58 protein-coding genes and 4 tRNA genes (1 of these 62 running past the window's edge) are annotated in these 54,055 nt (G+C 72.4%); 45 read left to right on the top strand and 17 right to left on the bottom strand.

Going from position 1 to position 54,055, the window contains the following annotated elements:
* The 4 genes in view from IEV65_RS12050 to IEV65_RS12035 are tightly spaced (at most 32 nt apart) and all read left to right on the top strand, a layout consistent with a single transcriptional unit that may run on beyond the window.
* Positions 1-380, top strand: partial view of an FAD-binding oxidoreductase gene (locus IEV65_RS12050; RefSeq protein WP_188431133.1) — the final stretch only. Its footprint begins 1,009 nt before the window's first position; the window shows 380 of its 1,389 coding nt (coding positions 1,010-1,389); its start codon lies off the left edge, out of view; it ends in the stop codon at positions 378-380.
* Positions 377-1,657 carry a class I SAM-dependent methyltransferase gene (locus tag IEV65_RS12045; protein WP_188431131.1) on the top strand — a complete coding sequence of 427 codons (1,281 nt, stop codon included), beginning with the start codon at positions 377-379 and terminating at the stop codon, positions 1,655-1,657. The genes IEV65_RS12050 and IEV65_RS12045 overlap by 4 nt, the downstream gene beginning before the upstream one ends.
* Positions 1,658-1,689: 32 nt before the next feature.
* A complete protein-coding gene (locus IEV65_RS12040) occupies positions 1,690-2,046 on the top strand; it encodes an NADH-quinone oxidoreductase subunit A (RefSeq protein ID WP_188431129.1) in 357 nt (118 codons plus the stop codon).
* A gap of 1 nt (position 2,047) precedes the next feature.
* A complete protein-coding gene (locus IEV65_RS12035; RefSeq protein ID WP_188431127.1) occupies positions 2,048-2,686 on the top strand; it encodes an NADH-quinone oxidoreductase subunit B in 639 nt (212 codons plus the stop codon).
* On the opposite strand, the gene IEV65_RS12030 is transcribed toward IEV65_RS12035, so the two are convergent.
* Positions 2,674-3,237, bottom strand: a complete 564-nt coding sequence (locus IEV65_RS12030) for an OmpA family protein (protein WP_188431125.1) — start codon at positions 3,235-3,237, stop codon at positions 2,674-2,676. The genes IEV65_RS12035 and IEV65_RS12030 overlap by 13 nt on opposite strands.
* Positions 3,234-3,872, bottom strand: coding sequence for a hypothetical protein (locus IEV65_RS12025; RefSeq protein WP_188431123.1), 639 nt, complete (start codon positions 3,870-3,872; stop codon positions 3,234-3,236). The genes IEV65_RS12030 and IEV65_RS12025 overlap by 4 nt, the downstream gene beginning before the upstream one ends.
* A gap of 190 nt (positions 3,873-4,062) precedes the next feature.
* Here IEV65_RS12025 and IEV65_RS12020 point away from each other — a divergent pair, with 190 nt between their 5' ends.
* The 4 genes from IEV65_RS12020 to IEV65_RS12005 all read left to right on the top strand — a co-directional run bounded on the left by IEV65_RS12020 (position 4,063) and on the right by IEV65_RS12005 (position 6,853).
* Positions 4,063-4,626, top strand: coding sequence for an NADH-quinone oxidoreductase subunit C (locus IEV65_RS12020; protein WP_188431121.1), 564 nt, complete (start codon positions 4,063-4,065; stop codon positions 4,624-4,626).
* 90 nt (positions 4,627-4,716) lie between these two features.
* Positions 4,717-5,109 (top strand): YciI family protein, encoded by a 393-nt coding sequence (locus tag IEV65_RS12015; RefSeq protein ID WP_188431119.1) that lies wholly within the window; start codon positions 4,717-4,719, stop codon positions 5,107-5,109.
* Between the two features lie 8 nt (positions 5,110-5,117).
* The gene (locus IEV65_RS12010) at positions 5,118-6,407 is read left to right on the top strand and encodes an RNA polymerase sigma factor (protein WP_188431117.1); all 1,290 of its coding nucleotides are present in this window, start codon (positions 5,118-5,120) and stop codon (positions 6,405-6,407) included.
* A 38-nt stretch (positions 6,408-6,445) separates the two neighbouring features.
* Entirely contained in the window at positions 6,446-6,853 is a 408-nt protein-coding gene (locus IEV65_RS12005) for a VOC family protein (protein ID WP_188431115.1), read from the top strand.
* 162 nt (positions 6,854-7,015) lie between these two features.
* Here the strand turns inward: IEV65_RS12005 and IEV65_RS12000 are convergent, their stop codons facing one another.
* Positions 7,016-7,873 (bottom strand): DUF4097 family beta strand repeat-containing protein, encoded by an 858-nt coding sequence (locus tag IEV65_RS12000; protein ID WP_188431112.1) that lies wholly within the window; start codon positions 7,871-7,873, stop codon positions 7,016-7,018.
* Between the two features lie 29 nt (positions 7,874-7,902).
* On the bottom strand, positions 7,903-8,412 hold the full coding sequence (locus tag IEV65_RS11995; RefSeq protein WP_188431110.1) for a toxin-antitoxin system HicB family antitoxin: 510 nt from the start codon (positions 8,410-8,412) through the stop codon (positions 7,903-7,905).
* Positions 8,413-8,532: 120 nt separating this feature from the next.
* Between IEV65_RS11995 and nuoH the strand changes: the two genes are divergently transcribed.
* From nuoH to htpX, 8 genes are read left to right on the top strand one after another with little or no spacing between them, the layout of a single operon-like run.
* Positions 8,533-9,507 carry an NADH-quinone oxidoreductase subunit NuoH gene (gene nuoH, locus IEV65_RS11990; RefSeq protein WP_188431108.1) on the top strand — a complete coding sequence of 325 codons (975 nt, stop codon included), beginning with the start codon at positions 8,533-8,535 and terminating at the stop codon, positions 9,505-9,507.
* Entirely contained in the window at positions 9,504-9,992 is a 489-nt protein-coding gene (locus IEV65_RS11985; RefSeq protein ID WP_188431106.1) for a NuoI/complex I 23 kDa subunit family protein, read from the top strand. The genes nuoH and IEV65_RS11985 overlap by 4 nt, the downstream gene beginning before the upstream one ends.
* Complete coding sequence (locus IEV65_RS11980; RefSeq protein ID WP_188431104.1) at positions 9,989-10,501, top strand: NADH-quinone oxidoreductase subunit J family protein; 513 nt, start codon at positions 9,989-9,991, stop codon at positions 10,499-10,501. The genes IEV65_RS11985 and IEV65_RS11980 overlap by 4 nt, the downstream gene beginning before the upstream one ends.
* Positions 10,498-10,842 (top strand): NADH-quinone oxidoreductase subunit NuoK, encoded by a 345-nt coding sequence (gene nuoK, locus IEV65_RS11975; protein WP_188431102.1) that lies wholly within the window; start codon positions 10,498-10,500, stop codon positions 10,840-10,842. The genes IEV65_RS11980 and nuoK overlap by 4 nt, the downstream gene beginning before the upstream one ends.
* On the top strand, positions 10,839-12,890 hold the full coding sequence (locus IEV65_RS11970) for an NADH-quinone oxidoreductase subunit 5 family protein (RefSeq protein ID WP_188431100.1): 2,052 nt from the start codon (positions 10,839-10,841) through the stop codon (positions 12,888-12,890). Before nuoK ends, IEV65_RS11970 begins: the two co-directional genes overlap by 4 nt.
* Positions 12,887-14,494, top strand: coding sequence for a complex I subunit 4 family protein (locus IEV65_RS11965; RefSeq protein ID WP_188431098.1), 1,608 nt, complete (start codon positions 12,887-12,889; stop codon positions 14,492-14,494). The genes IEV65_RS11970 and IEV65_RS11965 overlap by 4 nt, the downstream gene beginning before the upstream one ends.
* On the top strand, positions 14,491-15,933 hold the full coding sequence (locus IEV65_RS11960) for an NADH-quinone oxidoreductase subunit N (RefSeq protein WP_188431096.1): 1,443 nt from the start codon (positions 14,491-14,493) through the stop codon (positions 15,931-15,933). The genes IEV65_RS11965 and IEV65_RS11960 overlap by 4 nt, the downstream gene beginning before the upstream one ends.
* A gap of 49 nt (positions 15,934-15,982) precedes the next feature.
* Complete coding sequence (gene htpX, locus IEV65_RS11955) at positions 15,983-16,858, top strand: zinc metalloprotease HtpX (RefSeq protein WP_188431094.1); 876 nt, start codon at positions 15,983-15,985, stop codon at positions 16,856-16,858.
* A gap of 75 nt (positions 16,859-16,933) precedes the next feature.
* Here htpX and folP read toward each other — a convergent pair whose 3' ends face one another.
* From folP to IEV65_RS11935, 4 genes are all read right to left on the bottom strand, one after another.
* The gene (gene folP / locus IEV65_RS11950) at positions 16,934-17,869 is read right to left on the bottom strand and encodes a dihydropteroate synthase (RefSeq protein ID WP_188431092.1); all 936 of its coding nucleotides are present in this window, start codon (positions 17,867-17,869) and stop codon (positions 16,934-16,936) included.
* 28 nt (positions 17,870-17,897) lie between these two features.
* The gene (locus tag IEV65_RS11945) at positions 17,898-19,343 is read right to left on the bottom strand and encodes a hypothetical protein (RefSeq protein WP_188431090.1); all 1,446 of its coding nucleotides are present in this window, start codon (positions 19,341-19,343) and stop codon (positions 17,898-17,900) included.
* A gap of 58 nt (positions 19,344-19,401) precedes the next feature.
* Positions 19,402-19,947, bottom strand: coding sequence for an RNA polymerase sigma factor (locus tag IEV65_RS11940; RefSeq protein ID WP_188431088.1), 546 nt, complete (start codon positions 19,945-19,947; stop codon positions 19,402-19,404).
* Between the two features lie 154 nt (positions 19,948-20,101).
* A tRNA-Tyr gene (locus IEV65_RS11935) sits at positions 20,102-20,184 on the bottom strand.
* Between the two features lie 91 nt (positions 20,185-20,275).
* Between IEV65_RS11935 and IEV65_RS11930 the strand changes: the two genes are divergently transcribed.
* The 3 genes from IEV65_RS11930 (at position 20,276) to rocD (ending at position 23,462) form a co-directional block, all read left to right on the top strand.
* Positions 20,276-20,773 carry a YajQ family cyclic di-GMP-binding protein gene (locus IEV65_RS11930; RefSeq protein ID WP_188431086.1) on the top strand — a complete coding sequence of 166 codons (498 nt, stop codon included), beginning with the start codon at positions 20,276-20,278 and terminating at the stop codon, positions 20,771-20,773.
* Between the two features lie 19 nt (positions 20,774-20,792).
* On the top strand, positions 20,793-22,136 hold the full coding sequence (locus tag IEV65_RS11925) for an MFS transporter (protein ID WP_188431084.1): 1,344 nt from the start codon (positions 20,793-20,795) through the stop codon (positions 22,134-22,136).
* Between the two features lie 102 nt (positions 22,137-22,238).
* Positions 22,239-23,462: an ornithine--oxo-acid transaminase gene (gene rocD / locus IEV65_RS11920; RefSeq protein ID WP_188431082.1), complete on the top strand. Its 1,224-nt coding sequence runs from the start codon at positions 22,239-22,241 to the stop codon at positions 23,460-23,462.
* 115 nt (positions 23,463-23,577) lie between these two features.
* Here the strand turns inward: rocD and IEV65_RS11915 are convergent, their stop codons facing one another.
* A complete protein-coding gene (locus IEV65_RS11915; protein WP_188431080.1) occupies positions 23,578-24,531 on the bottom strand; it encodes a helix-turn-helix transcriptional regulator in 954 nt (317 codons plus the stop codon).
* Between the two features lie 62 nt (positions 24,532-24,593).
* Between IEV65_RS11915 and IEV65_RS11910 the strand changes: the two genes are divergently transcribed.
* Positions 24,594-25,343, top strand: a complete 750-nt coding sequence (locus IEV65_RS11910; RefSeq protein ID WP_188431078.1) for an alpha/beta fold hydrolase — start codon at positions 24,594-24,596, stop codon at positions 25,341-25,343.
* Positions 25,344-25,591: 248 nt separating this feature from the next.
* The gene (locus IEV65_RS11905; RefSeq protein ID WP_229735225.1) at positions 25,592-26,116 is read left to right on the top strand and encodes a hypothetical protein; all 525 of its coding nucleotides are present in this window, start codon (positions 25,592-25,594) and stop codon (positions 26,114-26,116) included.
* 226 nt (positions 26,117-26,342) lie between these two features.
* Here the strand turns inward: IEV65_RS11905 and IEV65_RS11900 are convergent, their stop codons facing one another.
* Both IEV65_RS11900 and IEV65_RS11895 read right to left on the bottom strand, forming a co-directional pair.
* The gene (locus tag IEV65_RS11900) at positions 26,343-28,322 is read right to left on the bottom strand and encodes an acyl-CoA dehydrogenase family protein (RefSeq protein WP_188431076.1); all 1,980 of its coding nucleotides are present in this window, start codon (positions 28,320-28,322) and stop codon (positions 26,343-26,345) included.
* A complete protein-coding gene (locus tag IEV65_RS11895; RefSeq protein WP_188431074.1) occupies positions 28,319-29,056 on the bottom strand; it encodes a TetR/AcrR family transcriptional regulator in 738 nt (245 codons plus the stop codon). The genes IEV65_RS11900 and IEV65_RS11895 overlap by 4 nt, the downstream gene beginning before the upstream one ends.
* A 91-nt stretch (positions 29,057-29,147) precedes the next feature.
* Here IEV65_RS11895 and IEV65_RS11890 point away from each other — a divergent pair, with 91 nt between their 5' ends.
* The 10 genes from IEV65_RS11890 to IEV65_RS11845 all read left to right on the top strand — a co-directional run bounded on the left by IEV65_RS11890 (position 29,148) and on the right by IEV65_RS11845 (position 36,376).
* On the top strand, positions 29,148-30,446 hold the full coding sequence (locus IEV65_RS11890) for an acetyl-CoA C-acetyltransferase (protein WP_188431072.1): 1,299 nt from the start codon (positions 29,148-29,150) through the stop codon (positions 30,444-30,446).
* A gap of 2 nt (positions 30,447-30,448) precedes the next feature.
* Positions 30,449-31,870 (top strand): 3-oxoacyl-ACP reductase, encoded by a 1,422-nt coding sequence (locus IEV65_RS11885; RefSeq protein WP_188431070.1) that lies wholly within the window; start codon positions 30,449-30,451, stop codon positions 31,868-31,870.
* Positions 31,871-31,872: 2 nt separating this feature from the next.
* Positions 31,873-32,817, top strand: a complete 945-nt coding sequence (locus IEV65_RS11880) for a MaoC/PaaZ C-terminal domain-containing protein (protein ID WP_188431068.1) — start codon at positions 31,873-31,875, stop codon at positions 32,815-32,817.
* Between the two features lie 108 nt (positions 32,818-32,925).
* Positions 32,926-32,998, top strand: a tRNA-Thr gene (locus IEV65_RS11875).
* Positions 32,999-33,031: 33 nt separating this feature from the next.
* Positions 33,032-33,108: transfer RNA gene (locus IEV65_RS11870), tRNA-Met, on the top strand.
* A 43-nt stretch (positions 33,109-33,151) separates the two neighbouring features.
* A complete protein-coding gene (gene rpmG / locus IEV65_RS11865; RefSeq protein WP_097188228.1) occupies positions 33,152-33,322 on the top strand; it encodes a 50S ribosomal protein L33 in 171 nt (56 codons plus the stop codon).
* A 124-nt stretch (positions 33,323-33,446) separates the two neighbouring features.
* Positions 33,447-33,893: an FAS1-like dehydratase domain-containing protein gene (locus IEV65_RS11860; protein ID WP_188431066.1), complete on the top strand. Its 447-nt coding sequence runs from the start codon at positions 33,447-33,449 to the stop codon at positions 33,891-33,893.
* Positions 33,893-34,303: a MaoC/PaaZ C-terminal domain-containing protein gene (locus tag IEV65_RS11855; RefSeq protein ID WP_188431064.1), complete on the top strand. Its 411-nt coding sequence runs from the start codon at positions 33,893-33,895 to the stop codon at positions 34,301-34,303. Before IEV65_RS11860 ends, IEV65_RS11855 begins: the two co-directional genes overlap by 1 nt.
* On the top strand, positions 34,300-35,442 hold the full coding sequence (locus tag IEV65_RS11850; protein ID WP_188431062.1) for a UDP-N-acetylmuramate dehydrogenase: 1,143 nt from the start codon (positions 34,300-34,302) through the stop codon (positions 35,440-35,442). Before IEV65_RS11855 ends, IEV65_RS11850 begins: the two co-directional genes overlap by 4 nt.
* Before the next feature lie 52 nt (positions 35,443-35,494).
* A complete protein-coding gene (locus IEV65_RS11845) occupies positions 35,495-36,376 on the top strand; it encodes a hypothetical protein (protein ID WP_188431060.1) in 882 nt (293 codons plus the stop codon).
* Positions 36,377-37,203: 827 nt separating this feature from the next.
* On the opposite strand, the gene IEV65_RS11840 is transcribed toward IEV65_RS11845, so the two are convergent.
* Positions 37,204-37,563: an alpha/beta-hydrolase N-terminal domain-containing protein gene (locus IEV65_RS11840; protein WP_229735224.1), complete on the bottom strand. Its 360-nt coding sequence runs from the start codon at positions 37,561-37,563 to the stop codon at positions 37,204-37,206.
* Positions 37,560-38,627 (bottom strand): adenosine deaminase, encoded by a 1,068-nt coding sequence (locus tag IEV65_RS11835; RefSeq protein WP_188431058.1) that lies wholly within the window; start codon positions 38,625-38,627, stop codon positions 37,560-37,562. The genes IEV65_RS11840 and IEV65_RS11835 overlap by 4 nt, the downstream gene beginning before the upstream one ends.
* Positions 38,628-38,719: 92 nt before the next feature.
* On the opposite strand from IEV65_RS11835, the gene IEV65_RS11830 reads away from it, so the two are divergent.
* Genes IEV65_RS11830 through IEV65_RS11815 form a run of 4 tightly spaced genes read left to right on the top strand, consistent with a single transcriptional unit; the run spans position 38,720 to position 42,148 of the window.
* Positions 38,720-39,646 (top strand): ABC transporter ATP-binding protein, encoded by a 927-nt coding sequence (locus IEV65_RS11830; protein WP_188431056.1) that lies wholly within the window; start codon positions 38,720-38,722, stop codon positions 39,644-39,646.
* Complete coding sequence (locus IEV65_RS11825; protein ID WP_188431055.1) at positions 39,643-40,524, top strand: ABC transporter permease; 882 nt, start codon at positions 39,643-39,645, stop codon at positions 40,522-40,524. The genes IEV65_RS11830 and IEV65_RS11825 overlap by 4 nt, the downstream gene beginning before the upstream one ends.
* Complete coding sequence (locus IEV65_RS11820; protein ID WP_188431053.1) at positions 40,521-41,444, top strand: ABC transporter ATP-binding protein; 924 nt, start codon at positions 40,521-40,523, stop codon at positions 41,442-41,444. Before IEV65_RS11825 ends, IEV65_RS11820 begins: the two co-directional genes overlap by 4 nt.
* Positions 41,441-42,148 (top strand): ABC transporter permease subunit, encoded by a 708-nt coding sequence (locus IEV65_RS11815; protein WP_188431051.1) that lies wholly within the window; start codon positions 41,441-41,443, stop codon positions 42,146-42,148. Before IEV65_RS11820 ends, IEV65_RS11815 begins: the two co-directional genes overlap by 4 nt.
* A 112-nt stretch (positions 42,149-42,260) precedes the next feature.
* Here IEV65_RS11815 and IEV65_RS11810 read toward each other — a convergent pair whose 3' ends face one another.
* Entirely contained in the window at positions 42,261-42,893 is a 633-nt protein-coding gene (locus IEV65_RS11810) for a hypothetical protein (protein WP_188431049.1), read from the bottom strand.
* Between the two features lie 12 nt (positions 42,894-42,905).
* Here IEV65_RS11810 and argG point away from each other — a divergent pair, with 12 nt between their 5' ends.
* Positions 42,906-44,357 carry an argininosuccinate synthase gene (gene argG, locus IEV65_RS11805; RefSeq protein ID WP_188431047.1) on the top strand — a complete coding sequence of 484 codons (1,452 nt, stop codon included), beginning with the start codon at positions 42,906-42,908 and terminating at the stop codon, positions 44,355-44,357.
* Positions 44,358-44,452: 95 nt separating this feature from the next.
* Here the strand turns inward: argG and IEV65_RS11800 are convergent, their stop codons facing one another.
* Complete coding sequence (locus IEV65_RS11800; protein ID WP_188431045.1) at positions 44,453-45,685, bottom strand: pyridoxal phosphate-dependent aminotransferase; 1,233 nt, start codon at positions 45,683-45,685, stop codon at positions 44,453-44,455.
* Between the two features lie 100 nt (positions 45,686-45,785).
* Between IEV65_RS11800 and IEV65_RS11795 the strand changes: the two genes are divergently transcribed.
* From IEV65_RS11795 to IEV65_RS11770, 6 genes are all read left to right on the top strand, one after another.
* Positions 45,786-45,858 (top strand) — tRNA-Trp (locus tag IEV65_RS11795).
* Positions 45,859-45,922: 64 nt separating this feature from the next.
* Positions 45,923-46,168, top strand: coding sequence for a preprotein translocase subunit SecE (gene secE, locus IEV65_RS11790; RefSeq protein WP_371870169.1), 246 nt, complete (start codon positions 45,923-45,925; stop codon positions 46,166-46,168).
* Positions 46,169-46,231: 63 nt separating this feature from the next.
* A complete protein-coding gene (gene nusG, locus IEV65_RS11785; protein ID WP_188431041.1) occupies positions 46,232-47,044 on the top strand; it encodes a transcription termination/antitermination protein NusG in 813 nt (270 codons plus the stop codon).
* A 78-nt stretch (positions 47,045-47,122) separates the two neighbouring features.
* A complete protein-coding gene (rplK, locus tag IEV65_RS11780) occupies positions 47,123-47,551 on the top strand; it encodes a 50S ribosomal protein L11 (RefSeq protein WP_188431039.1) in 429 nt (142 codons plus the stop codon).
* A 106-nt stretch (positions 47,552-47,657) separates the two neighbouring features.
* Entirely contained in the window at positions 47,658-48,371 is a 714-nt protein-coding gene (rplA, locus tag IEV65_RS11775; protein ID WP_188431037.1) for a 50S ribosomal protein L1, read from the top strand.
* Between the two features lie 217 nt (positions 48,372-48,588).
* Positions 48,589-49,575 carry a DUF559 domain-containing protein gene (locus IEV65_RS11770; RefSeq protein ID WP_188431035.1) on the top strand — a complete coding sequence of 329 codons (987 nt, stop codon included), beginning with the start codon at positions 48,589-48,591 and terminating at the stop codon, positions 49,573-49,575.
* Positions 49,576-49,686: 111 nt separating this feature from the next.
* Here IEV65_RS11770 and IEV65_RS11765 read toward each other — a convergent pair whose 3' ends face one another.
* Positions 49,687-50,760 (bottom strand): P1 family peptidase, encoded by a 1,074-nt coding sequence (locus tag IEV65_RS11765; RefSeq protein ID WP_188431033.1) that lies wholly within the window; start codon positions 50,758-50,760, stop codon positions 49,687-49,689.
* Positions 50,761-51,043: 283 nt separating this feature from the next.
* On the opposite strand from IEV65_RS11765, the gene IEV65_RS11760 reads away from it, so the two are divergent.
* A complete protein-coding gene (locus IEV65_RS11760; protein ID WP_188431031.1) occupies positions 51,044-51,982 on the top strand; it encodes a DUF817 domain-containing protein in 939 nt (312 codons plus the stop codon).
* Here IEV65_RS11760 and IEV65_RS11755 read toward each other — a convergent pair.
* Positions 51,927-52,652, bottom strand: a complete 726-nt coding sequence (locus IEV65_RS11755) for an esterase family protein (protein ID WP_188431029.1) — start codon at positions 52,650-52,652, stop codon at positions 51,927-51,929. The genes IEV65_RS11760 and IEV65_RS11755 overlap by 56 nt on opposite strands.
* Before the next feature lie 317 nt (positions 52,653-52,969).
* On the opposite strand from IEV65_RS11755, the gene rplJ reads away from it, so the two are divergent.
* Together rplJ and rplL are read left to right on the top strand one after the other, a co-directional pair.
* Positions 52,970-53,581, top strand: coding sequence for a 50S ribosomal protein L10 (gene rplJ, locus IEV65_RS11750; protein WP_188431027.1), 612 nt, complete (start codon positions 52,970-52,972; stop codon positions 53,579-53,581).
* A 75-nt stretch (positions 53,582-53,656) separates the two neighbouring features.
* Positions 53,657-54,052, top strand: a complete 396-nt coding sequence (gene rplL, locus IEV65_RS11745; RefSeq protein ID WP_188431025.1) for a 50S ribosomal protein L7/L12 — start codon at positions 53,657-53,659, stop codon at positions 54,050-54,052.
* Positions 54,053-54,055: the final 3 nt, after the last annotated feature.

Genomic DNA, 54,055 nt, shown 5'->3' with positions numbered 1-54,055 from the left:
CCGCGGACTTCCTGCGCTGGTTCCTGCGCGAGGTGCCGATCGAGCCGGTCTGGCTGTGCCCCGTCCGCCTGCGCGCCCACCGCGGCGAGGACTCGCCCTGGCCGCACTACCCGATGCGGGCAGGCGAGGACTACGTCAACGTCGGCTTCTGGTCCGCCGTCGACATCCCGCCCGACGGCCGCCCCGGCGACACCAACCGCGCCGTCGAGGACAAGGTCACCGAGCTGGGTGGCCACAAGGGTCTCTACTCCGACGCCTTCTACGACGAGCAGACCTTCCGCGCGCTGTACGGCGGGGACCACCTCGACGAGGTCAAGGCCCGCTACGACCCGCACGGACGCTTCCCGACCCTCTACGACAAGGCGGTGCGTGCACGATGACGTCACGGAACGTGGCCGAGACCATCCACCACGTCCTGGGCGAGCCGGCGGGGGTCGGCGTCGTCGCCCACGACGGTTCCAGCGCCGGTGACCTGGGCGAGGGCGCTCGTGTGGTGCGGCTGCACAGCCCGCGGGCGCTCGCCTACATCGCCAGCCACCCCGGGCAGCTCGGCTTCGCCCGCGCCTACCTCCAGGGCGACCTCACCGTGGACGGGATGGACGAGGCCTATCCCTACCCCGAGCTGCGGTTGACCGCGGGCTTCAACCCGCAGGTGAGCCTGCGCGAGCTGCCTGACCTCGTGCGGGTGGTGCGGGAGGCGGGCGTCAAGATCACCGAGCTGCCCGAGCTGCCCGAGCTGGAGACCCCGAGCGAGCTGCGCAAGCTGGCGCACGGCATACGGCACGGGAAGCGCCGCGACGCCGAGGCGATCAGGCATCACTACGACGTCTCCAACCGCTTCTACGAGATGCTGCTCGGGCCGTCGATGACCTACACCTGCGCCGTCTACCCGCGCGACGACGCGACGCTGGAGGAGGCCCAGGCGGAGAAGTACGACCTGGTCTGCCGCAAGCTGGGACTGCGGCCGGGCATGCGGCTGCTCGACGTCGGCTGCGGCTGGGGCGGGATGGTGCGTCACGCCGCCCGGCACTACGGGGTCAGCGTGCTGGGGGTGACGTTGTCGCAGGCACAGGCCTCGTGGGCGCGGGAGAAGATCGAGGCCGAGGGGCTGAGCGGGGTCGAGGTCCGGCACAGCGACTACCGCGACGTGACCGAGCGCGGCTTCGACGCCGTGTCCTCCATCGGGCTCACCGAGCACATCGGGGTGAGGAACTACCCCGCCTACTTCGGCTTCCTCCGCGACCGGTTGCGCGACGGCGGCCGGCTGCTCAACCACTGCATCACCTGGGCCGACCCCGCGCACGTGCCGATGCGGCGCACCGACTTCGTCGCGCGCTACGTCTTCCCCGACGGCGAGCTCGCCTCGTCCGGCCGGATCGTCACCGAGATCGAGCGGGTCGGGCTGGAGGTGCAGCACCAGGAGAACCTGCGTCAGCACTACGTCCGCACGTGCGCGGCCTGGTGCGCCAACCTGCGGGACAACTGGGACGCCTGCGTGGCGGAGGCCGGGCTGGCGACCGCGCGGGTGTGGGGCCTCTACCTGGCGGGCTCGGTCTACAACTTCGAGTGCAACAGCATCCAGCTCCACCAGGTGCTGGCCACCCGCACCAGCGGAGCGGGGGAGGCGGACTACCCGCTGCGGCCGGACTTCTCCTGATGCGTCGGACCGAGCGGCTAGGGTGACCGGTGATGCGTGAGTATCTCGTCGTCGCCGCGGTCGTCCTGGCCGGCATCGCCCTCGTGGCCGCCGCCATGGGCGCCCGACGGCTGCTCGCGCCCGCGGACCCCACCCGCACCAAGCTCACCACCTACGAGTCCGGCGTGGACCCGGTCGGGTCGGGCTGGGAGCAGGGGAGCGTGCGCTACCTCGTCTACACGCTGCTCTACGTGATCTTCGCGGTCGACGCCGTCTACCTCTTCCCGTGGGCGCTCGTGCTCCGCAGCGACCTCGGGGTGGCCAGCCTCGTCGAGATGGCGATCTTCATCGGCGTCCTCGTCGTCGCGCTGCTGCACGTCTGGCGCCGCGGCCTGCTGAGGTGGTGGTGAGGTGAGCGACCAGCCGGCCGCGCGGCATACCCCGACCGCCCTGCCGACCCCGCGCCTGGGCGCGCCGGTGGAGAAGGCGCCCCGCGCCGTCCAGGTCATCCTCAACTGGGGGCGGAAGTACTCCCTGTGGGTCTTCAACTTCGGCCTCGCGTGCTGCGCGATCGAGTTCATCAGCGCCTCCACCGCCCGGCACGACTTCATCCGGCTCGGCGTGATCCCCTTCGCGCCCGGGCCGCGTCAGGCCGACCTGATGGTGGTCAGCGGCACCGTCACCGACAAGATGGCGCCGGCGATCCGGCGGCTCTACGACCAGATGCCCGAGCCGAAGTACGTCATCTCCTTCGGTGCGTGCTCCAACTCCGGCGGCCCCTACTGGGACAGCTACTCCGTCACCAAGGGGGTCGACCAGCTCATCCCCGTCGACGTCTACGTCCCCGGCTGCCCGCCGCGCCCCGAGGCGTTGCTGGCCGGCATCGTCCAGCTCCAGGGCCAGATCGCCGCCGAGACGCCCGGTCGGGCGCGGGCCCGCCACGGCTCGAGGTATGCCGATCGCCCCGTCTCCGCGGGCGAGGTCACCCGGGGGCTGGTCGCTGCTCCGCAGGCGCCCAGCTCCCCGGGTGACGCGTCTCAGCCCTCGTAACGGATCTCGACGCGCCGGTTGAGGGCGCGGCCCTCGGGGTGGTCCTCGCCGCCGCGCTCGTTGTCGGCGACCGGCTGGCTCTCGCCGTAGCCCTTGACGTCGAGCTGGAGGTCGGGACGTGCCTGGGCGAGGACGTCGGCCACCGCCTGCGCGCGCTTCTCCGAGAGCTCCTGGTTGTAGGCCTCGTCGGAGACGGAGTCGGTGTGGCCGCCGATCTCCACGGTGGCGCCCTCGGGGACGTCGGCCACGAGCTCGGCGATCTTCTTCCTGGCCGTCTCGCTGATCGCCGACCTGTCGAACTCGAACAGGACGTCGGACGACAGCGAGATCACCGTCTCCTCGCCCTGGGTGGTCTCGGCCTCCAGGGGGCTGATCGACTCCGCGAGCTGGGTGAGGCTCGGGTCGAGCATGGTCATGCCGTCGGCGAGGAGACTGATGGAAGCGGCGTGGTCGCTGTCCGACAGCGTCGCCAGGGCCTCGTCGACGTCGCTGGCGGGCAGGCCGCCCTGCGACAGCCACAACGCCACGGCGACCAGCGTCGTGACGGTCACTGGATCGGCACCCCGGTGACGGCCGGGGCGCTGTCGACCAGGCTGACGGACATCTCGGTCACGTCCTCGGCCGGGGCCGCGAACATGGCGTAGGCGTAGAGGGTCTGGCCGGGAAGGAACTTCGGGCCCTGGTAGTCCGTCTGGGCCGAACCGTTGCCGAGGACGTCGTGACGGGTCAGGTTGACCGTGTCCACCAGGTAGGGGTCCCAGCCCTGGTCGCCCAGGTAGTGGTAGATCCACCTCGGCTCGGGGTTGGGGGCGTCGGAGGTCACGGTGAAGGAGTAGGTCCCGACGAGCACCTTCCCGTCCCGACGCAGCCCGAGGAGGGCCACCTCCATGGTGGCGTCGGCGTCACCCTCGACGACGGCGGGAACGGTGGCCGTCGCGAGCGGATCCACAGCGGTCAGGTCGACGCCGGCGGCGGCGGCCGAGTCGGCGGTGACGTCCTCGACCGTCGCCGAGGCGTCGGCCGGCTGCTGGGACTGGGCGACGGGGGCCTGCTCAGCCTGGGTGGCCGGCGGCTGCTGGCCCTGGGCGTCCTGCCCGGCGGTGTCGTCCTGGCCCTGGCTGCAGCCGGTCAGCGCCAGCGCCGCTGCCAGCACCATCGGTGCGGCGGAACGGGTGAAGGTCTTCATGGTGGGCTCCTCGGTGTCGTCGTGCCTGGCGTCCTGACAGGACGGCACCCGCACCGGCGCGCCCCGTCGGGCAGCACACGGCATGAACGTGACGATCGCGCGACAGCGCCGGCTTCCCCGTCCCCTCGGGGAGCGACGTTACGTGTCCGGGTCGGGCGGCCGCAACCTCGCTGGTCGTAGGGTGAGGCTCATGAGCGAGCCGATCGTCGAGGAGCGCCGCGTCGCCCCGGGGGAGTGGGTCGGGGCCGTGCGGGGCGCCCGCGCGGAAGGGTTTGGCTACTTCGACTGGCTGGCCGCCGTCGACGAGACGGACGCGCCGGACGGTGAGGACCTGCCCGGGCCCGGGCTCGACGTGGTCTGCCACCTCATGGACGTCAGCCGCGCCGCCGAGGGAGGACTTCGGCGGGTGCTGCTGCACACCCGTGTCCCGGACGGCACCGCGCTCGGCTCGGTCACCGGGGTCTTCGCCGGCGCCGGGTGGCACGAGCGGGAGGCGCACGAGATGTTCGGCCTGGAGATCGAGGGCTTCGACGACGGCACCGGGCTGGGCCTGCGGCCGCTGCTGCTGCCGGACGGCTTCGAGGGCACCCCGCTGCGCAAGTCGTTCCACCTGGCGGCCCGCGCCTCCAAGCCGTGGCCGGGGGCCAAGGAGCCGGGCGAGGGCGAGGGCTCGACCGCCAAGCGGTCCCCGTCGCGCCGACGCCTGCTCCCGCCCGGCGTTCCCGACCCCGAGTGGGGCCCGCGCGGCGACTGATCCGCGCCGAGGTGTCGAGAACGGCCCTTCCGCTCCGACGTCCCAGACGAACCGCCACCCGGCGGACGACCCAGATCAAGGAGCAGAGCCGTGAAGTACGTCATCCTCATCCACTCCAGCCCCCGGCCGTGGGGCCACCCGACCGGCGACTTCGTCCCGGAGAACCAGGGCCGCAGCGCCGAGCAGCGCGAGCAGGAGAACGTCGAGTTCGACGCGATGCTGCGGGAGATGCACCAGCGGGGTGAGCTGGTCAGCGCTGAGGCGCTCGGTGACCCGGCCGGGAGCCGGCTCTACCGGTGGTCCGACGGCGAGCGGGTGGTCACCGACGGGCCCTACACCGAGGCCAAGGAGCAGCTCGCCGGCTTCTTCCTCATCGACGTCGAGTCGCCGGAGCGCGCGCACGAGATCGCGGGCAGGTTCGGGGTCCCCGGCGAGACGATCGAGCTGCGCCCCGCGATGTGGCCGGGCGGCGAGGACGCCTGAGCCTGGCGGTGAGCGGGCACGCGGCGGTCGAGGAGGTATGGCGCGCGGAGGCGCCGCACGTCCTCGCCGCCCTCGTGCGGCGCTCGGGTGACCTGGAGGGCAGCGAGGACGCGGCCCAGGAGGCGCTGCTCGCCGCGCTGACGCAGTGGCCCGCCGAGGGTCTGCCGCGTGACCCTCGCGCCTGGCTGGTCCGCGTCGCCTCACGCCGCCAGGTCGACGCGTGGCGGAGCAGCTCCGCCCGGGCCGCGCGGGAGCGGCGCGAGGCGGACGGCATACCGAGCGACCGCCGCGTCGCGCCGTCGCCGGAGGAGGAGGTGCTGGCGAGAGCTGGTGCGGACGGCACGGGCCTGCCGGCGCTCGCGGGCGGCGACGACACGCTCGGTCTGATGCTCCTGTGCGCGCACCCGAGCCTGCCCGCACCCTCCCAGGTCGCCCTTACCCTGCGTGCCGTCGCCGGCCTCACGACCGGGCAGGTCGCGTCCGGCTTCCTCGTGCCCGAGGCCACGATGGCGCAGCGGATCAGCAGGGCCAAGGCCCGGCTGCGGGCCGAGGGGGCGCGGTTCGGGGACGTCGCGGAGGCGGACCTGCCGGGTCGGGTGGCCGCCGTGCTCCGGGTGCTCTACCTCGTCTTCAACGAGGGCTACGCCACGAGCGGCGGGCCACAGCTCGTGGACGTCGCCCTGAGCACCGAGGCGGTGCGGCTGGCCCGCCACGTCGCGGACCAGGTGCCCGACCATCTGGAGGCACAGGGGTTGCTGGCGCTCATGCTGCTCACCGACGCGCGGCGGGCGGCGCGGACGGACGCCGACGGTGAGCTCGTGCCGCTGGCGGACCAGGACCGGTCCCGGTGGGACCGCGACCAGGTCGCCGAGGGCGTCAAGATCCTGGAGCGGGTGCTGCCGCAGGGCCGACCGGGTCCCTACCAGCTGCAGGCCGCCATCGCCGCGGTGCATGCCGAGGCGCCGGCGGCGGCGGAGACGGACTGGCTGCAGATCTGCGCGCTCTACCGGATGCTGCGGCGGCTCGACCCCTCGCCCGCCGTCACGCTCAACCTCGCGGTGGCGGTCGGTATGGCGCACGGGCCCCAGGCTGGCCTGCGCGTCCTGGACGAGGTGCTGGCCCTGCCCGCGATGGTGCGCCACCACCGCACACACGCGGTACGGGCCCACCTGCTCGAGACGTCCGGCCGCGAGGGGGAGGCCCTCGAGGCCTACCGCACCGCGGCGGGGCTCACGCGCAGCCTGCCGGAGCAGCGCTACCTGCACCGACGGGCGGCGGCTCTCGACGGGTGGCGGTGAGGGTCGCGCGGGGGCGACACCCGGCATACCGTCGGGGGATGGGACGACCACGGATCGAGGCGACCTCGGTGACGATCAGCACGGACCGCCCGCGCGACCTCGCCCGGTTCTACGCCGAGCTGCTCGGCGTCGGGGTGGCGGCCGAGGAGGGACCGAGGCCCGGCGAGCCCGCCGACGCCGGGTGGGCCCAGCTGCGGCCGGTCGAGGGGCGGCTGCGGATGACGGTCAACCTGGAGCACGACCCGCTCTACGAGCCGCCGACCTGGCCCAGCGAAGGCGGCCGGCAGCAGCCGCAGGCGCACCTGGACCTGTGGGTGGACGACCTGGACGAGGCCGAGGCGTGGGCCGTCGAGCTCGGCGCCCGGCGCCACGGCACCCAGCCGCAGGCTGCTGTGCGGGTCATGCTCGACCCGCACGGCCACCCGTTCTGCCTCTTCACGTCCTGAGGCGAAGGCCTGGCTGCGTGACCCGGGCCGGGGTGCCCTTGAGAGCTCATGACGCACACTTCCGGGATGAGTTCGTCGGTTGTTTCCAACGAACTCATCCCGGAAGTGTGTTCTTCGGCGCTCCGCGTCGCGCGAGCGGCAGCGAGGGCGTCGAGCGGCGCGTCAGGCGTCGTCGGGGTGGCGGACCGTGATGTCGCCCAGGCCCGTGCGGGCGTGCACGCTGAGGTGAGGCTGACCCTCGACCGGGGCACCGACGGGGTCGAGCTGCTTGCGGACGGAGCCGAGGCCGGCGTTGAGGTCGAGCCAGACCGGCTCGCCGCGGGGGACGGTCACCCTGACGTCGCCGGCGCCGCTCCGCGCTTGGACGCTGCCGGAGAGCAGGTGCGCCCGGATGTCACCGGCGCCGGTCGCGGCGGTCAGCTCGCCGCCGGAGCTGGCCAGGACCTTGACGTCGCCGGCGCCGGTGCGGACGTGGAGCGCGCCCTCGTTGCTCTGGACGGTCACGCCGCCGGTGCCCGTGGTGGCGCTGCCGCCGGTGCACGAGCCGATCTTCACGTCGCCCGCGCCGGTGCTGACCGCGACGGTGAGCGCACGCTCGAGGTGCACGTTGCCGGCACCGGTCTTGAGCGTGGCGTCCCCGGTCGTGCCGGAGACCCGGACGTTGCCGTACTTGGTGTGCAGCTGCACCGGGAGGCCGGCGGGCAGCTCGACCTCGACGCCGACGGAGGTGCCGGTCCCGCCGATGGTGATGGGGCCGAGCGAGAGACCGCGGCGCCGCCCGTCGGGGCCGACGTCCTGGCGCGGCACTTCCACGAGGAGGTTGCCGCCGTCCACGACGACGGTGACGTCGACCAGCTCCAGGTCGTCCGCGTGGAGCAGCCGGACGTGGGCCCGGCCGTCGTCGGGCTGCGAGGGGTCGCCGGGGCGGTGGGTGACGCTGACGTCGCCCTGGTGGTTGCGGACGACGAGGGAGGTGACGCCGAGGACCTCGTGGGTGGTCGGCACGATGCTGGTGCTCATCTCTGCTCCTGGTGGGGTGTCGGTGGGTGTCAGGCCCAGCCGGTGATCCGGCGGGATCCGTGGGCGGCGGTCGGGGCGTGCGTCTGCGGTGAGTCCTCGCCGCTGGTGGCGCGGCGGACCGTCTGCACGAGGAAGGTGTTGAGCGACTGGCCGGCCCGGGCCGCGTGCTCCTCGGCGCGGGCCTTGAGCTGCTCGGGCAGGCGCAGGCTGATGCGGGCGAGGCCGCCGTCGTCCTCCTCCGGACCGCCAGGCGGCGACGGGGGAGCGGGCGGGGTCGGCGGCACCGGCTCCACGCGAGCGGTGCGCGTCACCCCGATGAGCGGCTCGGCGCCGGCCAGGGTCACCGTGACGACGACGTCGTCCAGCTCGGTGCTGATGTGCGCGGCGGTGTCGGACACCGCGCGGACGAGGGCCAGCCGGAGGCCGGGCTCGAGGGCGGCGGCGAGCCGATGGGCCACGTCGCGGACGTGCTCGTCGGCCAGCGCGGTGGCCTTGTCGAGGTCGGCTGCGACCGAGTCGAGGTAGGGGGTCAGGTCCATGACGCCATGATGACATCATTCCGACGTCACCCGCAACCATCGTGATGTCACCTGCGAGAATCGCCCGTCTCCCGGCATGGGGGCAGCGGGGCCGCCCCCGCGTTGGTTAGTGTGGCGATGATGCTCACCGACCTCCCCCTCCTCGTCGAGGTAGCGCTCAAGGCCGTCGTCGTCCTGGCGGCCTTCCTGACGCTGCCTCTGGCGCTGGGGCAGCTTGAGCACAAGCTCATGGGCCACATGCAGGGGCGCCTCGGGCCGATGGAGGCCGGACCGCACGGGATCCTGCAGCTGGTCGCCGACGGCATCAAGTTCGTGCAGAAGGAGGACGTGACCCCGGCGGCGGCCGACCGGCACGTCTTCCGCCTCGCCCCGGCCGTGGCGCTCATCCCTTACCTGGTCGCGCTCGCGGCGATCCCCTTCAGCGCCGCGTGGGTCGCGGCCGAGGTGCCGGCGTCGCTGCTCTTCGTGCTGGCCGCCACCAGCGTCGGGGTGATCGGCACCCTCATGGCGGGCTGGGGCAGCGGCAACAAGTACTCCCTGCTCGGCGGCATGCGCGCCGGCGCTCAGCTCGTCTCCTACGAGCTCCCGCTCGTGCTGAGCGCCGCGAGCGTCGCGCTGGCCGCCGGCACTCTCTCGCTGACGGGCATCGTCGAGGCCTGGTCGTGGTGGTGGCTGCTCTGGCAGGCGCCGGCCGCGTTCGTCTTCCTGGTCGCCAGCGTCGCCGAGCTCCAGCGCACCCCGTTCGACGCTCCCATCGCGGACGCGGAGATCGTCTTCGGGGCGTTCACCGAGTACACCGGTCTGCGCTTCGCCTTCTTCCTGCTGGCGGAGTATGCCGGCATGGTGGTCATGGCGGTGCTGTTCACCGTCCTCTTCCTCGGCGGGTGGCGCGGCCCGTGGGGTGACGTCGCCGCCGTCGGTGCAATGTGGACCCTCGTCAAGGCCACCGCCGTCGGCGCGCTCTTCCTCTGGATGCGCGTCGCCTGGCCCCGCGTGCGCGAGGACCAGCTGCAGCGGCTGGCCTGGCTCGTCCTGCTCCCGATCGGGCTCCTTCAGCTCGCGATCACGGCCGCCGGGGTGGTGGTGCTGTCATGAAGGGTCTGATCAAGGGTCTGGCGACGACCGCGAAGGTCCTCGCCCGGGGCGCCCACACCGTGCAGTACCCCCACGTCCAGCCGGACCTGCCCGAGCGGTCACGCGGGGTCATCGCGCTCCTCGAGGAGAACTGCACCTCCTGCATGCTCTGCGCCCGCGAGTGCCCGGACTGGTGCATCACGATCGACTCGCACAAGGAGACGATCCCGGCGCAGACCGAAGGCGGGCGGGACCGGCAGAAGAACGTCCTGGACCGCTTCGACATCGACTACTCGCTGTGCATGTACTGCGGGATCTGTGTCGAGGTCTGCCCGTTCGACGCGCTCTTCTGGGCCCCGGACTTCGCCTACGCGGAGGGCGACATCCGCAACCTGCTCCACGACAAGGAGCGCCTCGGCACGTGGATGGAGCGGGTGCCCGAGTCCACCTGGCCAGAGGGTTACGACGGCTACACCCCGGACGCTCCCGCGGGAGACGATCGGTGAGCGGTCTCGACGTCCTGTTCCTGGCCGTCGGCCTGGTCACCGCCGGCTCCGGCCTGCTCGCGGTGATGTCCGTCCGCGTCCTGCACGCCGCGCTCTGGCTCGTCGTGACCCTCGGCGGCCTCGCCGGCTGCTACCTCGTGCTCGGCGCCGAGCTGGTCGCGCTCGTCCAGCTGCTCGTCTACGTCGGCGCGGTGGTCGTGCTGGTGCTCTTCGCGCTCATGCTCACCCGCAGCGGCGGCGTTCCCGTCGTCACCTCGCTGCCGCAGCGCGGGGCGTCCGCCCTGGTGGGCGCCGGCACGACGATCCTCCTGGGCGGGGCCCTGCTGGCCACCCTCGGCGACGGTCGCGCCGAGGTGACCGGACCGGACAGCACCGCGGTGGCCACCGGCATCTTCGGCACCTACGTCTGGCCGTTCGAGCTGCTGTCCGTGCTGCTGCTGCTCGCGCTGGTCGCCGGCGTGGCCGTCGCCCGGGCACCCGTCGGCGGGCGGGAGGGGGAGCAGGCATGATCCGCCCCGCCCTGCCCTACCTGCTCGTCGCCGTGCTCGCCGGCCTGGGGGTCTACGGCATCCTCGCGCGTCGGCACGCCGTGCTCGTCCTCGTCGGCGTCGAGCTGCTCCTCGGCGCCGCCGGCCTCCTTCTCGTCACCGTCGGCCAGACGGCGACCTCCCCGGACCAGGCCGCTGCGACGTCGGGTCCCGTGCTGACCCTGTTCGTCATCACGATCGCCGCTGCCGAGGTCGTCGTCGCCCTCGCCGTGCTGCTCGCGCTCTTCCGCGCGCGCGGCCACCTCGACCTCCACGCGGACCTCGACCCCCGGGACCGGGACACCCAGGAGGCAGAGGCGTGAGCGCCGAGCTGACGACCGCACCGTCGGCCTTGCTGCCCGACCCGGACGAGCTGTCCTGGGCCGACGTCCAGCTGCCGTCGCTGCCCCTCCCGACACTGCCGGTCCCCGACCTCTGGGGGACCCCCGCCCAGTGGGCCGTGCTGCTGTCCGTCCTCGCGGCGCTCGCCGGCATCACGCTGTCCGGCCGCTCCAACCGGCTGGCCGCCTGGATCGGGGTGGGCGGCGCACTGGCCACCTGGGCCGCCACCGTCTGGCAGCTGTATGCCGTGACCGCCGCCCCGGGGGGCCGTCGGGCCTCCGGGACGATCGGCGCGCTGCCCCTGGGTGAGCTCGACGTGCCGCTGGGCCTGGTGGCGACCTGGCCGCTGGCGCTGATCGCGGCCACGGTCGCCACGGTCGCGACGGTCGTGCAGGTCTACGCCCGCTGGTACCTCTGGTACGACCCGCGCTACCGGACCTTCGCGGCGACCGTGTCGCTGTTCACCGCCGCCATGCTGCTCACCGTGCACGCCGACGACGTGCTCCTGCTCATCGTCGGCTGGGAGGTGATGGGCTGGTGCTCCTACCTGCTCATCGGCCACCACTCCACCAAGCGCGCCGCCCGGCGCGCGGCAGCGAAGGCGCTGCTCGTCACGCGCACGGCCGACATCGGCTTCGTGCTCGGTCTGGTCATGCTCGCGGGCGGCGCGGGCACCACCTCCCTGACCCGGATCGTCGAGCACTGGGTGGCCGTCGGCCAGGGCCCGGGCCTCGTGGTCGCCATGGTGCTGCTGGTGCTCGGCGTCGCCGGCAAGTCCGCCACCTTCCCCTTCCAGGACTGGCTGCCCGACGCGATGGAGGGCCCGACCCCGGCGTCCGCGCTCATCCACGCGGCGACGATGGTCGCGGCAGGCACCGTCGTGCTGACCCACCTCTTCCCGCTGCTCGCGATCACCGGGCCCGCGCGCCTGCTGCTCGCGGTGCTGGCCAGCGTGACCGTCCTCGGCGCGGCGCTGCTCGCCTTCGCCCAGGGCGACATCAAGCGGCTGCTGGCCTGGTCCACCGTGAGCCAGGTCGCCCTCATGCTCGCCGCGCTGGCCGCGGCCACCCCGGAGTCCGGGCCCGACGCCGCCGCCCAGCACCTCATCGCCCACGCCTGGTTCAAGGCCCTGCTCTTCCTCACCGTCGGCTGGTTGGGGGTGCTGGTCGGCGGCACCGCGATGACCCTCGTCGCCTCCGGTGCCCGGCGCTACCGCGTCCTCCGTCGGCGGCTGGCCTGGGGGCTGCTGGGCCTGGCCGGGGTCCCGCCCTTCGTCGGGTTCTTCTCCAAGGAGCTGATCCTCGGGACGGCCGAGGCAGGAGCCGTGTCCTCCGGCGGGGTCGCCTCGGTCATCGTGCTGTCCTCGGTCGGTGCGGCCGCACCGCTCACCGCGGCCTACTGCATGCGCGCGTGGCTGGTGCTCGACCGACCCACGGAGGCGGAGGTGCACGCGGCGACCTACCACCAGGGCGAGATCGAGCGCATCGACGACTTCTTCGACGAGCCCGCGGTCCTCCACGAGGCCGAGGGGCTGGAGCGGGCCGAGTCGGCGATCAGCTCCTCGGCGCGGCTGGGCACCACGGTGCTCACCCTCATGACGCTCCTGGGCAGCGTGGTGGCCGCGCTGCCGGTCTGGCGCAACGACATCCACCTCAACGTCCAGCTGCTGGTCGTCACCCTGCTGCTCATGGTCGTGGCTGCTGCCGCCGTCGCCCTCGCCGCGCGGGGTGTCCGCACCCGTGACGCGGGCGCCCGGGTCCCGGCGGCCCTGAGCATCGCCGCCGAGCGGGGTCTCGGCTTCGACTACGCCTACCGGCTCGTCGTCGCGACCCCGGTCGTGGCGCTCGCCGAGGCCCTCACCTGGTTCGACCGAGAGGTCCTGGACGCCTGGGTCCGCGCCGGTGGCGTCGGCACCCGCCTGCTCGGCCGCACGGCGCAGTGGCTGACCCCCCGCCGCGCCACCCCGGCCATGGCCCTCGTGCTGGGCGCCGTCCTCGTCCTGGCCGCCGTGGGGGTGGTCACGCGATGACCGACCGGCTGACCGACCTCGCCCGCGCCACCGCCGCGCTCGTCCCCGACCTCGGGACCGCCTGGCTCGCGCTCGCCCTCGCGCCCCTGCTCCTCGTCGCCGTCACCCTCCTCGTCGCGGGCCGCTGGCCCACCGCCCCCGGCCACACGACGATCAGGGCGCTGGCCGTCACGGCGACGTCGGCCTCGGCGCTCGGTGTCGCCGGTGTCGCGCTGCACCGACCGGTGCTCGAGCTGCCGTGGATCCCCGGCCTCGGGGTGTGGTTGCGCCTGCAGGCAGACGGTCTGAGCATCCCGCTCCTGCTGCTCACCGCCGTGGTGAGCGTCGTCGCCACCCTCCTGCACCTGCACGTGCCGCCGCCGGCACGGCATACCCCGGTCTCGGACGAGGACGTGGCCGTGACGTCGCCGATCCCGGACGTGCGCAGCCTCGACGTCCCGGGCCTGGCGACCTACCACGCGTGCCTGCTCCTCGTCACGCTCGGCGCCCTCGTCGCGTTCCTGGCCGGGGACGCGATCCTCTTCTTCGTGGGTTTCGAGCTGGTGCTCGTGCCGATGTGGGTGCTGGTCGCCCGCTACGGCGACCCCGGCAGCGACCGTGACGGGGCGGCGATCCGCTTCCTCATGGTGACGGTGATCGGCTCGACCCTGATGCTCCTCGGGCTGCTCGGCGTCGCGACCGCGACCGGCACCACCGACCTGTCCCGGTGGGCCGAGCTGCGCGGCCAGGGCATCCCGCCCGCCGCCCAGGCCGTCCTCGCCGCGGTGCTGCTCCTCGGCCTCGCCCTCAAGATCCCGGTCTTCCCGCTCCACACCTGGCTGCCGTGGGTGCACGCGACCGCGCCCACGGCGGGCTCGGTGCTCCTGGCCGCCGTCCTCCTCAAGCTCGGGACCTACGGCATCGTTCGGCTGGTGATCCCGGTCGTGCCCGAGGGCTTCTCGCTCTGGGCGCCGCTGCTCGGGGGGCTCGGTGTCACCGGCGTCATCTGGGCGGCGCTGGCCTGCCTCGTCGAGCCCGACCTCAAGCGGCTCATCGCGTGGTCCTCGATCGCGCACCTCGGCTTCGTGGTCCTGGGGCTGGCCTCCGGCACCCAGACAGGGCTGCAGGCCGCGCTCTTCGGCAACGTCGCCCACGGGCTCATCTCTGCGCTGCTCTTCGTCGTGGTCGGCGGGCTCAAGCACCGCTGGGGCTCGGCCCACCTCAGCGTGGCGCGCGCGGCCCTGCGCGAGGGCGCGCCCCGGCTCGGGGCCTGGCTGGTGCTGGGCATCGCCGCCTCCATGGGCCTGCCGGGACTGGCCGGCTTCTGGGGCGAGATCGGCGCCGTCTACGCCGCGTGGACGCCTGCGGCCGACCGTCCCGACGGCTGGTTCCGCCTGTATGCCGTGGCCGCGGCGGTAGGCGGGGCCCTCGCCGTCGCCTACGGTGTTCGCGTGCTGCACGAGGTCTGGTCGGGTGACCGCGTCGAGCCGCGGATCCCGGACGCCGTGCGCACCGAGCGCGTGGCGCTGCGGATCCTCGGCGTGCTCGTCGTCGCCGTCGGGGTGCTGCCGGTGCTCCTGCTGACGGTCACGGAGGCCTCGGTGGTGGCGGTGATCGGGCGATGAGCCTCGAGGTGCACCTGCTCTCCACCCTGCCCGTGCTGGCCCCCGTCGTCGCCGCCGTGCTGGTCCTCGTCCTCGACGCGCTGGTGCTGGGTCGGCGGACCGTGCACCTGGCCACGGCCGCCGTGGGCCTGCTGGTCGGGGCCGGCGCCGCGCTCCCCGGCGTGCTCCTGGGCGCCGGCGACAGCGTCCAGGCGTTCTGCCTGGCCAGCGGGGAGTGCCTCTACGCCGCGGACCGACTTGTCTCCGCCCTCCAGGTGGCGGCCCTGCTGGGCGCTCTGGTCGTGCTCGTCCTGGCCTGGCCCGAGTGGTCGGCCGAGGGCGACCGCACCCCGGTGGTGGTCGCGCTCCTGCTCGGGGCCACGGCGGGTGCCGCGTCGGTCCCGGCGGCGGGCGACCTGGGGACCCTGCTCGTCTCGATCGAGCTGGCGACCCTGCCGACCGTCGTGCTCGTCGCACTGACCGACCCGCGCTGGGCCGGGGAGCGGCGGGCCCGCTCGGTCGAGGGCGCGGTCGCGCTCCTCACCACCTCCCTCGTCTCCTTCGGCCTCCTCGCGATGGGCGCGGCGCTGTGGGTCGCCGCGACCGGCACCGCGCTGCTCGGGGCGCCGACCGCCCGTGAGCCCGTGCTCCTGCTGCTGGCCTCCGTCTTCGTCCTCGCCGGGCTGGCGTTCAAGGTCTCGGCCGTCCCGTTCCACGCCTGGACGCCGATCACCTACGTGACCGCGCCGCTGCCCATCACCGCCTACCTCGCGACCGTCTCCAAGGTGGCGGCCCTGGGCGCCCTCGTCGTGCTCGTCCGCGCTCTCGGAGCGGTCGACGACACCACGCTGCTCGCGGTGGCGCTGCTCGCCGCCCTGTCGATGACGGTCGGCAACATCGTCGCGCTCGTGCAGACCGACGCCGTGCGTCTGCTCGCCTGGTCGACCGTGGCCCAGGCCGGCTGGGTGCTGCTCCCGCTGGCCTCGCTCTCCTCGCGGGCCGTCCACGCCGCCGGCTCCTACCTCCTCGTCTACATCGCCGGCACACTCCTGGCCTTCGTCGTCGTGGTCGCGGTCGCCCGGGCCACGCGCGGGGGCGACACCTCCCTCGAGGCCCAGCGCGGGCTCGTCCGGTCCCGTCCGCTCCTGGCGCTGCCGCTGGGGCTGGCGCTGCTCACCCTCGCCGGTCTGCCGCCCGCGGTGGTCGGCCTGGTCGCCAAGGTGGTCGCCCTGCGCCCCGTCGTCGGCGACGGCACCTGGTGGCTCGCGGTCGTGGCGGCGGTCAACGTCGCGATCGGCATCGCGGTCTACGTCCGCTGGCTCGCGGTGCTCCTCGGCCCGACCGGGAGCGGCGCCGAGGTGGCGCCGCAACGGCATACCCCGGTCGCGGTGTGGGGCCTGGTCGCCACCCTGTCGGCCCTCCTCGTCGTCGGCAGCATCGTGCCCGTCGGGGTGCTCTGACCCCCTCCCGTCCTGGAACAAGGCCTTCGACCAGCGCGTTTGGAGCGATATGCACAAGCACTACAACGGCCTGAAGACCGCGCTGCTGTTCGGCGCGATCTGGGCCCTGTTCCTCGGCCTCGGGGCCGTGATCGGCGGCGGCCGCTACATCTGGCTGTTCGCGCTGCTCGGACTCGGCACCACCTTCTACAGCTACTGGAACTCCGACAAGCTGGCGATCCGCGCCGTGCGGGCCTACCCGGTGACCCGCGAGCAGCAGCCGCAGATGTACCGCATCGTCGAGGAGCTCTCGGCCGTCGCGCAGAAGCCGATGCCGCGGCTCTACGTCAGCCCGACGGCCGCGCCCAACGCCTTCGCCACCGGCCGCAACCCCGAGAACGCCGCCGTCTGCTGCACCGAGGGGATCCTGCACCTGCTCGACGAGCGCGAGCTGCGGGGCGTCCTGGGCCACGAGCTGATGCACGTCTACAACCGGGACATCCTCACCAGCTCGGTGGCGGCCGGCGTCGCGGGCGTCATCACCTCGGTGGCCCAGATGATGCTCTTCTTCGGCGGCGGCAACCGCGAGAACGGCGGCAACCCGCTGGCGATGCTCGCGATGGCGCTGCTGGCGCCCTTCGCCGCCACCGTCATCCAGCTGGCCATCAGCCGGACCCGTGAGTATGACGCGGACGAGGACGGCGCGGCGCTCACCGGCGACCCGCTCGCCCTGGCCAGCGCCCTGCGCAAGCTCGAGGCCGGCACGGCGCGGGCGCCGCTCTCCCCGGAGCCGCGCGTCGTCAACGCCAGCCACATGATGATCGCCAACCCGTTCCGGGCCAAGGACGTCACCGCGATGTTCGCCACCCACCCGCCGATGGCCCAGCGCATCGCGCGCCTGGAGAAGATGGCCCAGGGGCGCCAGCCCGGCATCGAGCGCTACTGAGCTCCGGGGGTCGCCCGAGCCACTCAGGTGAGTGGGTCAGGTCCGCGCTCCTCGGGTATGCCGTGCCCGAGCCACTCACGGCTCGCCACGGACAGCACGCACCGGCGGCCGCTCTCCGCGGATGCTCGCGACCATGTCCACGACCCGCCGCGTCGCGCGCACGTCGTGCGCCCGGAAGACCGTCGTGCCGAGCCAGGCCGCCACGGCGGTCGCGGCCAGGGTGCCTTCGAGCCGCTCGTCGGCCTCCAGGTCGAGGGTCTCCCCGACGAAGTCCTTGCGCGAGAGCGCCTGCAGCACCGGGTAACCCAGGGCAGCGACGTCGGCGGTGTGCCGCAGCGTGACCAGCGAGTGCCGGGTGGTCTTGCCGAAGTCGAGCGTCGGGTCGACGAGGATCCGCTCCCTCGGCACGCCGGCGGCCTCGGCCGCCCGGGCGCCCGCGGCCAGCACCCCCAGCACGTCGCGGACCACGGCGAGCTCGTCGGAGCCGCGAGCATCGGCATACCTCACCGCGACGGGGTCCGTCCTCGGCGGCAGTCCGCCGGTGTGCGAGCACACCACTCCGGCGCCGATCCGCGCCGCGACCCCGACCAGGTCAGGGTCGTGCCCCGCCCAGGTGTCGTTGACGAGGTCGACCACGCCCTCCGCGGCGGCGGCGACCTCGCTGCGCCAGGTGTCCAGGGAGAGGACGAGCTGCGGGTATGCCGCGCGCGCCGCCTCGAGGAAGGGCAGCACGCGGCCGATCTCCTCGTCCGCGTCCACCCAGGCGCCCTCCTGGCCCGCCCGCACCCCGCCCACGTCGACGATGTCGGCGCCGGCGGCGACCGCGGCGTGCAGCGCCGTCATCGCATCCTCGAGCGCGGCGTGGCGGTTGCCTGCCCAGAAGGAGTCCGAGGTGCGGTTGACGATGGCCATCACCGCCGGGCGGGACGCGTCGAAGACCCTGCCCCGCAGCACCAGGGCTGGTGTGCGGGGCAGGGTCAACGGGGCGGGGTCGGGCGGCGCGCTGGTCATGGACGCATCGTGCCACCCGGGCCGCCGGCTACTGCCGCCAGTCCACCCACTTGATCGACTCGTCGGTGAGCGCCAGCACGCTGTAGTGCGCGCCGTCGTCGGTCACGAGCTTCCAGGCGGGCACCTCGACCGAGCCGGAGCTGGTCCACATCGTGCCGCTCGTGAGCTCGGCGTCGGTGACGACCTTGTCCGCCATCAGGAGCGGCAGCGGGTCGCCGGGAGCGAGCGGGCCGCTCTCCGGCGGGTCGTACTCGGGGACCGGCATCGTGAGCGAGTCGGTCGGGCCGGACTGGGCGGCGAGGTCCTCGGCGAGCGTCACGGTGTACTCCACCGCGAACGCTCGCTGCCCGTAGCGCTCCACCGCCTCGACGGCGGAGATCACCGGGTAGTCACCGAGCGACGTCATCTCGCCGACCGCGCCCCAGGCGCTGTAGACCCCGTCGGGGCCGACGCTGGCGTTGATCATCAGCTCGCCTCCGCGCTGACCCTCGGGCCAGCCCTCGACCATGACGTAGTTGACCCCAGGATCCTGGTACTCCGACGCCTGCAGCGTGTAGTCCGAGACGTCCAGGCCGGTGCTGGCGAAGAAGTCCTTCGCCGCAGCGACCGCCTGCTCCGTGGTGGGGAGCGCACCGTCGGGAGGCTGGCACTCCGCCTGGTCCGGGAAGGGGATGTCCGGGCCCATCGCGCGGGCGAACTCCTCCTTCATCGTCGCGAGGTCCTCGGCGCTCATGCCCTCGTACATGTCGGTGCAGTAGGGGCTGCGGAGCTGGTCCTCGTAGCTGAGCTGCAGCGCTCCGCCCGCGGTGCTGACCGACAGCACGCGCATGGTGTCGACCTCGATGAGGACGTGCTCGCCGTACCAGCCGGCGCCCTCCGACTCCGGCTGGGGCGCGACGCCCTGGAAGTCGATCCGCTCGGCCCAGGCGGCGAGGAACGCCGCCGGGTCCTCGTCGGTGGTCAGGGCCCGCACCGGGGCCGTGCCCCGCTCGGCCGACAGACCCGGCCCCGCCTGGAGCCGCACCGGACCCATGTCGAACATCGCGCCGCTGCCGCCCGCCATGCTCTTCTCGTCGGAGCCCATCGCGTCCACGCCGGGCATCGCGGTGGCAGCGGCGCCATCGTCACCGAGCGGCGCGGACTCCCCGGCCGTCCCGCTGTCGGTGCCGTCGTCGCGGCTGTCGTCCTCGGTGCTGGAGGCGGAGACGATCGGCGTCTCGCCGCCCCCGGCGGCGCCCAGCGCGTAGCCACCGCCGCCGAAGCCCAGGGCGGCGACCGCGGCGGCCGCGATCCAGGGGGCGCGCAGGGATGGACCGCGCATCAGGTCGTCGTGGACCGCGGTGACGTGGTCGGTGCCCTGGCTCGCCGGGGCCTTGCCGGCGACGAGCGAGCGGAGGGCGTTGAGGTCGGGGTGGGATCCGGTCGCGGGGTCGCTGTCGCGCAGCCGCGCCATCGCCTCGTCGTGGTCGACCATGATGATCTCCTTGCAGTGGGTGGTGCAGGTGGTGGCAGGTGGTGGGTATGACGTCGACCTAGTGGTCGTCGTCCCAGGCGTCGCGGAGCCGGGCCCTGGCACGTGAGAGCGCGGCCGCTGCCCCGCCTCGCGTGAGGCCCAGCGCGTGAGCGAGGCCTTCCCCGTCCAGTCCCTCCCAGGCGTGCAGCATCAGCACCGTGCGGTCACGGGCGCTGATCTTGGACATGGCGCGCCGCACCTCGTCGTCGGCCATCACCAGATCGGCCGGGTCGACGCTGCGGGTGGTGCTCGCCTCCTCCTCGCCGCGGCCGTACTCCGCGATCAGGGTGAGGGTCGGCTTGCGACGGTGGTTGGCGAGGACGAAGGAGGCCGTCTTGTAGAGCCACGGCAGCTCGAACCCCTCGGGGACCTTGTCCCTGCGGCGCCAGGCCGTCGCGAAGACCTCGGCGGTCAGGTCGTCGACGTCGTCGTGGGCGGCCCGCCGCACGAAGTAGCGGTGGACGGACGTCGCGTGCTGGGCGAAGAACCCGTCGAACCAGGTGGCGTCCCGCTGGTCGCGGACGGACGTCTCCGGCGGGTCGTTCCCCGCGAGGCGTAGCGCCATCGCTGCCCTCCTCGGTCGTGTCGGCGTCGGCACCGGCTGGCGGCGACACCCCCACTATGTGCCTGGCGGAGGCGGTGTTGCACACCCCCGTCCTGAAGGAGCGGCCCAGGGACGACGAAGGCCCCGCGGAGCTCGCGGGGCCTTCGTCAGTGGGTGGCAGGTGCAGGATTCGAACCTGCGTAGGCGTACGCCGACGGATTTACAGTCCGCTTCCATTGGCCACTCGGACAACCTGCCAGTGCGCGCACGGCGGCGCGCGGATGAAAGGATAACAGTCTCATCGAGCAGTTCCGAACCGAGCGCCCGCGGGCACAGGAGGTATGCCGTCATGGCCGACTCGTCCTTCGACATCGTCAGCAAGGTGGACCACCAGGAGGTGGCCAACGCCGTCAACCAGGCCGCCAAGGAGATCAGCCAGCGCTACGACTTCAAGAACGTCGGGGCCTCCGTCGAGCTGGCCGGGGAGAGCATCAAGATGACCGCCAACAGCGAGGAGCGCTGCCTGGCGGTCCTCGACGTGCTCCAGACCAAGCTGGTCAAGCGCGGTGTGTCGCTCAAGCACCTCGACTACAGCAACGACGGCGTGCCCCGGCTCTCCGTCAAGGAGTTCAAGCTCGACGCCGCCCTGAGCGAGGGCATCTCCAGCGAGAACGCCAAGAAGGTCTCCAGGATCATCCGCGAGGAGGGGCCCAAGAGCGTCAAGGCCCAGATCCAGGGCGACGAGCTGCGGGTGACCTCCAAGTCCCGCGACGACCTGCAGGAGGTCCAGCGCCTCCTGAAGGGCAAGGACCTGGACTTCGCGATCCAGTTCACCAACTACCGCTGACGCGGCATACCCTGCCGTCATGTCCACGACGACGCCCCCGGTGGCGGCCGAGAAGCCGACCCGTCCCGAGCGGATGGGTCGGCTTCCCTACACCAGAACGCACACCAGGGTCCTCGCCGGCGCCGGCGCCGGGTGGGCCCTGGACGCGATGGACGTCGGGCTCATCAGCTTCGTCGGCCTGGCGATCGCCACGCAGTGGGACCTCACCCGCACCGAGCAGTCGTGGCTGCTGTCGATCGGCTTCGTCGGGATGGCGCTGGGAGCCACCGTCGGCGGGATGCTCGCCGACCGCTACGGGCGCCGCACGGTCTTCGCGCTCACCCTGCTGATCTACGGCCTGGCGACCGGCGCCTCGGCGCTGGCGACCGGCCTCGCGATGCTGCTGGTCCTGCGCTTCCTCGTCGGTCTGGGCCTCGGGGCCGAGCTGCCCGTCGCCTCCACGCTGGTCAGCGAGCTCTCGCCGACGCGGATCCGCGGGCGGATGGTGGTGATCCTGGAGTCCTTCTGGGCGGTCGGCTGGATCCTCGCCGCCCTAATCGGGTTCTTCGTGGTCCCCACCTCCGCGGACGGCTGGCGCTGGGCCTTCGCGCTGGGGATCGTGCCCGCCCTGTATGCCGTCGTCGTCCGCCTCGGCCTGCCCGAGTCGCCGCTCTTCCTCGAGCGCCGCGGCCGGGTCGACGAGGCCGAGGCCGTGGTCCGCCGTTTCGAGGTGTCGGCCGGCGTCGACGCGGTCGAGAGCCGTCCCCTGCCACCCGCTCCGGCGCGCACTCCCGGTGAGCTGTGGAGCACGGCATACCGGGTCCGGACCCTGGGGATCTGGCTGGTCTGGTTCTTCGTCAACTTCTCCTACTACGGCGCCTTCATCTGGCTGCCGAGCCTGCTGCACGCGCAGGGCTTCGACCTCGTGCGCTCCTTCGGCTACACGCTCGTCATCACGCTCGCGCAGCTGCCGGGGTATGCCGTGGCCGCCGTCCTCGTCGAGGTGTGGGGGCGCCGCGCCACGCTGGCCACCTTCCTGGTGGGCTCCGGCGTGGCGGCCGTGCTCTTCGGGATGGCGGGGGAGGTGTGGCAGATCATCGCCGCCGGCTGCGCGCTGAGCTTCTTCAACCTCGGGGCCTGGGGCGCGCTGTACGCCGTCACGCCCGAGATCTACCCGACCACCCTGCGCGCCTCGGGGGCCGGGGCGGCCGCCGGCTTCGGCCGCATCGCCTCGATCGCGGCCCCGCTGCTCGTGCCGGTGATCCTCGGCGCCTGGGGCAACGCGGCGCTCTTCGTCGTCTTCGGCGCGGCCTTCGGGGTCGGCGCCGCGGCCGCCTGGTTGCTGCTCCCGGAGCAGGCCGGCGACGCCCTGGACGTCAGCTGAGGAGCGTCCGCGCGGACACTGCATACTTATGCTGTAGTCTGCATGACTAGCCGACGCGAGGCTGTGTTCCTGCACCAACCCCCGAGCCCTAGGATGACCCGCATGACTGAGCTGTCCACCAACCAGGACTTCATCGACCTCGAGGACAAGGTCGCTGCGCACAACTACAGCCCGCTGCCGGTCGTCGTCGAGCACGCCGAGGGCATCTGGGTCACCGATGTGGAGGGCAACCGCTACCTCGACGCCCTGTCCGGCTACTCCGCGCTCAACTTCGGGCACCGTCACCCCGCCCTCGTCCAGGCGGCCAAGGACCAGCTCGACCGGTCCACGCTGACCAGCCGCGCCTTCCACAACGACCAGCTGGGCCCGTTCTGCGCCAAGCTCGCCGAGCTGGTGGGCAAGGACATGATCCTGCCGATGAACACCGGGGCCGAGGCCGTCGAGACCGCGCTGAAGATCGCCCGCAAGTGGGGCTACCTCGTCAAGGGCGTCCCGGCCGAGCAGGCCAAGATCATCGTCATGGACGGCAACTTCCACGGCCGGACCACCACGATCATCTCCTTCTCCGACGACCCGGAGGCGCGCGACCACTACGGCCCCTACACCCAGGGCTTCGAGTCGGTCCCCTACGGCGACCTCGCTGCCATCGAGGCCGCGATCGACGACCACACCGTCGCCGTGCTCGTCGAGCCGATCCAGGGCGAGCAGGGCGTGAAGATCCCCAAGGAGGGCTTCCTGCCGGGCCTGCGCGAGCTGTGCACCGCCAAGAACGTCCTGATGATCGCCGACGAGATCCAGGCCGGCCTGGGCCGGGTCGGCACCACGCTCGCGTGCCAGTACGAGGGCGTCGAGGCCGACCTCTACACCCTCGGCAAGGCGCTCGGCGGCGGCATCGTCCCCGTCTCCGCCGTGGCCGCGGACGCCGAGGTCATGAACGTCATCACCCCGGGCACCCACGGCTCGACCTTCGGCGGCAACCCGCTCGCGGCAGCCGTCGGGCTGGCGGTCTGCGAGCTGCTCGAGACCGGCGAGCACCAGCAGAACGCCGCCAACCTCGAGGGCCAGTTCCGTGAGGCGCTCGAGGCGCTCATCGGCCAGGGCGTCGACGAGGTGCGGGTGCGCGGGCTCTGGGCGGGCATCGACATCTCCACCGATCTGATGACCGGCAAGGAGGCCTGCAAGAAGCTGGCCAAGAAGGGCGTCCTGGCCAAGGACACCCACGGCTCGACCATCCGCCTGGCCCCGCCGCTGACCATCACCAGCGAGGAGCTGAAGATCATCACCGACGCCCTGACTGAGGTCGTCACCGAGGCCAAGCAGGCCTGAGCGCCTCAGCGGCAGAGCACGATCCCGTCCCGCGGTGATCGTCACGCAGAAGTCAGGACCGTTCCCGACTTCCGCGTGACGATCACCGCGGGACGCGTGCGTTCCGTGCCCGAGGTCATCCCACCGCGGCGGTGAGCCGGTCGGCCAGCTCGCGCACCGTCTCCCTCAGCTCCGGCGGCTCGAGGACCTCGAAGGCCACGCCCAGCCAGAGCGTCTCGATGGCGAGGTAGTCGAGGGTCTCGGCGCCCGTCTCCAGCTCGCAGGTGCCGTCGCCGAGGTCGGTCAGCCGGCCGGCGTTCTGCGGCACCCTGGCCACGACGTCGTCCAGCGGAGCGTGAAGGCGCAGGCGTGCGACATACCGGTAGGGGGAGCGCAGGACGGAGTCGCGCACGTAGTCGACCGGGTCGGGCGCCTCGCGGGCGGTGGAGCGGAAGGTCGTCGCGTGCACGCTGGGCACCTCGACCCGGTCGAGGCGGAAGGATCGCCAGTCGCCGCGGTCGGTGTCCCAGGCCAGGAGGTACCACCGCCTGCCCATCGCCACGACGCGGTAGGGCTCGACCCGGCGGGTGCTGGCCGCGCCGTCGCGCGCGAGGTAGGCGAAGTCGAGCAGCACCCGGTCGCGGCAGGCGCGGGCGACCGTGCTGAGCAGGCGGGCGTCGACGGGCATGTTGACGCCCTCCACGACGGCCACGGCATGGCTGATGGCCTCCACCTCGCCGCGCAGCGTCGCCGGCAGCACCTGGTCCAGCTTGGCCAGGGCGCGCAGCGCGGAGTCCTCGACGCCGGTGACCGAGCCGCCGGCCGCCAGCCGCAGGCTCACCGTGACGGCGACCGCCTCCTCGGGGTCCAGCAGCAGCGGGGGCAGCTTGCCGCCGGCGCCCAGCTGGTAGCCGCCACCGACCCCCGTGCTCGCGCGCACCGGGTAGCCCAGCTGCCGCAGCCGCTCCACGTCGCGCCGCACGCTGCGGGTGGTCACCCCGAGGCGCTCGGCCAGCTCCGGCCCGGTCCAGATCGCCCGACCCTGCAGCAGTCCCAGGAGCTGGAGCACGCGGGCGGTGGTGTCCGTCATACCCCCAGCCTGCCACCGACCGCGGACACACCCTGTCCGCCTTGCCCGGCACACTCGGGGGTATGACGACCACCTCACCTGTCCGAGTCATCCTCGTCCCCGGCTTCTGGCTGGGCGCCTGGGCGTGGGACGACGTCCTGCCCTTGCTGCGTGCCCGCGGGCTGGACCCCGTCGCGCTCACCCTGCCGGGGCTCGCTCCGGACGACACGGACCGCGGGTCGGTGACGCTCGAGGACCACGCGCGGGCCATCGAGGACGCGATCGAGGCGGCGCCGGAGGGTGCGAGGGTGGTGCTCGTCGCGCACAGCGGCGCGGCGATCCCCGCCACGGTGGCGCTCGACCGGCACGTCGACCGGGTCGGCCACGTGGTCTGGGTCGACACCGCGCCCGTGGTCGACGGCTTCGCCATGAACCCCGATGTCGAGGGGGAGGGCTACCCGCTCTCGGCGCAGTGGGACGAGGAGTTCGAGAACGGTTCGATGGCGGGTCTGTCCGAGCAGCAGCTGGCGAACTTCCGGGAGCGCGCGGTGCCGCAGCCGACGGGCACGATGCGCGACGCGGCCAGGCTCACCGACGGACGCCGGCTCGACGTGCCCATGACGCTGGTCGCCACCGCCCTCTCGGCGGAGGACTACCGCTCCTACGCCGATCAGGGCGCGGGCTTCCTCGCCGGCCTCAAGGAGTTCCGCCAGCTGGACATGGTCGACCTGCCGACCGGCCACTGGCCGATGTGGAGCGAGCCGCACAAACTGGCCGAGATCGTCGCCGGTGTCGCCGGTGTCGCCGGTGTCGCCGGTGGCCGCCCCGCCTAGACGCCGCCCCGCGACCGGACAGGCGTTAGTGCCGCACCATCCCGCGACCGGACAGGCGTTAGTGCCGCTCCACCCGCGACCGGACAGGCGTTAGTGCCGCACCACCCCGCGACCGGACAGGCGTTAGTGCCGCTCCCTCTGGCGACCGGACAGGCGTTAGTGCCGCTCCACCCGCGACCGGACAGGCGTTAGTGCCGGGGTGGGGTCTCGGCCCAGGTGCGGCGCCCCGGATCGGACATGATGTCCGCGTGCGAGAGGCTGAGCGGGACCCGATCACGATCGAGGTGGGTGGCCTCTGCCGCGAGGAGCTTCGCCGAGCGCTGACCCGCGCCGGAGTGCAGCTCAACGTGCACGCCGAGACGCTGCTCGAGCACCGGGACTTCGACCACGTCTCGGCGAGCACGCTCACCGTGGTCCGGCGGACGGTGAGCGAGCTCGGGCTCGTCGACGGCGGCACCTTGGGTCAGGTGCTCGACGCTGCCTCCGCACTGGGGCTGGAACCGTCCCCGCTGGTCACCGCGCCATACCTGAGGCTCGCCACCCTGGACCAGCCGGAAGCCCCGGACTCGGTCCTGTCCGCCGGCCGACCACCGACCGGTGCCGTGCACGTCGCCTCGGTGCCGGTCAGTCCCGATATCGAGCACCCCAAGGGCTTCTATCTCAGGGTCGTCGACGGGGAGCCCTGGCTGCGGGGCTACCGGTGCGACGACGACTACGAATGGGGGCCTGAGGCAGAGGTCGCGCTCGTGAGGCCCAGCGGTCGCCGCACCTGAGGAGCGCGCGTGTCGGGTGCGTGAGCGCTGCCCGCTTCGTCTCGGGTATGCAGTCAGACCGGCACTTTCCGCACCGCCCCCCGCGCCGGGCGCGTGGTCTGGGGACTGCCCGGCGCGAGCAGAGAAAAGTGCCGGTCTGACTGCACGCCACCAGCGGTGGTGCGGCAGCAACGCCTGTCCGGTTGCGGGTGGTGCGGCAGCAACGCCTGTCCGGTCGCGAGCGGGCTCAGCCCGTGGCGCCCGGCGTCCAGCGGGCGGGGTCCTCGACCAGCATCGCCGACCCCAACCAGGCCTCCGGCACGCCGAGGCCCTCCACCAGCTCGAGCGCGACCGGGCGCAGCTCCCCGCACAGCCTGTTGATCTGGGCGGTGACGGCCTTGGCGCGCGTCGCCGACATCCGGTTGTGGGACTGGAACCACCCGGATTCGGCCTCGATCGAGCTCAGTGCGTAGAGCGTGCACAGCCGTTCCAGCACGTCCCGCGTCTCCGGGTCGTCGCAGGCGTCCACGGCTGACACGAAGGCCTCCAGCACGACGCGGTCCATATGGGTGCGTGCAGCCAGCAGCACATGGTCCTGGGCCGCGTTGAACGTCTCGAAGGCCGCGTCGCCCTTGGCCCGGCGCAGCCGCGCCGCGAGCGTCTCGAGCACGTGGCGCTCGCGGTCGCTGAACATCGCCAGGTGCCAGCCGCGGTCGAGCAGGGTCTCCGACGGCGAGCGGCGGGCCGCCGCCGCCACGAGCCGGTCGACGAGCGGCCGCATCGACGTGGCCTCGATCACCTGGTCGCCGACCATGCGGGCCGACGCGGCGACCATCCCACGGGTGTCCAGGTCGCCCCACATCTCCTTGTAGCCGGTCAGCAGGCCCTTGGCCACCAGCTGCAGCAGCACCGTGTTGTCACCCTCGAAGGTCGCGAAGACGTCGGCGTCGGCGCGCAGCCCGGTCAGGCCGTTCTCGGTCATGTAACCCGCGCCGCCGCACGCCTCGCGGCACACCTGGATCGTGTCGTTGGCGAAGCGCGTCGACAGCGCCTTGAGGCCCGCAGCCCGGGTCTCCAGCTCCCGCTGGGCGACCTGGTCCTTCTCCGGCAGCTGGTGCAGCTCCTGCAGCCGGTCGACGAGCTCGTTGATCGCCGTGCGGTGCGCGTAGGCGGTGGCGACGGCGGGCAGCAGCTTGCGCTGGTGGGCGAGGTAGTCGAGCAGCAGCACCTCCCCGCTGCCGTCGGGACGGTCGAACTGGCGGCGACGGTCGGCATACCGGACCGCGATCGACAGCGCCTTGCGCGCGGCCGCCGAGCTGCCGGTGGCGACGCAGATGCGGCCTCTCACCAGGGTCCCCAGCATCGTGAAGAAGCGCTTGCTGTCGCTGTCGATGTCGGAGACGTAGCGCCCGTCGGCATCGACGCCGCCGAAGCGGTCGAGCAGCATGCGGCGAGGCACGCGCACCTGGTCGAAGGTGAGGGTGCCGTTGTCGACGCCGAGCAGGCCGCCCTTGTGGCCGTTGTCGCCGATCGTGACGCCCGGCAGCGCCGACCCGGTGCCGTCCCGCAGCGGCACGAGCACCACGTGCACGCCGTGGCCCTCGCCGCCCACGACCAGCTGGCCGTAGACCGCCGCGATCGTGGCGTCCTCGGCCGCCGCGCCGATGTAGGTCTTCGTCGCCGACGGCGTGGGGGAGTGGACGACCAGCTCGTCCGTCTCCGGGTCGTGCGTGATCGTCGTCTCCAGGGAGGCGACGTCCGAGCCGTGGCCGAACTCCGTCATGGCGTAGCACCCCACGTGCGCGCCGGTGATCAGCGGCGGGAGGAACTCCTCGCGGTGGCGCTCGGAACCCAGCGCGTTGACCGCGCCGCCGTAGAGCCCGAACACGACCGCGCCCTTGACCGTGAGCGAGAGGTCGGCCATCGCGGTCACCTCGAAGTCCACGCACGAGCGGCCGGGGTCGTCCAGCCCGCCCTGCGCGACCGGGAACCCGGTGGCGGACATCCCCGCGTCCACCACGACGCGTGCGCTGCGGCGCGTCCACTCCCGCGCCTCCTCCATGGTCATCCCGTGGTCGCGCACGAGGGCGTCGAGCGGCAGCCGCCCGATCAGCTCTCGCTTCACCTCGTGGTAGCTGCCGCCGGTGGCCCGGTCGAGGGCGGCCCCGAGCGGGGTCGAGTGCCAGGTCGGCAGCGTCGTGGGCGTGCCGGAGGACATGGTCGTCATGATGCGCTCCTGGGAGGTATGTCGTCCGCGCGCCGGTCGGGCGCGGTGAGGGCGGGGCTGATGAGAGCGAGGACGGCGTCGGTGACGTCGTCGGTCGACAGCGGGCGGGCCTGGCCGGAGGTGCCGGCCTGGCCCTGAGCGGTGAGCCAGTGCTCGGCGGCGGACTGGACGAGGCCGACGATGCCGGTGCCCCAGACCGAGGCCAGGCGCTCGGCGTCGGCGCGACCGGTGGCGGTCAGGTGCTCGCGGAGCGCCTCGGTGAGGCGGCCGGCGATGCGGTCGGTGATCTGGTGGACGGGGTCCTGCGCGCCCCCCTCGGCGGTCTCCAGGGGGCGCGTCATGACGAAGCGGTAGATCTCGGGGTCGCGCTCGACCATCGACAGGTACGCGCGGACCATCGCCGCGATGCGGTCGACGGTCGCGTGCTCGCCCACGGTCGACTCTGCAGCGGAGATCTCCCCGAGGATCCGCTCGTCCACGGCCGCGACCACCGCCCGGTAGAGGCCGGCCCGGTCGCCGAGGTGGCGGTACAGCACGGTCTTGCTCGTGGCCGCGGTCGCCGCGATCTCGTCCATCCCGACGCCTGCGCCGTGCCTGCGCACGGCCTTCAGCGCGGCCTCGACCAGCTGGCGCCGACGGCGCGCGCGGTGCGCCTCCCACCGCGCGTCGCGGCCGTCGCGGACGCCGTCCGGGGTGGCGGAGCCGCGCAGGACGGTCGAGGGGCGGGGTGTCATGCCCGCCACAGTACCAAGTACTCGACGTATCGGCTACAGTCGGTATCAGATACCTCGACCGAGTCTCTCCCACCCACCAGGAGCCCGATCCATGTCCGAGCAGTCCTCCTCCGCCCTGCGCGACGCCGTCGTCGTGGGCGGCAACCGGATCCCCTTCGGCAAGGCCGGCGGGGCGTATGCCGCGGCCTCCAACCAGGCCATGCTCACCGCCGCGCTCGACGGGCTGGTCGCCCGCTACGGGCTGGCCGGCGAGCGGCTGGGCGAGGTCGCCGCCGGAGCCGTCCTCAAGCACGCCCGCGACTTCAACCTCACCCGCGAGTCCGTCCTCGGCTCCGCGCTCGCCCCGAGCACGCCCGCCTACGACCTGCAGCAGGCCTGCGGCACCGGTCTCGAGACGGTCATCCAGGTGGCCAACAAGATCCGCCTGGGCCAGATCGACTCCGGCGTGGCCGGCGGCGTGGACTCGGCCAGCGACGCCCCGATCGCCGTGGGGGAGGGCCTGCGCAAGGCCCTCATCAAGGCCAACCACGCCAGGACCCCGATGCAGCGCGTCAAGGCGCTCGCGGGCATCCGCCCCGGCGATCTCGCTCCGGAGACCCCGCGCAACGCTGAGCCCCGCACCGGGCTGTCGATGGGCGAGCACCAGGCCCGCACCGCCAAGGAGTGGGGCATCACCCGCGAGGCCCAGGACGAGCTGGCCGCCGCGAGCCACCACAACCTGGCCCGCGCCTGGGACGAGGGTTTCTTCGACGACCTCGCGACCGGCTTCCTCCGGCTCTCCCGCGACCAGGGGCTGCGGGCCGACACCTCGGTCGACAAGCTCGCGACGTTGCAGCCGGTCTTCGGCAAGGGCGAGGGCGCGACGATGACGGCCGGCAACTCCACGCCGCTCTCCGACGGCGCCGCGCTCGTGCTGCTTTCCTCCCGCGAGTGGGCCGAGGAGCGCCGGCTGCCCGCGCTGGCGCGTTTCGTCGACGCCGAGGTCGCCGCGGTCGACTACGTCTCCGGCGAGGAGGGCCTCCTCATGGCTCCCGCGTATGCCGTGCCGCGCCTCCTCGCGCGTCAGGGGCTGACCCTCCAGGACTTCGACTACTACGAGATCCACGAGGCCTTCGCCTCGACGGTGCTGGCGACCCTGGCCGCGTGGGAGTCCGAGGACTTCTGCCGCGACCGCCTCGGTCTCGACGCCCCGCTGGGCTCGATCGACCGCTCCCGGCTTAACGTCAACGGCTCCTCGCTGGCGGCGGGGCACCCGTTCGCCGCGACCGGCGGGCGCATCGTGGCGACGCTGTCCAAGCTGCTCCACGAGAAGGGCCCGGGCAGCCGTGGCCTCGTCTCGATCTGCGCCGCCGGCGGCCAGGGCGTCGTCGCGATCCTGGAAGGGTGCTGACCATGGCCGACCTCATGCAGATCCTCACCACCAACCCGCTGGCCCGCCAGCTCGGCGTGCCCCAGCCGACCAGGCTGCGCCGTGGGCGCGAGCTGCCCTCCGGGCCGGTCGTGCTGGCTGCCGTGGGCGGGGCCCAGGGGCACGGCGGGGTGGTGGCCGACAGCCTCGGGCTGCTCGGCCTCACGCCCCAGGAGGCGCTCGTCGACACCCCCGGGACCCGGGTGACCGAGACCGACGAGGACGGGCGCACCCGCGAGGTGCCCACGCCATACCCGGGCAAGATCGGTGCGGTGGTCGTCGACGCGACGGCCGCGACCGGGCTGGACGACCTCGAGACGATGCGCGGCGTGCTGCGCCCGGCGCTGAAGGCGCTCGAGTCCTCCGGCCGCGTGATCGTCGTCGGTCTCGAGCCCGAGAGCGCCGGCGCGGTGACCGCCGTCGCGACCCAGCAGGCCCTCGACGGCATCACGCGCACCGTCGGCAAGGAGCTGCGCAAGGGCGCGACCGCCAACCTGGTGCGTGTCGACCTCCTGACCGACCGGCCCACGACGGCGGCCGACCTGGCGTCGACCCTCTCCTTCCTGCTCGAGGGCCGCTCGGCCTACGTCTCGGGCGACGTCCTCCACGTCGGCCACGCGGCGGCGTCCGCTGCGCCCGAGACGCGGCCGTTCGAGGGGCAGATCGTCGTCGTGACCGGCGCCGGGCGCGGCATCGGCGCCTCGATCGCCGAGACCTTCGCCCGCGACGGTGCGCTGGTGGTCGGGATCGACGTCCCGGCCGGTGGCGAGGCCTTGTCCACCGTCGTCAACCGCATCGGCGGCCAGGCGCTCCAGCTCGACATCACCGCACCCGACGCAGGGACGCGCATCGCGGCGCACGTCGCGCAGCGCTTCGGGGCGTCGGCCAGGATCCACACGATCGTGCACAACGCCGGCATCACCCGCGACAAGCTGCTCGTCAACACCGACGAGCAGCGCTGGGCGAGCGTCCTGGAGGTCAACCTGGCCTCGCAGCTGCGGATCAACGAGCAGCTCCTCGACCCCGACCTGCCCGGCGGGCTGGACGACAACGGTCGGATCGTGGGCGTCTCCTCGGTCACGGGCCTGGCGGGCAACCGTGGGCAGGCCAACTACGCGGCCGCCAAGGCGGGGATGATCGGCGTCGCCCGCGCGATGGGCGCCGACCCGCGCCTCGCCGAGCGGGGCATCACGGTCAACGTGGTGGCCCCGGGCGTCATCGCGACCGAGATGTGGGGCAAGGTCCCACTGGTCACCCGGACCCTCGGCGAGCGCATGAACAGCCTCCAGCAGGCCGGCAGGCCGGTCGACGTCGCCGAGGCGATCGGCTACCTCGCCGACCCCGCCAGCGGCGCCGTGACCGGCCAGGTCGTGCGCGTCGACGGCCAGCTCATGCTGGGGGCCTGACGATGACCGCCCCCGACAACTCAGCTCCCGACAACGGCTCCGCTCCCGACGGTGGCCAGGACCTCGACGTCCGGCTGCTCGAGTCCGCCCCGAGCGTGGTCTCCGTGCTGCCGCAGGCGCTGCGGCCCCGCGCCCGCGCGGCGCTGCCCACGCTGCCGAGGCACCGCTACGTGCTGGCCGACCTCGAGCAGGACCTGGCTCGCCTGGCCGACTACCGCGAGGTGACCGGCGGCGTGCTGGGCGACGTCGTCCCGGCCAGCTGGCTGCACGTGCTGACCTTCCCGCTGCACGTGCGACTCATGGCCGACCGGGAGTTTCCCTTCCCGATGCTGGGGATGGTCCACGTCGCCAACGTCATGACCCAGCACCGCCCGGTCCGGGCCGCCGAGCGGCTCACGCTCACCTCGTGGGTCGACCACCTGGCTCCGCACCGCAAGGGCTGGACGGTCGACATGGTGGGGGAGATCCGCGTCGGCACCGAGGTCGTCTGGGAGGGCCGCAGCACCTACCTGGCCAAGGCCGACCGGCCGGCGACCGAGGCCACCCCGGCGACCGGGGCCACCCCCGCGACCGAGCACGGCCGAGCCGACGGGCACGCCATACCGGGCCCCGAGGTGGCGCGCTGGCGCCTCCCCGCGGACCTGGGCCGGCGCTACGCCAAGGTCTCCGGCGACGTCAACCCGATCCACCTCTCGGCCCTCAGCGCCAAGGCGTTCGGCTTCCCGCGCGCCATCGCGCACGGCATGTGGACCCACGCCCGGGCGCTCGCGGCCGTCGAGCCCCGGCTGCCGGGGGGCTACACGGTCGAGGCGCAGTGGGCCAAGCCCATCCTGCTCCCGTCCACCGTCGAGCTCCGCGGGGCCCTGGGCGCGGGCGCGGGCGACCTGGCGGTGACGTCCAAGGGCGGCGCGAAACTGCACCTGTCCCTGCAGGTCAGCGGCCGCTGAGCAGGCCGCGGCGGGGTGCCGGGCAGGTCGTTTTGGAACTGTCCGGCACCCTCATGTAAAGTTGCTTCTCGCTGCCTGAGGGACCACGGTCTCCCAGGATCACGGCCCGCCCCTATAGCTCAGTCGGCAGAGCGTCTCCATGGTAAGGAGAAGGTCAACGGTTCGATTCCGTTTGGGGGCTCTGGCAGGCCGGCCCGTCAGGGTCGCCTCCCGAGGCGGGATAGCTCAGCTGGTTAGAGCGCACGACTCATAATCGTGAGGTCGCGGGATCGAGCCCCGCTCCCGCTACCACCCCGCAGATCCACACCGATTTTTCCCGAGAGCAGGTTGCAGCATGGCCGGCAAGTCCCAGGACATCCGCCCCAAGATCACCCTGGCGTGCACGGAGTGCAAGGAGCGCAACTACATCACCAAGAAGAACCGTCGGAACAACCCCGACCGGCTCGAGATGGCGAAGTTCTGCCCGCGCTGCGGCAAGCACACCGCGCACCGCGAGACCCGCTGACACCCGTCAGTCACACGCGAGGCCGTCACCCGTCCAGGGTGGCGGCCTTCGTCGTCCCTGCGGTATGCCGTGCGCCCGCCCGTGGGCGGACCGCGGGCGTCGCCACCCCGTTAGGCTGGCCCGCATGCCGCTGAACACCGACTACGCCGGCCGGGAGTACCCGCCCGCCGGCCCCTTCCCGGTCACCCGCGCGGAGATCGCCGCGTTCGCCGACGCGATCGGCTCCACCGCCGACGCGCACCGCGACGCCGAGGTCGCCCAGGCTCTGGGGTATGCCGACGTCGTCGCCCCGCCCACGTTCGCGGTCCGCCTGGCGCAGCAGTGCGAGTCCCAGCTGGTCCAGGACCCGGAGGCCGGCATCGACTTCTCCCGCGTCGTCCACGGCGAGGAGGGGTTCACCCACCACCGGCCCATCGTGGCCGGCGACGTGCTGACCGGCGTGCTCCACGTCGACCGCATGCGCGAGGCGGGCGGGCACGGGATGGTCACCACCCGGGTCGAGCTGAGCGGCGCCGACGGGCAGCCGGTCACGACCGTGACCTCCACCATCGTCGTGAGGGGAGACTCCTGATGGCCGCGCTCACCACGGACCCGGCCGCGCTGCGCCGCACCGTCACCGTCGACCGGGCGCGCCTGGTCGCCTACGCCGACGCCTCGGGAGACCAGAACCCGATCCACCAGGACGCCGAGTTCGCCCGCTCGGTCGGGCTGCAGGACGTGATCGCCCATGGCATGTGGACGATGGGCGCCGCGCTCGACGTCGTGACCGCCTACGTCGGCGGCGACCCCGGCCGGGTCCTGTCCTGCGCCACGAAGTTCACCGGCATGGTCGTCGTCCCCGAGGGCGAGACGGTCGAGGTGCTCGTCGAGGGCGCGGTGAAGAAGGCCGACGAGGCGGCCGGCACCGAGACGCTGGACATCACCGCGACCTGCGCCGGCGAGAAGGTCCTCGGCCGCTGCCAGGCGGTGGTCCGCGTATGACGACGCCCGGGGGCCCCGCCCCCGTGGACCCCCGGACCGACACGTCATACCCAGCCCTGGCGCAGCTCACGACGATGCGCGTCGGCGGCCCGGCGCGCCGGGTGTTCACCGCGACGACCGAGGCCGAGCTGATCGAGGCCGTGCGCGAGGTCGACGAGGCCGGCGAGCCGTTGCTCGTCGTCGGGGGCGGCTCCAACCTGCTCGTGTCCGACGACGGTTTCCCCGGGACGGTCGTGCTGGTCCGCACCACCGGCATCCACGTCCCGCACGACACGGCCTGCGGGGGAGTGACCGCCACGGTCGCGGCGGGCGAGGTCTGGGACGACGTCGTCGCCCACGCGGTCGAGCAGAGCTGGTCCGGGATCGAGGCGCTGTCGGGCATCCCGGGCGCGACCGGCGCGACACCGGTCCAGAACGTCGGTGCCTACGGCCAGGAGGTCGCCCAGACGATCGCCCAGGTCCGCGTCTGGGACCGGCTCGAGGGTCGTGTCCGCACGATGTTCGCCTCGGACCTGCAGTTCTCCTACCGCCACTCGCTCCTCAAGGACTCGATGATCAGCGCCGGGCAGGTCACGCCGCGCTACGTCGTGCTGACGGTCACCTTCTCGCTGCGGCCCACCGAGCTCTCCCAGCCGGTCGGGTATGCCGCGCTCGCCACCGGCCTCGGCGTCGACCTCGGCGCCCGGGTGCCGCTGGCCCACGCGCGGGAGGCGGTGCTCGAGCAGCGTCGGCAGCGCGGGATGGTCCTCGACCCCGTCGACCACGACACGTGGTCCTGCGGGTCGTTCTTCACCAACCCGATCCTCACGCTCGAGGAGATGAGCGCGGTCCGTGAGCGCGCGGCCCAGCGGCTGGGCCCCGGTGGTCCGGTGCCGCCGGAGTTCGCCGCGGGGGCGGAGGACCGCGTGAAGACCTCGGCCGCCTGGCTCATCGACAAGGCCGGGTTCACCAAGGGCTACGCGACGCTCGACGGTCGTCCGGCCGGGCTCTCCACCAAGCACACGCTGGCGCTGACCAACCGTGGCGCCGCCCGGGCCGAGGATGTGCTCGCCGTCGCGCGCGAGGTGCGCGACGGTGTCGAGGCCGCCTTCGGGGTGCGCCTGGTCAACGAGCCCGTCCTCGTGGGCCTCCAGCTCTGAAGCACCTGGCGCGACACCGACACAGGTGAAATAGCTGCTGAGAGGATGGACCATGCGCTGCTCCTCCTGGGCCGGCCTCACCGTCGTGCCCCTGCTCCTGGCCGCCTGCGGCACCGCGACCGACGCCGGTGCTCCCACGTCGACGGCTGAGGACGTGCAGATCGTGGAGCCGGGCGAGGAGCTGGTCGGCCACGGGATGCTCATGCAGTCGAGCGCCGACGCACCGGTGGAGATCTGCGTGGGCGGGGTCGCGGAGTCCCTGCCGCCGCAGTGCGGTGGACCGGTGCTCAGGGGTGCCTTCTCCTGGGAGGAGCTGCAGCCCGAGCGTGCTGCGGGCGTGACCTGGGCAGACGGCGTCTGGGTGGTCGGCACCTACGACGCCGAGGCCGGGGAGGGCGGCACCTTCACCCTGACCCGCCCCGTCTCGACCGAGCCGCCCGAGGGCTTCGCGCGACCCACCCCCGAGCAGTCTGCTTTCCCGCAGCTGTGCGACGACCCCTTCCGGGGCGGTCAGGAGGGGTATGCCGATCCCGCCGACCAGGAGGAGCTCGGGCGCGCACTGCAGGACCTGGACGGCTACGTCACGTCGTGGGTCTCGGACGGGTCGAGCATGTTCAACGTCGTCGTCACGTCCGACACCGACGCGGAGGAGACGCACGGGCGGCTGCGCGAGGTGTGGAAGGGCGGACTGTGCGTCGAGTCGCGCGACCTGCCTCCGGAGCAGGACGTCCGTGCGGCGCAGGACGCCCTGGCCAAGCGCTTCTCCGAGCTGGGTCTGCTCGGTGCCGGCAGCGGCGTCTCCGGACTGCTCGACGTCGGCGTGGTGGTCACCGACCGGCAGACGGTCGACGCGGTCCGCGAGACGGTCGCGCCCTGGCTGACCCCGGACCAGGTCGTCATCACCGGCGCCCTTCGTCCGCTGGACAACGGCTGACCCCGCCCCGCGCCCACGACCCCGCTCAGTCCCGACGCCGCTCAGTCCCGACCCCGTTCAGTCCCGACCCCGCTCAGTAGGGCCACCGCGGCGGTTCGTCCTCCTCCGTCGGTCGTGGCTTCTTCCCGTACCGAGTCCCCGGCGGGGGAGTGAACCCCTCAGCGGTCCACCCCGGTCTCCTCCCCGACCCGCGGCGCCCCATCATCTCGTGGTACCACCACCAGAGCGGCCCGTCGCTCTCCCGGACCTCCCGGTGCGGTGGGAACCTGCTCCCCGATCGCGTGGTGGCCACGAGATCGGTGGGCTCCCACTGCGTCTCAGCAGTGGCAGCGTGATCCGATGGCACCACAGCCAGGGCGTACCCGGTGCCCTGCAGGAGGTGGAGCAGAGAGGCCAGGCTCAACGATCCGGCGTCGACCTCCGCAGTAGCCAGCACCTTCGGGCTCAGCTCGCGCTGGTCGGCATAAGCGCGCTGGCTCTGCCCCCGCCGCCGGCGGTCCGCCCGCAGCGCGAGGCCGACGTCCCTCCGCGGGCCGTCTTCCGGTCTTCTCCTCGCCATGGCCAGGATGGTCGCGCGAGGACCCCCACACGATCCACCGCCCTCGGCAGCTCTGTGGACAAACCGTCATCCGGCCCTGGGGGTGTGCACCGACGTGAGACCGCTTCCCCCCTGGAAGCAATGGATCCGGTGCTTCCCCACTGGAAGCGCCGGACTGCTTGCTTCCGGAGTGGAAGCGCCGGACTGCTTGCTTCCCCAGTGGAAGCGCCGGACTGCTTGCTGCCGCAGTGGAAGCGTCGGACTGCTTGCTGCCGGTGGGGAAGCAATCTCACGCGTTGAGCGTCAGCCGCACGTCCGTGCGCCTCGCCAGCCAGGCGACCACCCGCCCCAGGAGGTCGCCCACGGCATACCCGTAGACCGTGGACATGCCCACGTTCACGGCGGTCATCCACCAGGCCCGCGGCAGCAGGCTCGGCGTCAGCGCGACCCAGAGCATGACGAGCGCGAGCGTCATACCGGGCACCGAGAGGTGACGCAGCAGCGGCGCGGTCCGCGCCGGCTCCGCGACCGGGTAGGTCGTGGGCGGACTGCCGCGGGGCGGCATCCTCAGCGGGTTGGTGGGGGAAGGGGCGCCCAGCCGACCCCAACGGTCGCGCACCGGGCGGAGCCCGGCCCCTCCCTCGGTCACACCGGCAGGCTACCCGGCCCCTCGAGCCAGGCGTCGACCTGCTCCAGCAGCTCCCGCTTCACGGCGGTCGGGGCGAGCGAGCCCTCGACAGACCCACGCGCCAGCTGCGCCAGCGCAGCGTCGTCCATGCCCTGGTCGAGGCGGGCAGAGGTGTACTGGTCGGCGAGCCGACTGCCGAACAGGAGCGGGTCGTCGGCGCCGAGGGCGACCCGTGCCCCGGCGTCGAGCAGCTGCCGCAGCGGCACGTCGGACAGCGTGGGGTAGACGCCCAGGGCGACGTTGCTCGCGGGGCACACCTCCAGCGTGACCTGCTCGTCGACCACCCGCCGAAGCACCGCGGGGTCCTCGGCCGAGCGCACCCCGTGGCCCAGCCGGTCGGGCAGCAGGTGGTCGAGCGCGACGTGCACGTGGTCGGCACCGAGCAGCTCCCCGGCGTGCGGCACGCTGGCGAGGCCGGCCTGCGCCGCGATGCGGAACGCGGGCGCGAACTCGCTCGTCAGGCCGCGCCGCTCGTCGTTGGACAGCCCGAAGCCGACCACGGTCCCCGCGCCCTCCCCGGCGTGACGTGCTGCCAGGCGGGCCAGCGTCCGGGCCTCGAACGGGTGCCGCATCCGGCTGGCGGCGACCACGACCGCGACCTGCGTGCCGGTCGCCGCGCTCGCTGCCCGGGCCTCGTCGAGCACGATCTCGATCGCGGGGGTGATGCCGCCGACGAAGGGGGCGTAGGACGTCGGGTCCACCTGCAGCTCGAGCCAGCGCGAGCCCTCCGCCGCGTCGTCCTCGGCGGCCTCGCGGACGATCCGTCGCATGTCGGCCTCCGAGCGCACGCACGCCCGGGCTGCGTCATACAGACGCTGGAACCGGAACCAGCCGCGCTCGTCCGTGCCCGACAGCTGCGGCGGCCACTGCGTCGTGAACGCACGCGGCAGCCGCATCCCGTGGCTCTCGGCCATCTCCCGCACCGTCGAGACGCGCATCGACCCGGTGAAGTGCAGGTGCAGGTGCGCCTTCGGCAGGTCGACGACCGAGCGGCCGGGAGCGGGGGTGGTCGGCGGGGTCGTCATGGTCGTCCATGTATACCGCCGACGGCTGACCGCCGTCGGACACGGGGGCCAGCCCCACAGCCGGCCCCGGACCCGCTGACTAAGGTCGTCCCGTGACCGTCATCCAGACCAGGGTGCTGACCAAGCGCTACGGGGGCAGCAAGGTCGCGGCGCTCGACTCGCTCAGCATCGACGTGGGGGAGGGGGTGACGGGCGTGGTCGGCGCCAACGGCGCGGGCAAGTCCACCCTCATCAAGATCCTCCTCGGCCTGCTGTCGCCGACCTCCGGCGACGCGACGGTGCTCGGCCACGACATCCGCACAGAGGGCGAGGCGATCCGCACGGCGGTCGGCTACATGCCCGAGCACGACTGCCTGCCGCCCGACATGCGCGCCATCGACTTCGTCGTCCACATGGGCCGCGTCTCCGGTCTGCCGCCTGCCGCCGCCCGCGAGCGGGCCGCGGACGTGCTGCGCCACGTCGGCCTCGCCGAGGAGCGCTACCGGCTCATGGGTGGCTACTCCACGGGGATGAAGCAGCGCGCCAAGCTCGCGCAGGCCCTGGTCCACGACCCCCGTCTGGTCATGCTCGACGAGCCCACCAACGGCCTCGACCCCGCGGCGCGCGAGGACATGCTGGCGCTGGTGCGGCGGATCGGCCACGACTTCGGCATACCGGTGCTGGTCACCTCCCACCTGCTCGGCGAGCTGGAGCGGATCAGCGACCACGTCGTGGTCCTCGATGCCGGCCACCTGCTGCGCTCGGAGGCGACCACGGCGTTCACCGCCGACACCGGCCACGTCCTCGTCGAGGTGCTCGGCGAGGACGCCCAGTCCCGTATGGGGCAGGCGCTCGCCGCGCGCGGTGTCGCCTGGCAGCCACGCGGGCAGCTCCTCGAGATCGACCCGGCCGACGCGCCGCCGGACGCCCTGCGTGACATCGTGCGCGACCTGGCGGCCGAGCTCGGCCTCGGCCTCGTGCGGATCCAGCCGCAGACGGGCCGGCTCGAGGACGTCTTCCGGGAGGAGGTGCCGGCATGAGCGAGCGCACGGGAGTCATCCACGACATCGGCTACCGCCCCTACACCGGTCCCCGCGAGGGCCGGTGGGGGATCGTCGCCGGGCTGCTCCGGCACGGGGCGCTGTCCACCTTCGGCTTCGGGCGCTCCGCGCGGTCCAAGGTCCTGCCGTTCGGGCTGCTGGTCGTCACGCTCGTCCCGGCGATCGTCTTCGTCGGCATCATCAGCTTCGTCGGGATGGACTCCGAGCTGCTCAACTACGCCGGCTACCAGCAGGTGACCGCGGCCTTCGTCTCGCTGTTCGTGGCGGCGCAGGCTCCCGTGCTCTTCACCCGGGACCTGCGCTCGGGCGCCATCAGCCTCTATCTCGCCCGGCCGCTCGGCCCGGCCGCCTTCGCGCTCGTGCGCTGGGCCTCGCTGGTGCTCGCGATCCTGGCCTTCGTCGTCACGCCGCTGGTGGTGATGTTCGTCGGGGGACTGGGGGCCGGTGCCGAGGTCAGGGACGAGCTGCCCCGTTTCCTCGTGGCGCTCGCGGGCGCGCTGCTGCTGGCCGTGCTCCTCGCGACCGTCGGCGCCACCGCGGCGAGCCTGACGATGCGCCGCGGCCTCGCGATCGGCGGCACGATCGTGGTGCTGATCTTCGGGCTCGGCGCCACCGCGATCCTGCAGGAGATCGGCCGGGAGCAGGGGGTCGAGGACGCGGCCGCCTGGCTGGGCCTGATCAGCCCGTTCGTCCTCGTCGACGCCGTCCAGCACGGCCTCGGCGACGCGGCGAGCTCCTTCGAGACGCCGCCGGACAACCCCACGACGGCGGCGCTGATGCTGCTGATCGCCCTGGCAGCCGCCGCGGCGGCGCTCCTCCTGCTGGTCCGCCGCTACCGCACGAGGGGGTCGCGATGACCGAGCTCGTCCTCGACAACGTCAGCCGCTGGTACGGCAACGTCGTCGCCGTCAACGACGTCTCGATGACGATCGGCCCCGGCGTCACCGGCCTGCTCGGCCCCAACGGTGCCGGCAAGTCCACCCTCATCGCGATGATGTCCGGCTTCCTCGCGCCCTCGGCGGGCCAGGTCACGCTGGGCGGGCGCCCGGTCTGGCGGGACGTCACGGCATACTCCGAGCTCGGGCTCGTGCCCGAGCGCGAGGTGAGCTTCTCCTACCTCACCGGCCGCCAGTTCGTGCAGGCCAGCGCGGAGCTGCACAAGCTTTCGGACACCCGGCGCGCGACGCAGCGGGCGCTGGAGGAGGTCGACCTCGTCGACGCCGCCGACCGCCCGATCAGCACCTATTCCAAGGGGATGCGCCAGCGTGCCAAGCTGGCCAGCGCCCTGGTCCACGAGCCGGGCGTGCTGCTGCTGGACGAGCCTTTCAACGGCGTCGACCCGCGGCAGCGGATGCACCTCATGGAGCTGCTCACCCGGATGGGCGAGGAGGGACGCACCGTGCTCTTCTCCAGCCACATCCTCGAGGAGGTCGAGCACATCGCCCGCCACGTCGAGGTCGTCGTCTCCGGCCGGCACGCCGCCAGCGGCGACTTCGGCGCGATCCGGCGGCTGATGACCGACCGCCCCACCCGCTACACCGTCCGCAGTAGCGACGACCGGGCCCTGGCCGCCGCGCTCATGCGTCAGCGCAGCGTCCGCAGCGTCGCGCTCGCGAGCACGGCCGGCACCGACGAGGTCCACGTGGAGGTGACCGACATGGGCGACTTCGCCCGCGCCCTGCCCACCCTGGCCCGCGACGCCGGGATCACGGTGCGCGAGCTCACCCCGACCGACGAGTCGCTGGAGTCGGTCTTCACCTACCTGGTGCAGTCATGAACCCGACCATCAGCAGGCTGGCCCTGCAGGCCCTCGTCGGCCAGCGTCGCGGACTCGTGCTCGCCGCGCTGCCGCTGGTCCTGGTGCTCCTGGCGGTCGTGGTGCGGCTGCTCACCGGCGAGGCGATCAGCGCCCGCGGCGTCCTGGTCGAGGTCGGCCTGGCGGTCGTCGTCCCGCTCGTCGCGCTGCTCGCGGCCAACGGCGTCCTCGGCCCGGAGATCGACGACGGCTCGGTCGTCTACCTCCTGTCCACCCCCGTCTCCCGGTATGTCGTGGCCGCCAGCAAGTGGCTCACCGCGGCCGGGGTGTCGGCCGTCCTGGGCGCGGGCGGGCTCGCGGCCGCGGCGCTCGCGGGCGGGGTGAGCGGTCGGTGGGTGCTGGCATCCGCGGTGGCCGGCGCGGTCGGGGCCGTCCTCTACACGGCGCTCTTCACCGCGATGTCGGCGGCGACCCGGCACGGGATGATCGCCGGGCTCGTCTACGTGCTGCTCATCGAGCGCGGGCTCGGCACCCTGCTCACCGGGCTGCGCTACGTGTCCGTGCAGTCGTTCACCCAGCGCGTCACCGAGGCCGTCGCCGACATCGACATGCCGGTCGACATGGGCCTGACCTACGCCGTGGTCGCCGGGGTCTTCGTGCTGGTGGCGGGCGTCGCGTTCGCCGGGTGGCGGCTGGCGCACTTCCAGCTGCGCGGCGACGAATAGCCGGAAGGCCTACTGTCGCGGACGACGGGCCCGAGGACGTCTCCGACCTGCTGGGAGCCATGGGCTGAGCAGTGACCGGACCCGCGCCGCAAGGTGCTGTGGCGCGGCGGTTCTACTCCCCGCCGGGACACGCCTGCAACGCCCCGACGTCCACGAGGCCACCCGGCACCGGATATGGGCTCCACAGCGTGACCTCCTGGTCGAGGCCGGCCCTACGGTACTGCTCGACGAAGGTCGCGAGGCTGGGCGGGTCGGGGGTGGTGTAGCCCTCGCCCTCCAGGCAGTCCCGCACTTCGAGCAGGTTCTGGTAGATCTCCTCGACCTCGTTGTCGCTGGGCGGTGCAGGCGTCGGCTCCCCGCCGTTCTCCTCGGCGCACGACCCGTAGGCGCTCTCCGCAGCGGCTTCCTGGCCGGGAGGAGACGCGAACTCTACCCCCCCCCGGCTCCCGTCGTCGATCACCTCCGCCGGAAAGCCGTGTCCGGTCATGCAGTCCGCGACCCGCCCGAAGAATTCCCTGGCCGAGGCCTGCTCTGCCTGCCGGTCCATCGGGGCCGTCGAACTGTTCTGGGCGGGGGAGCAAGCGGCAACGGGAAGCACCAACAGCAGGGCGAGCGCGCCAAGCGAGCGCAGAAGATCGGCTAGGAAGCGTTCGAGGAGTCGACTCGCCTTTGGTTCAAGGCCCTCCACAGTAGCCGACCACTGTGCGCTGACCAGCAGATTGCATAAATATGCGAACCGCCGCATACACTGGCTCCCATGTCCAAGGTCTTGACGAGCATCCCTGTCGGTGAACGCGTCGGGATCGCCTTCTCCGGCGGTCTCGACACCTCGGTGGCGGTCGCGTGGATGCGAGAGAAGGGCGCCGTGCCCTGCACCTACACGGCCCACATCGGTCAGTACGACGAGCCCGACATCGACGGTGTCCCGGGCCGTGCGCAGCAGTACGGTGCTGAGATCGCCCGCCTGGTCGACTGCCGCCCCGCGCTCGTCGAGGAGGGCCTGGTCGCGCTGGCCTGCGGCGCCTTCCACATCCGCTCCGGCGGCCGGACCTACTTCAACACCACGCCCCTGGGCCGCGCCGTCACCGGCACCATGCTCATCCAGGCGATGAAGGAGGACGACGTCCACATCTGGGGGGACGGGTCCACCTACAAGGGCAACGACATCGAGCGCTTCTACCGTTACGGCCTGCTCGCCAACCCCCAGCTGCGGATCTACAAGCCCTGGCTCGACGAGGCCTTCGTCGAGGAGCTCGGCGGCCGCGACGAGATGAGCCAGTGGCTCAGCGAGCGCGACCTGCCCTACCGCGCCAGCAAGGAGAAGGCCTACTCCACCGACGCCAACATCTGGGGCGCCACCCACGAGGCGAAGCGCCTCGAGCACCTGGACACCGGCATCGAGATCGTCGAGCCGATCATGGGTGTGCGGTTCTGGGACCCGGACGTGCAGATCGAGACCGAGGACGTCGTCGTCACCTTCCAGGCCGGTCGGCCCGTCGCCATCAACGGCGACGACTTCGGCGGGGACGCCGTCGCGCTGGTGATGAAGGCCAACGAGATCGGTGGCCGCCACGGCCTGGGCATGGCCGACCAGATCGAGAACCGCATCATCGAGGCCAAGTCCCGCGGGATCTACGAAGCCCCCGGTATGGCGCTGCTCCACATCGTCTACGAGCGCCTGGTCAACGCCGTGCACAACGAGGACACGATCACGGCATACCACCAGCAGGGGCGGGCCCTCGGCCGGCTCATGTACGAGGGCCGCTGGCTGGACCCGCAGGCGCTGATGATCCGCGAGTCGCTGCAGCGCTGGGTCGGCTCGGCCGTCTCCGGCTCGGTGACCGTCCGGCTGCGCCGCGGCGAGGACTACTCGATCGTGGACACCTCGGGGGAGAACTTCTCCTACCACCCGGACAAGCTGTCGATGGAGCGCGTCGCCAACGCGGCGTTCGGCCCGACCGACCGGATCGGTCAGCTGACCATGCGCAACCTCGACATCGCCGACTCCCGCTCGCGCCTCGAGCAGTACGTCGCGATGGGCCTGCTCGGCAACGGCGGCGACGGCATGGCGGCCCTCGGGATGGCCTCCACCAAGCTCGTCGGCCACCTCGAGGCGGGCGGTGCGGAGACCATCGTCGGCGGCGTCGGCCCCACCGAGGAGGACGAGGAGGCGCTCGACCGCGCGGCGATGGAGTTCGGCACCGACTGACCGCTGCCGCCACGGACCACCGGGCGCACGATCTGTCTCAGGGGGCAGATCGTGCGCCCGGTGTCATGTGGTCCAGGCAGGTCGCGGCGGGTGGCTCAGCGGGCCTCGCCCAGCAGGGCCTGGATGCGGCCCACGCCCTCCTTGAGGTCCTCGTCGCCCAGCGCGTAGCTCAGCCGCAGGTAACCGCTCGGCCCGAACGCCTCGCCGGGGACCACGGCCACCTCGACCTCGTCGAGGATGAGCGCCGCGAGCTCGGCGGAGGTCTGCGGCCGCCTGCCCCTGATCTCCTTGCCGAGGACCCCCTCGACCGACGGGTAGGCGTAGAACGCGCCCTGGGGCACCGGGCAGTGGACGCCCTCGATGGCGTTGAGCATCTCGACCATGAGCCGGCGCCGGCGGTCGAAGGCCACCTTCATCTCCTCGACCGCGTCGAGCGAGCCCTCGAGGGCGGCGATCGCGGCGCGCTGGGAGACGTTGGCGACGTTGGAGGTCGCGTGGCTCTGCAGGTTGGTGGCGGCCTTGATGACGTCCTTGGGGCCGATCATCCAGCCGACGCGCCAGCCGGTCATCGCGTAGGTCTTGGCGACGCCGTTGAGCACCACGCACGTGTCGGCCAGCTCGGGCACGACGACCGGCATCGACGGGGCCTGGGCGCCGTCGTAGAGCAGGTGCTCGTAGATCTCGTCGGTCACCACCCAGATGCCGTGCTCCAGCGCCCAGCGCCCGATCGCCTCGACCTGCTCGGGGGAGTACACCGCCCCGGTCGGGTTGGAGGGGGAGCAGAAGAGCAGCACCTTGGTCTTGTCGGTGCGGGCCGCCTCGAGCTGCTCCACGGTGACCAGGTATGCCGCGTCCGCGCCCGCGAACACCTCGACCGGCTCACCGCCGGCGAGCCGGATCGCCTCGGGGTAGGTGGTCCAGTAGGGGGTGGGCAGGATGACCTCGTCGCCCGGGTCGAGCAGCGCGGCAAAGGTGTTGTAGACGGCCTGCTTGCCGCCGTTGGTGATGAGCACGTTGGCGGGCTCCACGGCATACCCGGAGTCGCGCCGGGTCTTGGCGACGATGGCGGCCTTGAGGTCGGGCAGCCCGCCGGCGGGGGAGTAGCGGTGGTTCACCGGGTCGGCGGCCGCCGCGACGGCCGCCTCGACGATGTAGTCCGGCGTGGGGAAGTCCGGCTCGCCGGCGCCGAAGCCGATCACCGGTCGACCCTGGGCCTTGAGGGCCTTGGCCTTGGCGTCCACGGCCAGCGTCGCCGACTCGGCGATGGCGCCGATCCGGCGGGAGATGCGGGAGACTGGGGTCTGGGTCTGCTCGGTCACGCGGACCATCTTTGCACCTGGCTATCCGCTCACGTAGACTGCCTGTTCGGGTGTTCGCCCCGTGCGTCAGCCTGCCCCCAACGCAGGTCGACGCCAGAGCACCCGGTGAAGGGCATTAGCTCAATTGGTAGAGCACCGGTCTCCAAAACCGGCGGTTGGGGGTTCGAGTCCCTCATGCCCTGCGCGAACGACCACGGCCGACCCGGCCCGGTCGGGACCATCGATCTGCACGACGGAAGGCGACCTGTGGCGAACCAGGCCCACGACATCGAGGGTGTCGCGCGCAGCCAGGGCGGCGCCGGTCAGCCGGCCCGCCCCGCGACCTTCCTCGCGCAGGTCATGGCCGAGCTGCGCAAGGTTGTCCAGCCGACGCGGCGTGAGCTGATCACCTACACGATCGTGGTGCTCGTCTTCGTCGCGGCCGTGATGGCCTTCGTCTTCGGCCTGGACCAGTTGTTCCAGTGGCTCATGGGGCTGGTCTTCGGGCGCTGAGCCCAGACCGGCCGAGCTCACCGGCAGCGCACCCCCGCGCCGCCAGAACCGAGGAAGTAGGGCATGTCCGAGCAGACCCCGCAGAACGACCTCCCCGTCGAGGACGAGCTCTTCGTCGACCCCGCGAGCGAGGAGACGGCCGACGAGGTCGACAGCGCTGAGGTCGCCGACGAGGTCGAGGACGTCGAGGCCGACGAGACCACCGAGGACGTCGACGCCGACGCCACCGTCGAGGACGCTGCCGACGAGGACGCCGAGGTCGACCCGCTCGAGGAGTTCAAGGCCAACCTGCGCGGCAAGTTCGGCGACTGGTTCGTCATCCACTCCTACGCCGGCTACGAGAACCGCGTCAAGCACAACCTCGAGACCCGCATCACCAGCCTCAACATGGAGGACTACATCTACGAGGTGGAGGTCCCCATGGAGGAGGTGCGCGAGATCAAGAACGGCCAGCCCAAGCTGGTCCGTCGCGTCCGGATGCCCGGCTACGTCCTGGTCCGCATGGACCTCACCGACGCCTCCTGGGGCGCCGTCCGCCACACCCCGGGCGTGACCGGCTTCGTCGGTAACGCGCACCAGCCGGTGCCGCTGTCGATCGACGAGGTCGTCTCCATGCTCGCCCCGCGCTTCGAGGCCCCCGCCGCCGCCCCGGCCGCCAAGGGCGCCGCGGCCGCCGCGTCGGGTGGCACCGCTCCCGCCGTCGAGGTCGACTTCGAGGTCGGCGAGTCCGTCACCGTCATGGAGGGTCCGTTCGAGACCCTGCCCGCCACGATCTCCGAGGTCATCCCCGAGAGCCACAAGCTCAAGGTGCTGGTCTCGATCTTCGGCCGCGAGACCCCGGTCGAGCTGTCGTTCAACCAGGTCGCCAAGATCTGATCCCCCCGCGCCGACCGGCGCGGGTCATGCAACCGGGTCATCGCCCACGGCGTCGGCCCACAACACGAAAGAGGCACCATGCCCCCCAAGAAGAAGGTCTCCGGCTTCATCAAGCTGCAGATCCAGGCCGGTGCGGCCACCCCGGCACCCCCCGTCGGTCCCGCCCTCGGTCAGCACGGCGTCAACATCATGGAGTTCGTCAAGGCGTACAACGCCGCGACGGAGTCCCAGCGCGGCAACGTCATCCCGGTCGAGATCACGGTCTACGAGGACCGCTCGTTCACCTTCGTCACCAAGACGCCGCCGGCCGCCGAGCTGATCAAGAAGGCCGCGGGCGTCCCGAAGGGTTCCGCCGAGCCGCACAAGACCAAGGTCGCCAAGCTCACCGACGCGCAGCTCACCGAGATCGCCGAGATGAAGATGCAGGACCTCAACGCCAACGACCTCGACATGGCCAAGCGCATCATCGCGGGCACCGCCCGCTCGATGGGCATCACCACCGAGTGATTTCCCGGGGTATGCCGTCCCGCACCGGGACGGCATACCTCACCTCCGTGGCAGGGCCCGCTTCGGCCCGTACCACACCTCCACCACCATTCACAGGAGCAGCACCATGAAGCGCAGCAAGGCATACCAGGCCGCCGCCGAGAAGATCGAGGACGGCAAGCTCTACACCCCCGTCGAGGCTGTCCGCCTCGCCAAGGAGACCTCGACCACGAAGTACGACGCGACCATCGAGGTCGCGCTCCGTCTCGGTGTCGACCCCCGCAAGGCCGACCAGCTCGTCCGCGGCACCGTCAACCTGCCGAACGGCACCGGTAAGACGGCCCGCGTGCTGGTCATCGCCAACGGTGACAAGGCCGAGGCCGCCCGTGAGGCCGGCGCGGACTTCGTCGGCTCGGACGACATGATCGAGAAGATCGCCGGCGGCTGGACCGACTTCGACGCCGTCGTCGCCACCCCGGACCTGATGGGCAAGGTCGGTCGTCTCGGCAAGGTCCTCGGTCCCCGCGGCCTCATGCCGAACCCGAAGACCGGCACCGTCACGATGGACACCGCCAAGGCCGTCTCCGACATCAAGGGCGGCAAGATCGAGTTCCGCGTGGACAAGCACAGCAACCTCCACTTCATCATCGGCAAGACCTCCTTCGAGGAGAAGGCGCTCGTCGAGAACTACGGCGCGGCGATGGACGAGATCCTGCGTCTGAAGCCGTCCGCCTCCAAGGGTCGCTACATCACCAAGGCGACCGTCGCCACCACGATGGGCCCCGGCATCCCGGTCGACCCCTCGCGCGTGAGCAGCCTGGTGGCCGACGCCGCCGAGTGACACCGAGCAGCACAGCGGCTGAACCGCTGAGCTGCTGAGCTGCGAAGGCCCCCGACGTCCACGTCGGGGGCCTTCGTCATGCCGGCTGCCGGGGTCATACCGGCCGCCTTCGTCATACCCCCCACCTCAAAGCGCACACTTCCGTCAAGGATTCGTTGGTCAGTTCCAACGAATTCTTGCTGGAAGTGTGCGCCATGAATTCAGAGGTGAGGAGCCTGTGGACAGCCGCGGTCGTGGGCTGGCCGCGGCGGCCATGCTGGGCGGCATGGACATCATCGAGGCGCTGCTCAAGGCCAGCGACGGCGTGGTCACGGCGGCAGAGCTGCGGTGCGGGGGCCTGGACACCTTCGGGATCCGGTCGGCGGTCGAGGGTGGCCGGCTCGCGAAGATCCGCCGCGGAACGTTCGTCGACGGTGCGCGCTGGGCGGGCCTGGCCGCGTGGGAGCGTCACGACCTGCGCGCCCGCGCCGTGCTGCACGCCCTGGACCCGGACGGCCAGGGTCCGTATGCACTCAGCCACCACAGCGCTCTGGTCGTCCTGGGCGTCAGCCACTTCGGCACCGACGACGACGTGCACATGGTCCGCACCGACGGGGTGAGGGGGCGGCGGGCCAACGCGCTGGTCGTCCACGAGGCCCTGCCCGAGGACCAGGTGCACACGACGCCCGCTGGTGTCCGCGTCGTCGGTGCCGCCGTGGCGTGCTTGCAGGTGGCCGTGCGGTTCGGGACGATTCCGGGGCTGGTGAGCACTGACTCGGCGCTGCATCTTCAGCAGACGACGCACGACGATCTCGTCGCGGCACGCACGCTCTTCACCGCCCGCCCGGGCCGGCGGGCGCTGCAGGCGACGCTGGACCGTGCCACGGGCGAGCACGAGTCCGCCGGCGAGACGCGCTGCAGCGAGGTGATGCTCGCGCTGGGACTGCTGAGCTTCGAGCGCCAGGTGTGGATCCGCGACCTCTCCGGAGCCGCCCTCGGGAGGGTGGACTTCCTCTTCAGGTCGAGGAGGACGATCGTGGAGTTCGACGGGCTGATGAAGTACACCAGCCCGGAGGTCCTCCGGCAGGAGAAGCTGCGCGAGGACCGGCTGCGCGCCCTGGGCTACGAGGTCGTGCGGCTCACCTGGGCCGACCTCGACGACCCCGGTCGCGTCCACGAGCTGATCACGGCAGCGTTCGCGCGGGCCGACGCCCGCGCCGCCTGACGGCCGAGCCAGGGTCCGCGAGCCGCGCAGCCCCTCCTTCGGTCCTTATGCCGTGGGTCAGGTCCGGTGGTCCGGCCGGGTGCGGGCGGGGCCCATCACGAGCGACGGGTCTCAGAGCACCGGGCAGCGGTGCACCACCGACCCGTCGCAGCCGACCGTCGTCCGCGCCGCGCGCATCGAGGAGAGCACCGCCTCCTCGACCACGTCGGCGACGGCCGCGAACCACGGCCGCAGCCAGTCGCCGTCGCGGCGGTGCTCCGGCCGAGCGGTGGTCCAGGCCAGCACGAACTCCCCGGACCCATGGGCGGTCGGGACCCCCGTGCGAGCCAACCCGTTCTGGGCGCGCCGCGCAAGCCGGCCGAGCTGGCGTGAGTCCAGGGGCGCGTCCGTGGCCAGCAGCACGATGACCGAGCCGTCGACGGGGTCGGCAGCGAGCCCCTGCGCACCTTCGCCATCGCCATTGCCGCCGCCGATGTCCTGCCCGCCGCCCTCGCCGCTGTCCCGCTCGCCGCCCCCGGGGATGTCCCGCCCGCCGCCCTCGCCGCTGTCCCGCTCGCCGCCCACGCCGCCGCCTGGCGGCCGTGCGTCCACCGCGACGCCCCGCACGACCAGGTCCTCCGGTCGCCCCATGTTGGTCAGGACGAGGGCGCCGAGGGTGGCGCGCCATACCCTGTCGTCGACGGGTGCGGAGGCGGTGCCGATGCCACCCTTCCAGCCGAAGGCCACCATCCCGTGGCCCGCACCGACCGCGCCCTCCTCGACCTCGTGGCCGTCCGGCCGAGCCTCTGCGAGCCGCACCGCCTCGAGCACGTGCTCAGGCCTGACCGCGAGCGCCCGCAGGTCGTTGAGCCGCCCGTCGTTGCACTCGAGCACGACCGGGTTGACCGTCGTCGGGCGACCGAGGTCGGGGTGCCGGGCGAGCAGGTGCCGCACGATCCCCTCGTGCGCGGCGCCCACCCCGAGGGTGTTCGTCAGCACGACCGGCGTCTCGATCTCGCCCAGCTCGGCGACCTGGGCCAGCCCCACCGGCTTGCCGTAGCCGTTGACCACGTGCACCGCAGCCGTCACCGGGTCCGCCAGCAGGTCGCGGGAGTGGGGGAGGACGCACGTCACGCCCGTGCGTGCGCCGTCGCCGAGCGTCACGTGCGCGACCCGCACCCCGGGGACGTCCGTCAGACCAGCCATGTCCCGATCCTGCCAGCAGCCCCGCCACCGGACAGCCCCGCCACCGGCCGGCCCCGTCACACGCCAGCAGCCCCGCCACCCGCCAGCCCCGCCGCCGGCCGGCGAGCCATGACACACACTTCCGCCAAGGATTCGTTGGAACTGACCAACGAATGCTTGCCGGAAGTGTGCGCCATGACGTCAGCGCCATCGAGGCACCTCACCTCCCTCCCCCCACCGCACTCCCAGCCTCACCTCGGCAGACCCCCAGCGCACGCTCAGCCCCGCTGCCTAGCGTCGCAGCGTGATCCCGGAGCGCAACCAGCTGACGCCCCTCGAGCACCGGTTGCGCTCCGGGGCACGCCATGGCCTCGGCCGGCGCGAGGGCTGGGCCGTCGAGGGCGCCGTCTTCGTCGTCAAGCAGGGCTGGGCGGCGCTCTTCGGCGGTCTGATGCTGCTGGTCCTGCTCGTGACCCGCCTCTATCCGGACGGTCTGGCCCTCGCCCGCAACGACCTGCTCGTCCTGCTCGCGGCCCTGATCCAAGTCGCCATGCTCGTCTCCCGCCTCGAGACCCCGCGCGAGCTGCGGGTGATCCTGCTCTTCCACCTCGTCGGCACGGTCATGGAGCTCTTCAAGACCGCTGTCGGCTCCTGGGCCTACCCCGACGGAGGCGTCCTGCGGATCGGCGGCGTGCCGCTGTGGAGCGGCTTCATGTATGCCGCGGTCGGCAGCTACATGGTCCGCGTGCACCGTCTCTTCGACCTGCGCTTCTCGGGCTGGCCGCCGCTGTGGCTGACCTCGGTCGTGGCGGTCGGTGCCTACGTCAACTTCTTCACCCACCACTGGCTCCCCGACCTGCGCTGGCCGCTCGTCCTCGCGGTCGCCGTGGTCTGGGGCCGAGCCCAGATGCATGTCAGGGTGCACCGCAGGGTCGTCCGTATGCCGGTGCTCGCCTCGTTCGTCCTCGTCGCCGTGGTCATCTGGCTGGCCGAGAACGTCGCGACCTTCGCCGGTGGGTGGCTCTACCCGAACCAGCAGGTGGCGTGGGACATGGTGCACGCGGGGAAGATCAGCTCGTGGTTCCTGCTCATGACGCTCTCGGTCGTGCTCGTCACGTGGGTCTACCCGCCGCGCGGGCCCGACGCCGAGCCGAGCGTCGACGCCAAGCCGGGCACCGACGCAGACGTCAGCCGACCTGCAGGAACTCGCGGAGGTACTGCGGCAGCATCGCCCACCAGGTAGGCCACTCGTGCTCGTAGGCCGGCCCCCAGTTGTCGACCCGGTTGGGGATGCCGCGCGCGCCGAGCACGTCGGCCATCTTCCAGGACTCCTCGATGTCCTCCCAGGCACCGGTGCCCGAGGCCAGCATGACGAAGCGCTGGCGCAGCAGCTCCAGTCTCGAGCCGTTCATCCCCGGCAGGAAGCGTCGCGGCGTGGCGTAGTAGAGGTCGTCGGTGTAGCCGCCGATGAAGCGCTGGATGTCGAACGTGCCGCTCATCGCGATCGCCAGCCGGAACAGGTGCGGGTAGCGGCTGATCAGGGCGACGGCGTTGAAGGCGCCGATCGAGGAGCCGGCCACGGTCACGAGCTGGTGACCGGAGTCGCTCTGGATCGCCGGCACGACCTCGTGGGCCACGGCCTGCTGGAACTGGTTGAGCAGCCAGCACCGGTAGGCCACGTCGCCGTCGCCGTGCATCATCGCCCGGCCCGCGACGCTGTCGCACGAGTAGAGCCGGATGTGGCCGGCCTCGATCAGGTCCCCGAGCACGCCCACCAGCTTGTGGCGCTCGACCTCCTCCGCGTCACCGCCCGCCGTCGGCAGCGCCAGCACCGGAACGCCGTCGTGGCCCCAGCGGACCAGGGTGATCTCCTGCTGCATACGGTCGGAGTGCCAGCGCTCGACAGACTTCATGGGGCAGTCCTACCTGATGAAAGGGGCTCCCGTCAGCAATCGGGTGCCGTGGCTCACGAGATTTGGGTGGGGGAGGAGGTATGCCGTACCCTTGCGGTATACCCAATGACCGCCGGTCGTCGGCGTGCCCGGAGCGCAAGTTCCGGAGATGCCGACCGAAGGTTCCCGAACGAGGGGCGACCAGCGCAGGAGTGTACGTGCCGACGTGGCCGGACCCTGTCCGTGCCGTGAATTCGAGCCCCGTGCGCCTCTGCGCCGGGGCTCTTGTCGTGAGGGGGCCCGGGGGTAGCCGGCACCACGTGACGAAGGAGGCCCACATGGCAACGCCCCAGAAGGCTGCAGCCATCGCGGACATCGCGGAGAAGTTCCGCGCGTCCGGCGCGGCCGTGCTCACGGAGTACCGCGGTCTGACGGTGAGCCAGCTCACCGCGCTGCGCAGCTCCATGCGCGAGCACGCCACCTACTCCGTGGTGAAGAACACGCTGACCAAGCGTGCTGCTGCCGAGGCCGGCATCGAGGGCCTCGACGAGCACCTTGTGGGCCCCACGGCCATCGCCTTCGTCACCGGTGACCCGGTCGAGGCGGCCAAGGGTCTGCGTGACTTTGCCAAGGCCAACCCGGCCCTGGTCATCAAGGCCGGTGTCCTCGACGGTAAGCCGTTGACGCCGGAGGAGATCACCAAGCTCGCGGACCTGGAGTCCCGCGAGGTCCTGCTGGCCAAGCTCGCCGGCGCCATGAAGGCGAACCTGAGCAAGGCCGTCTACCTCTTCGCCGCCCCGCTGTCGCAGACCGCCCGGGTCGTCGACGCGCTGCGCGCGAAGGTGGAGGAGCAGGGCGACGCCGCTCCCGTCGAGGCTGCTGCCGAGACCCCCGCCGAGGCTCCGGCCGAGGCCACCACCGACGTCGCCGAGGGTGGCGACGAGAGCTGATCGCCCCGGCCGCCAGGCCAGCGACCAGCACCCCATCACAACGCCACTCACGGCACCAACAGAAAGGACGCCATCATGGCGAAGCTGAGCACCGAGGAGCTCCTTGACCAGTTCAAGGAGATGACCCTGATCGAGCTGTCCGAGTTCGTCAAGGCTTTCGAGGAGACCTTCGAGGTCACCGCTGCCGCCCCGGTCGCCGTCGCGGCTGCCGGTGCCCCGGCCGCCGGCGGCGCTGACGCCGGCGCCGCCGCCGAGGAGCAGGACGAGTTCGACGTCATCCTCGAGGCCGCCGGTGACAAGAAGATCCAGGTCATCAAGGAGGTCCGCGCGCTGACCTCCCTCGGCCTGAAGGAGGCCAAGGACCTCGTCGACGGCGCTCCGAAGCCGGTCCTGGAGAAGGTCGACAAGGAGGCCGCGAACAAGGCCAAGGAGCAGCTCGAGGGCGCCGGCGCGACCGTCACCCTCAAGTGAGCC

The sequence above is a fragment of the Ornithinimicrobium tianjinense genome, assembly GCF_014636495.1.
GTDB classification, from domain to species: Bacteria; Actinomycetota; Actinomycetes; order Actinomycetales; family Dermatophilaceae; genus Ornithinicoccus; species Ornithinicoccus tianjinensis.
The sequence above is the reverse complement of the archived record's forward strand: the minus strand, read 5'-3'. Positions and strand labels throughout refer to the sequence as shown.

Bases quoted from the DNA above. Each gene is read 5' to 3' on its own strand.
- IEV65_RS11885 (WP_188431070.1), top strand. From the start codon at position 30,449: ATGGCCGACCTCATGCAGATCCTCACCACCAACCCGCTGGCCCGCCAG.
- IEV65_RS11820 (WP_188431053.1), top strand. From the start codon at position 40,521: ATGACCGAGCTCGTCCTCGACAACGTCAGCCGCTGGTACGGCAACGTC.
- nuoH (WP_188431108.1), top strand. From the start codon at position 8,533: ATGCTCACCGACCTCCCCCTCCTCGTCGAGGTAGCGCTCAAGGCCGTC.
- IEV65_RS11900 (WP_188431076.1), bottom strand. From the start codon at position 28,322: ATGACGACCATGTCCTCCGGCACGCCCACGACGCTGCCGACCTGGCAC.
- IEV65_RS11800 (WP_188431045.1), bottom strand. From the start codon at position 45,685: ATGGTCCGCGTGACCGAGCAGACCCAGACCCCAGTCTCCCGCATCTCC.
- nuoK (WP_188431102.1), top strand. From the start codon at position 10,498: ATGATCCGCCCCGCCCTGCCCTACCTGCTCGTCGCCGTGCTCGCCGGC.
- IEV65_RS11930 (WP_188431086.1), top strand. From the start codon at position 20,276: ATGGCCGACTCGTCCTTCGACATCGTCAGCAAGGTGGACCACCAGGAG.
- folP (WP_188431092.1), bottom strand. From the start codon at position 17,869: ATGACCAGCGCGCCGCCCGACCCCGCCCCGTTGACCCTGCCCCGCACA.
- rplL (WP_188431025.1), top strand. From the start codon at position 53,657: ATGGCGAAGCTGAGCACCGAGGAGCTCCTTGACCAGTTCAAGGAGATG.
- rplK (WP_188431039.1), top strand. From the start codon at position 47,123: ATGCCCCCCAAGAAGAAGGTCTCCGGCTTCATCAAGCTGCAGATCCAG.
- IEV65_RS11825 (WP_188431055.1), top strand. From the start codon at position 39,643: ATGAGCGAGCGCACGGGAGTCATCCACGACATCGGCTACCGCCCCTAC.
- IEV65_RS11845 (WP_188431060.1), top strand. From the start codon at position 35,495: ATGCGCTGCTCCTCCTGGGCCGGCCTCACCGTCGTGCCCCTGCTCCTG.
- IEV65_RS11765 (WP_188431033.1), bottom strand. From the start codon at position 50,760: ATGGCTGGTCTGACGGACGTCCCCGGGGTGCGGGTCGCGCACGTGACG.
- IEV65_RS12000 (WP_188431112.1), bottom strand. From the start codon at position 7,873: ATGAGCACCAGCATCGTGCCGACCACCCACGAGGTCCTCGGCGTCACC.
- IEV65_RS11755 (WP_188431029.1), bottom strand. From the start codon at position 52,652: ATGAAGTCTGTCGAGCGCTGGCACTCCGACCGTATGCAGCAGGAGATC.
- argG (WP_188431047.1), top strand. From the start codon at position 42,906: ATGTCCAAGGTCTTGACGAGCATCCCTGTCGGTGAACGCGTCGGGATC.
- rplJ (WP_188431027.1), top strand. From the start codon at position 52,970: ATGGCAACGCCCCAGAAGGCTGCAGCCATCGCGGACATCGCGGAGAAG.
- IEV65_RS11945 (WP_188431090.1), bottom strand. From the start codon at position 19,343: ATGGTCGACCACGACGAGGCGATGGCGCGGCTGCGCGACAGCGACCCC.
- IEV65_RS12025 (WP_188431123.1), bottom strand. From the start codon at position 3,872: ATGAAGACCTTCACCCGTTCCGCCGCACCGATGGTGCTGGCAGCGGCG.
- IEV65_RS12020 (WP_188431121.1), top strand. From the start codon at position 4,063: ATGAGCGAGCCGATCGTCGAGGAGCGCCGCGTCGCCCCGGGGGAGTGG.
- IEV65_RS11995 (WP_188431110.1), bottom strand. From the start codon at position 8,412: ATGGACCTGACCCCCTACCTCGACTCGGTCGCAGCCGACCTCGACAAG.
- IEV65_RS12045 (WP_188431131.1), top strand. From the start codon at position 377: ATGACGTCACGGAACGTGGCCGAGACCATCCACCACGTCCTGGGCGAG.
- rplA (WP_188431037.1), top strand. From the start codon at position 47,658: ATGAAGCGCAGCAAGGCATACCAGGCCGCCGCCGAGAAGATCGAGGAC.
- IEV65_RS11940 (WP_188431088.1), bottom strand. From the start codon at position 19,947: ATGGCGCTACGCCTCGCGGGGAACGACCCGCCGGAGACGTCCGTCCGC.
- IEV65_RS12005 (WP_188431115.1), top strand. From the start codon at position 6,446: ATGGGACGACCACGGATCGAGGCGACCTCGGTGACGATCAGCACGGAC.
- IEV65_RS11895 (WP_188431074.1), bottom strand. From the start codon at position 29,056: ATGACACCCCGCCCCTCGACCGTCCTGCGCGGCTCCGCCACCCCGGAC.
- IEV65_RS11925 (WP_188431084.1), top strand. From the start codon at position 20,793: ATGTCCACGACGACGCCCCCGGTGGCGGCCGAGAAGCCGACCCGTCCC.
- rpmG (WP_097188228.1), top strand. From the start codon at position 33,152: ATGGCCGGCAAGTCCCAGGACATCCGCCCCAAGATCACCCTGGCGTGC.
- IEV65_RS11890 (WP_188431072.1), top strand. From the start codon at position 29,148: ATGTCCGAGCAGTCCTCCTCCGCCCTGCGCGACGCCGTCGTCGTGGGC.
- IEV65_RS11915 (WP_188431080.1), bottom strand. From the start codon at position 24,531: ATGACGGACACCACCGCCCGCGTGCTCCAGCTCCTGGGACTGCTGCAG.
- nusG (WP_188431041.1), top strand. From the start codon at position 46,232: ATGTCCGAGCAGACCCCGCAGAACGACCTCCCCGTCGAGGACGAGCTC.
- IEV65_RS11855 (WP_188431064.1), top strand. From the start codon at position 33,893: ATGGCCGCGCTCACCACGGACCCGGCCGCGCTGCGCCGCACCGTCACC.
- IEV65_RS11810 (WP_188431049.1), bottom strand. From the start codon at position 42,893: ATGCGGCGGTTCGCATATTTATGCAATCTGCTGGTCAGCGCACAGTGG.
- IEV65_RS12040 (WP_188431129.1), top strand. From the start codon at position 1,690: ATGCGTGAGTATCTCGTCGTCGCCGCGGTCGTCCTGGCCGGCATCGCC.
- IEV65_RS11880 (WP_188431068.1), top strand. From the start codon at position 31,873: ATGACCGCCCCCGACAACTCAGCTCCCGACAACGGCTCCGCTCCCGAC.
- IEV65_RS11960 (WP_188431096.1), top strand. From the start codon at position 14,491: ATGAGCCTCGAGGTGCACCTGCTCTCCACCCTGCCCGTGCTGGCCCCC.
- IEV65_RS11965 (WP_188431098.1), top strand. From the start codon at position 12,887: ATGACCGACCGGCTGACCGACCTCGCCCGCGCCACCGCCGCGCTCGTC.
- IEV65_RS11815 (WP_188431051.1), top strand. From the start codon at position 41,441: ATGAACCCGACCATCAGCAGGCTGGCCCTGCAGGCCCTCGTCGGCCAG.
- IEV65_RS11835 (WP_188431058.1), bottom strand. From the start codon at position 38,627: ATGACGACCCCGCCGACCACCCCCGCTCCCGGCCGCTCGGTCGTCGAC.
- IEV65_RS11850 (WP_188431062.1), top strand. From the start codon at position 34,300: ATGACGACGCCCGGGGGCCCCGCCCCCGTGGACCCCCGGACCGACACG.
- rocD (WP_188431082.1), top strand. From the start codon at position 22,239: ATGACTGAGCTGTCCACCAACCAGGACTTCATCGACCTCGAGGACAAG.
- IEV65_RS11910 (WP_188431078.1), top strand. From the start codon at position 24,594: ATGACGACCACCTCACCTGTCCGAGTCATCCTCGTCCCCGGCTTCTGG.
- IEV65_RS11985 (WP_188431106.1), top strand. From the start codon at position 9,504: ATGAAGGGTCTGATCAAGGGTCTGGCGACGACCGCGAAGGTCCTCGCC.
- IEV65_RS11860 (WP_188431066.1), top strand. From the start codon at position 33,447: ATGCCGCTGAACACCGACTACGCCGGCCGGGAGTACCCGCCCGCCGGC.
- htpX (WP_188431094.1), top strand. From the start codon at position 15,983: ATGCACAAGCACTACAACGGCCTGAAGACCGCGCTGCTGTTCGGCGCG.